Raw genomic sequence first — 57,025 nt, forward strand, 5'->3', positions numbered from 1 at the left:
AAATATTTTTCTACGGAACCTTCCCTCTTGAGCCTGGTCAGATAAGCATTTCCTCATAACATCGAAACTCTATAGTTTTTGTTTTTTTAACTAAAAAAACAAAAAGCCCCCTTTCTCATTGGTTGAAAGGGGGAAAAGATCTTGTTAGGAATGATGCTCTCTGGAATAAACCAGGAACAGGGAGAAATTAACGCATAATCCCGTAGATAAAATGAAGAGATATTGAATAAATTATGCAGTCAGATTTCTATAGTAATGAAATGGGTAGACATTATGCCGCGAAATGAAATTCAGCGTTCAGTGCTTAACGAACTGGTGCAATGGATAAAAAACAATCTTGCAAAGAAGCTCACAATGCAGGCGCTAAGCCGCTTTTCCGGCTACTCCGAATGGCATCTCTTTCGCCTGTTTCGCCACTATTTTAATATGTCGCCGATGGCGTATATCCGCCAGCAGCGAATGCAACTATCCCTTAATTTATTGCAGATCAACCCGCCTTTCCGCATCGTTGATATTTGTCTGATGGCTGGTTATGAAGATATCAGCGCCTTTAACCGAACCTTTAAAAGGTATTATACGATGACACCAACACAGTTTCGCAGAAGCCTGAACCTGACCTGATAGAGGCTCCCCCTCCTCCGCATTGCTGCGGTTGGGAATGGAAGGGGGAAGAGGAACTACTTTAGAATGGAAATGGCAGGATGCCACCGTTAACCGTTTCCGGGATCAAGCAGATCCGATTAACAGGATTCATTGTAGGCTGCTAAGTTGAATTAATTGTGTAGAGGCCGTGGAGATTTTGTCATAATTTATATCACTGGTTTTTCCCGGCATAAAAAATAACAAGCCGGAATAGTTCATTATTCCGGCGGGTGTTTGAATCGTTAATCAGAAATGCGTATTCACGCTGACATAAAACGTCCGCCCCGATTCATTATAAGTTTCCGCACCTGCACCATACAGATAAGCGCCGGTCGTCGAATTTCCCGTCGTCTGCGCGTTACCAGCACGGTAGTGGCGAATATCGAACAGGTTGTCCACTCCGCTGGTCAGGCTCAGGTTTTTATTCACATCCCAGGTCGCGCTAAGACCGACAATGCTGTACGGGCTCACTTCGTTCAGCTCGCTGCCGGAAACAGACTCGCCTTTATAATTGAAGCGTTTAGGTTTCTGGCGGCCATACCAGGTGAACGTGCTCTGAAGCGAAAGATCGTCGCGTGCCTGCCAGCTCAGGGTAGAGTTCAGCGTAAACTGCGGGATCACCGACAGGCGATCGCCGGTGGTCTTATTCTTACTCTGCAGCATCCACGTCAGGTTGTTGCTCCAGTTGACCGTTTCGCTTACCGGGAGATTCAGCGAGCCCTCCAGCCCTTCAACCAGCGCCTTCGGTACGTTTTCCCATTGGTAAATATTGGTGGTGCCGTTGCTGGCCGTCCCCACCGCCGAGTAGCCCGATTCAATCTTGTTATGGTAATCGTTACGGAAGTAAGTCAGCCCGGCCTGATAGCCATTGTGCTTATACTCAAGGCCAATCTCTTTATTGACGCTGGTTTCCGCCTTCAGATCGCTATTCCCCATCAGGTAACAGGCTGAGCTGCTGGCATAGCAACCCTGGCCGTTGCTGTAGAGGATATAGTTCGGGTTAAGCTGATAAAGGTTCGGCGCTTTATAGGCGCGGGCGATCCCCAGCTTCAGCGTCCAGTCATCCGCCAGCCCCTGCGAGAGATTCAGCGATGGGCTCCAGTTATTACCGACGATGCTGTGATGATCGAAGCGCAGAGCGGGCGTCAGCATAGTGCTATCGGTCAGCGCGATATTGTCTTCGGTAAACAGCGAGAAGATCTCGGCGCTGGAATAAGGACTACGACCGGTTGCCGAAACGCCGTCAATGGAGCCATAAGAGAGTGACTGGGTAGTCGACACGCCATCCTTCATCCGCTGCTGGTTCCACTCGGTACCCAGCGTCAGATTCTGCTCAAATCCCAGGGTAAACGGAATATTGACCTCGCTGTGCAGCAGCACATCCGACAGGTCGATATCGGAGAATTCGCTGCTGGAGAAGATCCCTTCCGTTCCGCCCGCCAGCCCCTCGTTCATGCGCGAGTTACGGGTGTGCTCATACTGCGCCCAGGTATTGCTGGTCACGCCGTTATCCCAGCCGCCGGTCCACGTCACGCCGTAAGTCTGACGATAGAGACGGTTAGTCTCTTTACCGTACATACTTTTCACCAACGTGCTGGTGTTAGTATTCTGGGTATCCCCTGCATACAGGTTGCCCTGGCGGCTGTAGCCGGTTTCAAACTCCAGCGCCTGCATTGGCGCAAACTCCCAGCGCAGCTTGCCGTGAATATCTTTATTCACTACCCCTTCGCGTCCTGCAGGATACGATCCCGCATAGCTACCGGTTCGCGCTGCTTCATGACCGGAATTAATATCCTGGGCATCGGCCTGCGTTTTGCTCAGATTTCCCCATAAATTAAAGCTGACCTCATCCGATAGCGGGCCGTTGAGGCTAAAGTTTGTCCGTTTCGTCGCGCCCTCTTTACGGTGCTGAGGCGCGTTCATATAGGTATTCCATGAACCATGCCACTCGCTGGTGGCCGGTTTAGTGACGATATTGACCACTCCGCCCATCGCGCCGTTACCGTAGCGGGCCGCAGCAGGGCCGCGAATGACGTCGATATGGTCGATCATTTCCGCCGGCACCCAGCTGGTATCACCGCGGGTATCGCGGTCGCCGCGCCAGCCATAGCGCACGGAATTACGGCTGGTCACCGGTTTACCATCCACCAGAATCAGGGTGTTCTCCGGCCCCATGCCGCGGATATCGACCTGGCGGTTATTGCCGCGCTGCCCGCTGGTAGAGTTACCGGTAAGGTTGACGCCGGGCTGGGTACGAATCAGCTCGGAGACATCGCGCGCGGGCGGATGTTTACGGATTTCTTCGGCGGTGATGGTGGATACTCCGGGGGCTTGCAGCGTTTGCGCCGCCGCGGTGACCACCATGGTTTCATCGTCATTTACCGCAGTCGTTTCAGATTTCTTCGTATCGTCTGGAGTCGTGCCATCAGCGGCCTGCGCTGGCAGCATCCCTCCCCAGATGGCCATCGGGATCAGCGCGGCCAGCGAGTAGTGTGAACTGTGTTTCATGGAATATGCCCTGTTTTCTTTTTTGCTGTCGGGGCACGCCTTCTTCTTCCGTCAGATAAACAACGGCAATGACTTCCCTGCATAGAGCAACATCTCTTTTTGGCGTAGTCAGGCCCTCCCGCTTAAATAGCGAGATAGCAATCATAATGGGTGGCCAAAATAGATTTATTACTCTGGCAAAAACGAAGAAATAAACGCACCACGCTATTCTTTGATAGCCTTTGCCGAACAGCAGTAATAGGATTATTGTGCCACACAACGTTATTAGAAATGAGATTCATTATCAAGTCGATAATTATTTATCGTATGAATGTTTTTTGTTAATGCAATAAAAACAAAAAGATAGAAATGGTAAAAGTGCATTTAGAGGAAAGCGAAATTAAAAAAATGAATAATATCCACATTAAAAAAACATAATTCAATCATATTGCCTCCACAATTAATTAGAGATTTATAGTTTTATAATCTCGCCAAAAATACCGAGCATGCTAATTAATAAAATAATTAAAATAACCGGCTAACCGACTCTCAAACTTGTTCGCGGACATGCTAACGGCCAGAAATTGACTAAAATAAGACCATCCCCCTGCGGAGCACCGCGCCATGAACACTTCGTCGTTCTATCGATACCTTATCGGCTGGCTGGCATGCTTTGCCGCGCTGCTGTGCCTCACATCCGGTTACGCGGCTACAGAGAACAAACTATCAGAACCAGCGGAACGCGACGCCCTGGAAGTCAACGTTGACGATATGCTACAGCCATGGAGGGGAGATTTACCGGGTATGCTCGACCGGCGAACCATTCGCGTATTAACCCCCTTCAGCAAAACTTTTTTCTTTATCAATAAAGGCACCCAGCGCGGCGCGACTCACGATATATTTATGGAGTTTGAACGCAGTCTCAATCAAAGCCTGGCGAAAGAGAAAAAGCTCAAGCATCGTCACCTTAAAGTGCGGATCATCTTTGTTCCGGTGGCCCGTGACCAGCTCGTCAGCGCGCTTAACGCAGGTAAAGGGGATATTATTGCCGCCAACCTGACGATCACGCCTGAGCGTCAGCAGGAGATGACCTTTACTGCGCCGCTCTATTCTCACGTTCAGGAGCTGCTTCTTTCTGGTCCCGGCTCTCCCAAAGTGGACGATCTACAGCAGCTTTCTGGTAAAACGGTCTTTGTCCGCACCTCATCCAGCTATTACGCGAGCCTGGTCGCGCTCAACGCACGCTTTGCGCAGCAATCGCTGCCCCCCATCACCATCGAACCGGCGCCCGAAGCGCTGGAAGATGAGGATCTGATAGAGATGCTCAGCGCGGGCCTGATCCCATTGATCGTGGTCGACCGCCACAAGGCCCTGTTCTGGAAACAGGTCTTCCCCAGGATTCAGGTTCATCAGAACATTGTTCTGCGCGACGAAGGTAATATCGGTTGGGCGGTACGTAACAATAGCCCGCAGCTGCTGGCCCTGCTTAATGCGTTCATCAACAAGAATCGCCAGGGCAGCAGGCTGGGTAATACGATACTGCTGCGCTACCTGAAGGATGCCAGCTACGTTAAAAACGCGGCGGGGCAAAAAGAACGGCGTAAATTTCTGGCCATGGTGGAGATCTTTCGCAAATATGGCGATCGCTACGATGTTGACTGGCTGCTGATGGCCGCTCAGGGGTATCAGGAATCGCGGCTTAATCAGTCGGTGCGTAGCCACGTCGGCGCCATTGGCGTTATGCAGGTCATGCCGAGCACCGGTAAGGAGCTCAACGTCGGCGATATTAAGCAGCTCGACCCCAATATTCATGCGGGGGTGAAATACATGCGCTGGATGATAGACCGCTACTATGGCGATGAACCAATGACCCAGCTTGATAAGGCGCTGTTCTCGTTCGCCTCTTATAACGCGGGCCCCGGGCGCATTGCCCGGCTACGGGCGGATACTAAAAGGCGCGGTTTTGACCCGAACGTGTGGTTTGGCAACGTTGAGTATCTGGCCGCCGAGAAAATCGGCTCCGAGACCGTAAGCTATGTCAGCAATATCTATAAGTACTACATTGCTTATCGGCTGATCGTGGATGAAATGGCGCGTAAGCAGCAGGCGACGGCGGCTTCTAAAAATCAGGTCGCGTCGGCAGTAAATCCGACAGCCACACCTGCCACACTTGCCACACCTGCCACACCTGCCACACCTGCCACACCTGCCACACCTGCCACACCTGCCACACCTGCCACACCTGCCACACCTGCCACACAGTGAATTAATGCAGATAAGCTGCGTCAGAAAATAGAAAAAGCCCCAAACAGGGGCTTTTTCAGAGAGGGCTTTACGACGCTAACGCTTCGTTAGAACGGAATATCGTCGTCAAAGTCCATCGGCGGCTCATTGGAAGGCGCTGCCGGAGCCTGCTGCTGCGGACGCGACTGCGCGCCGCCGCTGAACTGGTTTCCGCCCTGCGGCTGCTGAGGCTGTCCCCAACCGCCCTGCTGCTGACCACCGCCTGCCGGGGCGCCCGCGCCCTGCTGACGACCGCCGAGCATTTGCATCGTGCCGCCAACGTTGACTACAACCTCGGTGGTGTATTTTTCCTGACCGGATTGGTCAGTCCATTTACGGGTGCGCAGCTGGCCTTCAATATAGACCTGAGAACCTTTGCGCAGATATTCGCCGGCCACTTCCGCCAGTTTGCCGAACAGCACAACGCGGTGCCATTCAGTCTGCTCTTTCATCTCACCGGTCGCTTTATCACGCCAGGATTCGGAAGTAGCCAGCGTAATGTTGGCAACTGCGCCACCACTCGGCATGTAGCGTACTTCCGGGTCCTGGCCCAGATTACCGACGAGAATCACCTTGTTTACGCCTCTGCTGGCCATGTTTGTGTCTCCTGAATGCGTTTCTTAATAGTGTAAACGCGCGAGTGTACCATTTCCAGGTGCTATGTTGATAGCTGGGAAGTATGTTCCAGAGAACTCTCGCGGTACGACATTTTTGCATACCTCGCCGGAAAATGCATTCCAATACTGTATATTCAAACAGGTCAAATTGTGTCATAATTAGCCGTTTCTGCCGTTTGTCCTTCTAACAAACCAGGCAATCCGCGTATCTACCGGGAAAGGTGAATGGATAAGATCGAAGTTCGGGGCGCCCGCACCCATAATCTCAAAAATATCAACCTCGTCATCCCGCGCGACAAACTCATTGTCGTCACCGGGCTTTCGGGTTCAGGCAAATCCTCACTGGCTTTCGACACGTTGTATGCCGAAGGGCAGCGTCGCTACGTTGAATCGCTCTCCGCCTACGCGCGGCAGTTCCTGTCGCTGATGGAGAAGCCCGACGTCGACCATATTGAAGGGCTGTCGCCGGCGATTTCCATTGAACAGAAATCAACGTCCCACAACCCCCGCTCTACGGTAGGCACCATTACCGAAATTCACGACTATCTGCGCCTGCTGTACGCGCGCGTCGGCGAGCCCCGCTGCCCGGATCACGATGTGCCGCTGGCGGCGCAAACCGTGAGCCAGATGGTGGATAATGTTCTCTCCCAGCCTGAAGGTCAGCGCCTGATGCTGCTGGCGCCGATCATTAAAGAGCGCAAAGGCGAACATAACAAAACGCTGGAAAACCTCGCCGGGCAGGGCTATATCCGCGCGAGGATCGACGGCGAAGTCTGCGATCTCTCCGATCCGCCGAAGCTGGAGCTGCAAAAGAAACATACCATCGAAGTCGTGATCGACCGCTTTAAGGTCCGCGACGATCTCAGCACGCGTCTGGCCGAGTCCTTTGAGACCGCGCTGGAGCTGTCGGGCGGCACCGCCATCGTCGCCAATATGGACGATCCGAAAGCCGAAGAGCTGCTGTTTTCCGCCAACTTCGCCTGCCCGATTTGCGGCTACAGCATGCGCGAACTGGAACCGCGCCTGTTCTCCTTCAACAACCCGGCAGGCGCTTGCCCGACCTGCGACGGCCTCGGCGTCCAGCAGTATTTCGATCCGGAGCGCGTGATTCAGAACCCTGAGCTGTCGCTGGCGGGCGGAGCGATTCGCGGCTGGGATCGGCGCAATTTTTACTACTTCCAGATGCTGAAGTCGCTGGCGGAACATTATGAATTCGACGTTGAAGCGCCCTGGGGCACGCTCAATACCAGCGTACAAAAGGTCGTGCTGTACGGTTCAGGCAAAGAGAATATTGAATTCAAATATATGAACGATCGCGGCGATACCTCCGTACGCCGCCATCCGTTTGAAGGCGTGCTGCATAATATGGAGCGCCGTTATAAAGAGACGGAATCCAGCGCAGTACGCGAAGAGTTAGCTAAATTCATTAGCAATCGTCCCTGCGCCAGCTGTGAAGGGACGCGCCTTAAGCGCGAAGCGCGGCACGTGTTTGTGGAAAATACGCCGCTGCCGACCATCTCAGACATGAGCATCGGCCACGCGATGGACTTCTTCAACAACCTGAAGCTCTCCGGCCAGCGCGCGCAAATTGCCGAAAAAGTACTGAAAGAGATTGGCGATCGTCTGAAATTCCTCGTCAATGTCGGCCTGAACTACCTGACGCTCTCCCGTTCGGCGGAGACCCTCTCCGGCGGCGAAGCGCAGCGTATCCGCCTCGCCAGCCAGATCGGCGCAGGCCTGGTCGGCGTGATGTACGTATTGGATGAGCCCTCTATCGGTCTGCACCAGCGCGATAACGAACGCCTGCTGGGAACCCTTATCCACCTGCGTAATCTCGGCAACACAGTGATTGTCGTTGAGCACGATGAAGACGCTATTCGCGCCGCTGACCACGTTATCGATATCGGCCCTGGCGCCGGCGTGCACGGCGGTCAGGTCGTTGCCGAGGGTAAGCTGGAAGATATCATGGCGGTGCCGGAATCACTGACCGGCCAGTTCATGAGCGGCAAGCGTAAAATTGAGGTGCCGAAACAGCGCGTACCCGCGAATCCAGAGAAAGTGCTGAAGCTGTCCGGCGCGCGCGGTAACAACCTGAAAGACGTAACGCTGACGCTGCCGGTGGGGCTCTTCACCTGTATTACCGGCGTTTCAGGGTCGGGTAAATCCACGCTGATCAATGACACGCTGTTCCCGATTGCCCAGCGCCAGCTCAACGGTGCCACCATTGCGGAACCGGCGCCGTACCGCGATGTACAGGGTCTGGAACATTTCGATAAAGTGATCGACATCGACCAGAGCCCAATCGGTCGTACGCCGCGCTCCAACCCGGCCACCTATACCGGCGTCTTTACTCCGGTCCGTGAACTGTTTGCCGGCGTACCTGAATCACGTTCGCGTGGCTACACGCCGGGCCGCTTCAGCTTTAACGTGCGCGGCGGCCGCTGTGAAGCCTGCCAGGGCGACGGCGTAATCAAAGTCGAGATGCACTTCCTGCCGGATATCTACGTACCGTGCGACCAGTGCAAAGGCAAACGCTATAACCGCGAAACGCTGGAGATTAAGTACAAAGGCAAAACGATTCATGAAGTGCTGGATATGACCATTGAAGAAGCCCGTGAGTTCTTCGATGCGGTTCCGGCGCTGGCGCGTAAGCTGCAAACGCTGATGGACGTCGGGCTGACCTATATTCGCCTTGGCCAGTCGGCGACTACGCTCTCCGGCGGCGAGGCCCAGCGCGTCAAGCTGGCGCGCGAGCTGTCCAAACGCGGTACCGGGCAGACGCTGTATATCCTTGATGAACCGACCACCGGTCTGCACTTTGCCGATATTCAGCAGCTGCTGGAAGTACTGCATCAGCTGCGCGATCAGGGTAATACCATCGTGGTGATTGAGCATAACCTGGATGTCATCAAAACGGCTGACTGGATCGTTGACCTTGGGCCGGAAGGCGGAAGCGGCGGCGGAGAGATCCTCGTTTCCGGAACCCCGGAAACGGTCGCCGAATGCGAGGCTTCATATACCGCTCGCTTCCTCAAGCCCATGCTGAAGTAACCTCACCTGCCTCTTCTCGTCCCGGGAAGAGGCATCATTTCCTCTCATTTTTCTCCCGCTGATATTTTGTGATTTGCGGCCGCACGACATCTGTCATCAGATAGCGTCACGGCCATAAATTGCAGGATGCATCATGTCTTTCAAACACGGATTTTATCAATTCACTCTTATCGCGGCGCTATTGGTGACGACCGCCTGCAGCTGGGTAGACGGCTACAGCAATACGGCCCATCAGCAGCTATTGATGCTGGAACAGCGTCATCTGCAGTTCATCAGCGATGCGGCGACAGCGCCGGTCGACCAACGCTTATTAAGACAAGAGGATCGCCAGATTCGTCAGCTATTTAGCCTGGCATTAAGCGACGGTGATGCGCTGCGGCAGAATAATCTGCGCGTGCTGGAGAAGAATTATCAGCGGCTTTACACGCATGTTTCCCGCCAGGATGCAGCGCTGACGCCCTTCGCGGCCGGAGCTCTGGCGCAACAAACGGAATATCTTTATCAGCAGGCCATCAGCGGCGAACAGCTGCGTTCAGGGAGATAACCATGTCCATCATTAAAGAAGTCAGCGCCCAAGTGACCGGCGCAGGCGTGAATACGGCAGAATGGCTACAGCTTATGGAGGCGATAGTAAATGATGAAGACAGCGGCATTCGCGACGCCGGAATGCTCACGCTTCAGGCATTACAGGAGAAAGCGCGCGGCTGGTTAAGTCAGGACGACCTCATTCTGCTCCTCGAAGGGCAGCGCGATATTGCCAGCATTCGCGCCAGCAATGAACAGATCGCCATGCAGACGCACCTGCACTCCACGCTGCTTCGCCTGTTTGATGTGACCCTGCTGGCGCTGCTGGGGAGGATTTAACGCTATGGCAATAGTTTACGCTTAGCCTCGGAAAGAGAATCAAGCGCCTGCTGGTATGAAGCATCCACCAGGTAGTAAATTTGCGAATCAGGCAGGGAGCCATCCAGAAACACCGTACTCCAGTGGGCTTTATTAAGGTGTTTGCTGGGGCGAACATCGCGATGCTGCTGCCTTAGCAGTTCCGCAAGCTCGGGGCTGGTTTTTAACGATACCGCAGGCCGATTGTCCTCCACCTCTTTTACCATCGCAAACAGGACGTCCGCCGCTTTGATCTGCGTCGCTTTCCAGTCGCTATGTACGCTTTGTTCAGCGCCCGGCTTTGCCATGCAGTACTGCAATAAATCCGAAATTGTCATTTTTATTCCCCCATTAGCGTCGCGATGATATGGCGCGATCCGCCGTGAATACGATGCTCCCCTAGCCAGATCCCCTGCCAGGTCCCCAGCCTGACGCGTCCGTCCTGAACGGGCAGCATCAGCGATACGCCCAGCATCGAAGATTTAATGTGCGAGGGCATATCATCAGGACCTTCATAATCGTGTTCATACGGCGCATTATCCGGTACGGCATGCAGAAAATGTTGTTCCATATCGTAGCGGACGGTCGGATCGCAGTTTTCATTTAGCGTCAGGGAAGCAGATGTATGCTGGAGCAGCAAATGCAGCAGGCCAGTTTTAACTCCCGAAAGCTGGGGAATCTGGCTTAAAACCTCATCAGTGACCAGATGAAAGCCCCGAGATTTCGGGCCTAAGGTCAGAGTTTGCTGATGCCACATAAACCGCTCCTTTTACCGATCAACCTTCCTAAGTGTGCAGCAATAAGCGAAAAGGTAAAACCTCCGACGCGCTATTTTGCACAAAAAAACGGCAGCGCGTCGGCTGCCGTTTGAGCTAATGATGTTTACGCCGATGGATGGCTTAATATTCTGAATTCACAATGACCTCTTCGCCCTGAGCGCCCGCCATCGGCAGCGGTTTATAGGAGGAATTCGAGGCTCGCAATATACGGATCCCACGCGCGCCTACCTCTCGGGCGGCGGAGATATCGTTATCCGAATCGCCGTAGAAGACTTTGATCCCTTTCTCCTGTAGCCACTGCGTTTTGGTGTTCTGACCGGGCTTATCGCCAGCAAAAATAACCGGGTTCATATTCGCTGCCGGGATGAGAAAATCATCCTGTAGGGTTTTCGTTACCGTTTCGGTTTTGGTCTGGCTACGTCCGGTCACAAAATAGATGCTATCGCCGCGCTTCACGTGCATCGCAATCAGCTGGCGCGCCACCTCTTTCGGCATGCTGAATTCATCCCAGCCGTTGTTCATTTTTTCCCAGAACTCCGGATTTTTCAGGTAATCATCGCTGCCGGGGGAATAGGTTTTCTGCCCGCGCCAGAAGCCCGGGCTGGAAAACAGGACGGTATCATCAATATCAAAACCGACGGCCATCGGCTGGCGCCCCAACAGGCTATTTTCAATCTGGGCCACGGAAACCCAATGGATCGGCGCCTGTTCGGCGAGTTTCGCCATATTGGTGCCCGTCCACAGCGGCTGCGGTGTGGAAGCGCGAGCAACGACGGAGCTATTTAGCGTGAACAGTAAGCAGACGGCCCCAAAGGCCAGGGTGATCTTGCGCATATTTTTCCCTAAATAATCGAATCGTTATAATTTTCAATAATGTGTACGCTTATTAATGCATCAAGACCTTACCCCCCGCTGGCGCGGATAGGAAGATTTTTCTGCTCTGATGTCATATAAAAAGAGAATGATCACACTTCAGGTAGGGAATTACCCGCGTCATGATTTGACGCGGGCAAAAAAGGTCAGGAAAAACTTATATTACAGCAGCAAATGCCTGCGCGACGCGCCGCACGTTGCCTGAATTCAGCCCGGCTACGCACATACGGCCGCTGGCGATCAGGTAGACACCGAACTCATCGCGCAGGCGGTCAACCTGGGCTGGGCTGAAACCGGTATAGCTAAACATGCCGCGCTGCTTAAGCAGGTAGTCAAAATCACCGCCCGGCACCGTCTCTTTCAGCACATTCACCAGCTCGTGACGCATGGCCAGAATACGGGTACGCATCTCTTCCACTTCCGCCAGCCATGAGGCTTTCAGCTCGCTGTCGCCCAGTACCGCCGCCACGACCTGCGCGCCAAAGTTCGGCGGGCTGGAGTAGTTGCGCCGTACGGTCGCTTTCAATTGCCCCAGTACACGACCCGCGGTTTCTGCATCTTCACAGACGATCGACAGTCCGCCCACGCGTTCACCATACAGGGAGAAGATTTTCGAGAAGGAGTTGCTCACCAGCAGCGGGATCCCGGCGCGCGCAATGGCGCGGATAGCGTAGGCATCCTCTTCCATGCCGGCGCCAAAGCCCTGATAGGCAATATCGAGGAAAGGAATTAAATGACGCGCTTTCAGCACCTCAACGACGTCGTCCCACTGCGCATTGCTGAGATCGGCTCCCGTTGGGTTATGGCAGCACGGATGCAGCAGCACAATATCGCGCTCCGGTAGCGATTTGAGTTTTTCCAGGAACGCCTCAAAACGCACGCCATTGGTTTTATCATCAAACCATGGGTAAGTACTTACTTCGAATCCAGCCCCTTCGAATATCGCGATATGGTTTTCCCACGTCGGATCGCTAACCCACACCTGCGAGCCCGAGAAGTAGCGTTTCAGGAAATCAGCGCCGACTTTCAGGGCGCCGGAGCCGCCCAACGTCTGAATGGAGGCCACGCGATGTTGCGCCAGTACCGGATGATCGGCACCGAACAACAGCGGCGCGATAGCGTGACGGTAGGCGTTCAGTCCTTCCATAGGCAAATAGATTGAGGCGCCGTGCGGCTGAGCATTAAGGCGCGCCTCCGCTTCGGCAACCGCCTGCAGCTGCGGAATAATGCCGTCTTCGTTGTAATAAAGACCGATGCTGAGGTTTACTTTGTCACTACGTGGATCGTCTTTAAAACGCTCCATCAGGGAGAGAATGGGATCGCCAGCGTAGGCGTCAACTTTCTGAAACACGTGATGTTTCTCCAGGTTTACATGAGGCAAGTCATAACACAATAAACTGGATGCGAAAGAAGATCGAGGGGATGTTGACCTTCTTTATTCCCTATAGCATAAAGCCTCATAAACTGGAGCAGCACGACGTAAAAAAGGATAAGGAATTTATGGATAGCCCCCCGATTGCGGACGTTGATTTTACAATGCTCTGGAAGGAAAGCGGTTATACGATGAAAAATTACGTTAAACCCGCCTCTGATAATCGATTTATAACGCCGCAGACAAGGACAAACGCCATGACTCCCGAGATATTACTATTGCGTGGGAAAATCAATCAACTTTCTGAAATTACTGAATATATTGAGTTAGAACTCACAGATAACCCTCAATGGGAAGCGCCGTCTGATACCAGCTATTTAAATGAAAAAGATTGGGCTGATCCCGATATTGTTGACAACGTCAGGGCGATGCAGGCCACCAATAAACTTATCAGTTGGTTTGGTGAGGATAATGAGGGGTACGTGGGACTATGGCGTGGTCCGGATAATATTCCTCTGGAGCAGGCACAGGTGGTACGTCTGGATTCAGAAGGGCAATATGAACTGGTAGCAGACACCATCGCAAACTATCTGGCAATCAGTTGTGACGAAGACGAATTCCCACATATCCGCCAGTTACTCACAACCGCCGGGTTTAGCGTGGCGAATTCAATCGATGAGATTTGGCAACGCATTGATGACTCAATTGTTCAACCTAATGATTATCGTAACCGGCTTTATAACGACGCACGAATCCTACGCGGAGAAGACCCAATAGAATGAAGTGGCAGCCAGCAATTCTACGGAATAAGTCGGGATGGGCTGGTGGACCATGCCCCGGCAACGCTGCCAGGGCAAACGAGAAAGAACGTTAATCCACGTACTTCATCGACACCCGTGAAGTCAGGCGCGTAATAAGTTCGTAAGCACTTACTTTTGTGATTTCGGCAATACGTTCGACGGGTAAACCTTCGCCCCACAGCACGACCGCATCGCCAGCCTTATCCTGCGCTTCAGGCCCAAGATCGACGCAAATCATATCCATCGCCACGCGTCCGACAATCGGCACCTCACGCCCGTTAACCAGCACCGGCGTTCCGGACGGCGCGGCGCGCGGATAGCCATCGCCATAGCCCATCGCCACAACGCCTAAACGCGTATCGCGCTCGCTGATCCAGGTTCCGCCGTAGCCCACCGGCTCGCCGGCTTTATGCTCGCGGACCGCAATCAGGCTGGAGGTCAGGGACATCACCGGCTGGCAGCCAAAATCCGCGCCGGTGGATCCACCGTCGAGCGGCGACACGCCGTAGAGAATAATCCCCGGACGCGCCCAGTCGAAGTGCGACTGCGGCCACAGCAATATACCGCCGGATGCGGCGATAGAACGCAGCCCCGGTTTCCCTTCCGCGAAGGTGGTAAAGATATCCAGCTGACGTTCGGTCGCGCCGCACTCTGGCTCATCCGCACGGGCAAAATGGCTGACGATATTTACCGGCTGACGGACGTTTTTACACTGGCTCAGGCGCTGATAGAAGGCTTCGGCCTGTTCGGGCAGAACGCCTAATCGGTGCATTCCGGTATCCAGCTTCATCCATACGGTGATCGGTTCGGGTAAGTCGGCATCTTCCAGCGCCGCCAGCTGTTCCGGGCTGTGTACCGCAGTATGCAGACGCTGGGCGGAAATAATCGCCAGGTCAGCGGCCTCAAAGAACCCCTCCAGCAGCAGAATCGGCTGGGCGATACCGCCCGCGCGCAGGCGCAGGGCTTCTTCAAGACGGGCGACGCCAAAAGCATCGGCGTCCGGGAGCGTTCGCGCGGTCTCAAGAAGACCGTGTCCGTAGGCGTTCGCTTTCACCACCGCAACCAGTTTGCTGGCAGGCGCCAGTTCACGTAATCGTTGCAGGTTGTGTCGCAGAGCGCGGCGGTTAATGACTACAGTTGCCGCTTGCATTTGAATTCCTTAATAAAAGCATCTCCTAAATCCTTCGTGTTGCAGGAAGGCGACAAGCCTGAGAATCCCCGGGAGCTTAGTAAACTAAGTGACCGGGGTGAACAGGCGTAGTCAACGCATCTGCGGCATGAAGGATGACGGAGATTTATTCGTCGTCGTATTGTGGCCCAGCATAATTATCAAAACGCGACCACTGACCGTTAAACGTCAGGCGCACCGTCCCGATAGGACCGTTACGCTGTTTACCAATAATAATTTCGGCGATGCCTTTTAAGTCACTGTTTTCGTGGTAAACCTCATCACGGTAGATAAACATGATTAAGTCGGCATCCTGCTCAATGGAGCCAGATTCACGCAGGTCGGAGTTCACCGGGCGCTTATCCGCACGCTGTTCCAGGGAGCGGTTAAGCTGCGACAGCGCCACCACCGGCACCTGCAGCTCCTTCGCCAGCGCCTTGAGCGAGCGGGAAATTTCGGCGATTTCCAGCGTACGGTTATCGGAGAGCGACGGCACGCGCATCAGCTGCAGGTAGTCGATCATAATCAGGCCGATGCCGCCGTGCTCGCGGGCGATACGCCGCGCGCGTGAACGCACTTCCGTCGGCGTCAGGCCGGAGGAGTCATCGATATAGATGTTGCGTTTTTCCAGCAGAATCCCCATGGTGCCGGAAATGCGCGCCCAGTCTTCATCATCCAGCTGGCCGGTTCGAATACGGGTCTGGTCAACGCGCGACAGCGAGGCCAGAGAACGCATCATAATCTGCTCCGAGGGCATCTCCAGACTGAAGATGAGGACCGGTTTATCCTGCAACATCGCCGCGTTTTCCACGAGGTTCATCGCAAACGTCGTTTTACCCATCGATGGACGCGCGGCGACAATAATCAGGTCCGACGGCTGAAGACCGGCGGTCTTTTTATTGAGATCGTCATAGCCGGTATTGACCCCGGTGACGCCGTCATGCGGCTGCTGGAAGAGCTGCTCAATTCGCGCCACGGTGGCGTCGAGCACGTCGGCGATATTTTTCGGCCCTTCATCTTTATTCGCGCGGCTTTCGGCGATTTTAAAGACCCGGGATTCGGCGAGGTCGAGCAGATCTTCGCTGGTGCGGCCCTGGGGATCGAAACCGGCTTCGGCGATTTCATTCGCCACCGAGATCATCTCGCGTACCACCGCGCGCTCGCGGACGATATCGGCATAAGCGCTGATGTTCGCCGCGCTTGGCGTATTTTTCGATAATTCCGCCAGGTAGGCGAATCCGCCGACGCTGTCCAGCTGCCCCTGACGCTCCAGCGATTCGGCGAGCGTAATCAGGTCGATCGGGCTGCCCGACTCCTGCAGGCGCGCCATTTCGGTGAAAATATGGCGATGCGGGCGAGTATAGAAATCTTCCGAAACAACGCGCTCGGCAACGTCGTCCCAGCGTTCGTTATCCAGCATTAAACCGCCCAACACCGACTGTTCCGCTTCAATCGAGTGCGGCGGGACCTTTAACCCATCGAGCTGATAATCTCGCTCGCGGGGTTCAGTCTGTGGTTTGTTGAAGGGTTTATTTCCTGCCATAGTGAATGGAGTTACCGAGATAGTGAATGGGTCGAAAGATTACCACATTTCTGGAGGAAGCATGGCAACACGAATTGAATTTCACCAGCACGGAGGGCCTGATGTTCTGCAAGCGGTGGAGTTCACGCCGAAAGATCCCGCAGAGCACGAAATTCAGGTAGAGAACAAGGCCATCGGCATCAACTACATTGATACCTATATCCGCAGCGGCCTCTATCCACCGCCGTCATTGCCGAGCAGCCTCGGCACCGAAGCCGCTGGCGTCGTGAGCAAAGTCGGTAACGGCGTGAAGCATATTAAAGCCGGCGACCGGGTGGTCTACGCGCAATCGGCGCTGGGGGCCTATAGCTCCGTGCATAACGTACCTGCCGATAAGGCCGCTATTTTACCGGACGCCATCTCTTTCGAGCAGGCGGCAGCGTCGTTCCTGAAAGGGCTCACGGTTTATTACCTGCTGCGTAAAACCTATGAGATCAAAGCAGGCGAGCCGTTCCTGTTCCACGCGGCGGCCGGCGGTGTCGGGCTCATCGCCTGTCAGTGGGCCAAAGCGCTGGGCGCTAAGCTGATCGGTACCGTCGGCAGCGCGCAAAAAGCCGAACGCGCTAAACAGGCCGGCGCCTGGCAGATCATTAACTATCGCGAAGAGAATATCGTCGAACGCCTGAAAGCGATCACCGACGGTAAGAAAGTTCAGGTGGTTTATGATTCCGTCGGTAAAGATACCTGGGAAGCGTCTCTTGATTGCCTGCAGCGCCGGGGGCTGATGGTGAGCTTCGGCAACTCTTCGGGCCCGGTGACCGGCGTGAATCTCGGCATTCTCAACCAGAAAGGTTCGCTGTACGTTACCCGCCCGTCGCTGCAGGGCTATATCACTACGCGCGAAGAGCTGACGGAGGCCAGCAACGAGCTGTTCTCGCTGATCGCCAGCGGGGTGATAAAAGTGGATGTTGCGGAGAGTCAGAAATATGCATTGAGCGATGCCCGCCGCGCGCATGAGGTGCTGGAAAGCCGGGCGACGCAGGGCTCGAGTTTGCTGTTGCCATAGTTATGGCTTTTCCCTAAATGAGCCGGGCGACAGGAAGAGGGTAAGTGAATGAATCCCCAGGAGCTGACAACAGTAAGTGACAGGGGTGAATGACAAATCTGTCAGAAACAGATTTGAACGCCGCAAAGCGACGGTCCGTAAGGGCGAGTCTCATGGATGAGACGAGTCACTCAGCAACCAACGCCCCTGCAGCCTGAAGTATGACGGGAGAAGAAGAAAAGTTTAGGGCTTCCCCCTGGGAAGCCCTTACTTTTTTTGTTCGGCTGTATGTAGGGTACAGCTCGATGAATTCGTTAACGCGCTAATAGTGACAGATTTAATAAGCAAAGCCTACGCTGTTTTATGCAAAAATCTTCAGGTTGTGACATACCGCTCAATACCTTAGTAACGCCAGCGGTTATTACCGCGATAACGGTTCCCGGTTGGCGATTTTATCGCCCGAATCACCCACACCACGACTACGGCCAGCAGCAGCCAGGGCAGCAGCTTAATCATTAACGCAAACAAACCACCGACAAACATCAGCGCGGTCGCGACCACAATCGCGGCAATAATTCCCAGCAGTGAAACGCCGGTGACCAACAGCATGACAAAAAAGCCAATAACAAATAAGAGTTCCAGCATCGTCTTTCCCCTAAAGAAATGTAATCTACCTTGCTGGATATTACAAAAATCATGCCAAATATAAGTTATTGAATAAAAACAAAAACGCCCGACATGTCAGGTGCCAGGCGTGGTGAATTTGACCAGATTTTAGCGAAAAACTAACGCTTGTCGGCAACCAGTTTCAGCGCCTGTTCCAGTACGTTGATGTCCGCCCCGGCTTTATGCGCATTTTCGCTCAGATAGCGACGCCACTGGCGCGCGCCGGGAATGCCCTGGAAGAGCCCCAGCATATGACGCGTTACGTGCCCCAGGTAGGTTCCGTTACTCAGTTCGCGTTCGATATAGGGATACATCGCCCGGACCACGGAAACCGGGTCAGCATCGACGCCTTCCACGCCGAAAATCTCCCGATCCACCGAGGCCAGAATACCCGGATTCTGATAGGCCTCACGGCCTACCATCACGCCGTCCATATGCTCAAGATGCTCCTTTGCCTCTTCCAGCGACTTAATACCGCCGTTGATCGCCATGGTCAGATGCGGGAAATCGCGCTTAAGCTGGTAAACGCGTGGATAGTCCAGCGGCGGGATCTCGCGGTTCTCTTTGGGGCTCAGGCCTGAAAGCCAGGCTTTACGCGCGTGGATGATGAACATCTCGCATTCGCCTTTCCCGGATACCGTTTCGATAAAATCGCACAGAAACTCATAGCTGTCCTGGTCGTCAATGCCGATACGGGTTTTTACCGTAACCGGGATCGACACGACGTCGCGCATCGCTTTAATACAGTCAGCCACCAGCTGCGCGTTCCCCATCAGGCAGGCGCCAAACATACCGTTCTGTACGCGATCGGACGGACAGCCGACGTTGAGGTTAATTTCATCATAGCCGCGCGCCTGCGCCAGCTTTGCGCAGTGCGCCAGCGCAGCCGGATCGCTGCCGCCGAGCTGCAGGGCGACCGGATGCTCTTCCTCGCTGTAGGCCAGATAGTCGCCCTTACCGTGAATAATCGCACCAGTGGTCACCATTTCGGTATACAGCAGCGTGTGGCGCGACAGCTGACGCAGAAAATAACGGCAGTGTCTGTCGGTCCAGTCGAGCATGGGCGCGATGGAAAAACGGTGGGCAGCAAAAGCAGTAGGCGTTGATTCTGACATCATGGCGAATAAATAAGCATCCGGGTAAAAAGGGGCGCTACTATAGCACAAAGATAAACCACTGGCGCATAGCGTCGGCGCACCCCCTTTCCATTCCGCAATAAACGCTATCTTTTCCGCGGCTTGCCGTCGTGAGGGCCGAAAAACTGCGGCGGATGGTCAACCCAGCGATCCTGACGCGTAGCGGCATAGCCGGGGTTAAGCGGATAGTAGATACGATTAAATTTCTTGTTTGCCTCACCAACGACTAACAGGCGGACCTCCTGTTCGGTGTTATTGAGGAACGTGTGGCAAATACCGGTTCCGGCAGGAAAACCGACGCTATCCCCCGGCTCCAGCTTCCACAGGTAGCCGTTAATCCACACTTCCGGATAGCCTTCCAGCACGTAGATAAACTCTTCTTCGTCGCTTTCCGCATGTGGATAAGAAGTGCGGCGCCCGGGCGGCAGGCGCTCATGGTGGATCCCCAGGCGATTGAGCCGCAGACCGCGCGCCAGCGGCGCACCGATGGAGAAAAGCTCGGTACTGTCAGGGTAGGTGGAATCATCCGCCCCTTCCAGTTCACGCCAGTGTCGAATGCAATCAGGTCGTTTCATCGTTTTCTCCCGAAAATGAGATGCATCAGGTATAGCATAAGGGGGCAAGCCAGAGCGACCCCAGGAGCGTGACGGCTGGGACGAATTGACGCTGCCAAAGCGTATGTGACGCGAAGTGTGACGGGTATAGTCCGCCGGGTCTCGGCGTTTCATCGGTATCGTGATAAAGTAACAGTTTGAGATTCACGCAACCAGAGGACGCTCATGGATAAGACCACTTCGCAACAAATGCTAGCGCATGCTGAAAAGCTCTGCGCGCAGCGTGGCGTGCGCCTGACCCCGCAGCGCCTCGAAGTATTGCGTTTGATGAGCCTGCAGCAAGGGGCAATCAGCGCCTACGACCTGCTCGATCTCCTTCGTGAAAAAGAGCCCCAGGCTAAACCGCCGACCGTCTATCGGGCGCTGGAGTTTTTACTGGAGCAGGGGTTCGCGCATAAGGTGGAATCGACCAATAGCTACGTGCTCTGCCACCTTTTCGATCAGCCAACCCACAGCTCAGCGATGTTTATTTGCGACCGCTGCGGCGGCGTGAAAGAAGAGTGCGCGGAAGGCGTCGAAGATATAATGCATACGCTGGCGGCAAGAATGGGATTCGCGCTGCGCCACAACGTGATTGAAGCTCACGGCCTCTGCGCTGCCTGCGTCGAGGTCGAATCCTGCAGTACGCCGGGCCACTGCCATCACGACCATACCATCCAGATTAAAAAGAAAGCCCGCTGAGGCGTTAGCCGCAGCGGGAATCAAGGGTAGCAGTACCTCCATGTACCGATCGTGCAGGCAATAACAATGGGTTAAAACACGACGTTTTCGCTACCAGCGGTAGTCGTTTTTGGTTTCCCAATCGGTCACTTCTTTGTCTGCCTGGTCTTTTTCATATCCATAACGTTCCTGGATTTTACCGACCAGCTGGTCACGCTTACCCTCAATGACGGTCATGTCATCATCAGTCAGCTTGCCCCATTTCTCTTTCGCTTTGCCTTTGAACTGTTTCCAGTTACCGCCGATTTCGTCTTTATTCATCATGCATTCCTCATCGTTCGGTTATCGTTCGGTGAATGAACAGCCCGCTGTGTTTCGGACATGACTTAACTATAGATGAGTATTCTGAGTAAGATTTATTATTCGGAATCTTTAACCATCAGATGTACTAAATGCATTACGAAAACCAGGTTCCGCGCCGCCAGTGCCGCCGCCAGATCGCTGCCAGGGAAACGCCGCGCAGAGCGAGAAATACCGTCAGCGCCAGCCACAGTCCATGGTTACCGAGCGTGGGTACCGTCAATAGCGTCAGGGCAAACCCCGCCGCCGCCACCGCCATGCTGTTACGCATCTCCGCACCGCGCGTCGCACCGATAAACATGCCGTCCAGCAGGTAGCACCAGACGCCAATGACCGGCAGAATCATCTGCCAGACCAGATAGCGGTCGGCCAGCTGCTGCAGGGAAGGCAGCGAGGTCAACAACGCAATAATCTGTTCGCCGGCAAGTCCGTAAATCAGCGCAAACGCCAGCGCCACTATCCCTGACTGGCGGCAAGCCGCATGCCAGACAGCCAGCAGCCGGCTATCGTCGCGCGCGCCGTAGGCCTGCCCGGAGTGCGCCTCAACGGCGTAGGCAAAACCGTCCAGCGCGTAGGCGGTAAAGGTCAGCATCGTCATGAGAACCGCATTGACCGCGACGACATCGGCGCCGAGGCGAGCGCCAAATACCGTTACCGCACCGAAGCAAAGCTGTAGCAGCAGCGAACGCAGCATGATGTCGCGATTCAGCGCCAGCAGGCGACGTATATCGCCGCGCCAGGCGTTTTTTAGCATTAACAGGGAAACGCCGCGCAGCGCCAGCACGCGCCTTGCCATCAGCAGGCCGATAAAGAAAGTGGCGTATTCTGCCGTGACCGTTGCCAGCGCCGCCCCCTGCACGTTCATATGCAGACCCATCACCAGCCATACATCGAGCATAATGTTAAGAACATTGCCGACCACCAGCAGGATCACCGGCGCTCTGGCGTACTGCACGCCCAGCAGCCAGCCCAGCAGGACCAGGTTCGCCAGCGATGCCGGCGCGCTTAGCCAGCGGATCTCAAGGAAGCGTCTGGCCTGTTCGAGCACGGCTTCGCTGCCGCCGACGATGTGCAGCGCCAGGTCGATCAACGGCATCCGCAAGAGCACAATGGCCGCCCCGGCGGCCAGCGCCAGGCACAGCGGCTGCACCAGCGCACGCGCCAGACGCTGCGGATCTTTAGCGCCGTACGCCTGGGCCGTCAGCCCAGTGGTACTCATTCGCAGGAACAACAGCAGCATAAAGAGGAAACTGGTTGCCGTTGCGCCAACCGCCACGCCCCCCAGATAAACCGGGCTATCGAGATGACCAATAACGGCGGTGTCCACCAGCCCGAGCAGCGGAACGGTGATATTGGAGAAGATCATGGGCAGCGCTAAGCGCCACAGGGCTTTGTCGGCGGCGTTAAAAAACATGGAGAGAGTGCCAAAAAGAGGAAAAACGACGCAGCATCATGCATCAGATGATGCCGCGAGAGGAAGAGTTTACTGCCAGTTGCCGTTGCGAATAACGCCGACGGCCAGGCCTTCAATGGTGAAACTTTGTTGACGAAGATCCACCACGATTGGCGAAAATTCGCTGTTTTCCGGCAGCAGTTCGACGACGTTACCCTGCTTTTTCAGGCGCTTTACGGTCACTTCTTCGTCAATACGCGCCACAACTACCTGACCGTTACGCACATCCTGAGTTTTATGGACTGCCAGCAGGTCGCCATCAAGAATGCCGATGTCTTTCATCGACATACCACTGACGCGCAGCAGAAAATCGGCATTCGGTTTAAACATGGCCGGATCGACCTGATAGTGGCCTTCAATATGCTGCTGGGCCAGCAGCGGTTCCCCTGCTGCTACGCGGCCAATAAGCGGCAGGCCCGTTTCTTCTTCCGTCAGCAGACGAATACCGCGGGAGGCGCCGGAAACGATTTCGATTGCGCCTTTACGCGCCAGCGCTTTCAGGTGCTCTTCCGCCGCGTTTGGGGAACGGAACCCCAAGCGCTGAGCAATCTCCGCACGCGTCGGCGGCATGCCCGTCTGGCTGATATGATCCCGAATGAGATCAAACACCTCTTGCTGCCTGGTCGTTAACGCTTTCATTCCGCCCCCTGGGTGTATATACAGTTATGCTGTGAGTATATACAGCTAACGGTGATTTTGGAACCACATTTCACACAAAAATCAGGAGTTTCTTTTCGTTTTGCGAGCCGCTACGACAGGAGTTAGCGGTAATTTGCCCATAAAAGGGTTCCCCAGGTGATCAGCGCGATGACAATCGCCAGCAAAACCGCCGCAGAGCCCATGTCTTTCGCGCGCCCGGAAAGCTCATGATGCTCAGAGCCGATACGGTCCACGACCGCTTCAATCGCGCTGTTGATAATTTCAACTATCATCACTATCAGGACCGAGCCAATTAACAGCACCCGGGTAATGGCATCGACGTCTAACCAGCAGGCAATCACCACGGCAATGATGGCCGCGATGCCTTCCTGACGAAATGCGGCCTCGTTGACCCATGCCGCCCGGAATCCTTTCCAGGAATACCCTGCCGCTTTAATAATTCGGGTTAACCCAGTGGTATTATTGGCCATCAAACAAACCTTTTTATGTAAATGACGTCAATGAGTGTACGCGTTTGCCGCGTTACAACGGAAATTTTGCGCACTTTCTGTTATTCTTGCGGCGCATTTGCATGATTAACCAGAGGCTTCACATCGTCTATGTCTGGCTGGCAACGAATTTACTATAAATTACTGAATTTACCATTAAGGGCGCTGGTAAAAAGCAAGTCGATTCCGGCACAACCTGCTCAGGAGTTAGGCCTGGATACCTCGCGGCCCATTATGTACGTCCTGCCCTACAATTCGAAGGCGGACCTGCTGACGCTGCGCGCGCAATGTCTGGAGCATGAGTTACCGGACCCGCTGGAGCCGCTGGAGATCGACGGCGCCCTGCTTCCGCGCTACGTATTTATCCACGGCGGACCGCGCGTATTCACCTATTACACGCCGAAAGAAGAGTCTATCAAGCTCTTTCACGACTATCTGGATTTGCACCGTAATCATCCCGATCTTGATGTGCAAATGGTGCCGGTTTCAGTGATGTTCGGTCGCGCGCCGGGGCGTGAAAAAGGCGAGGTTAACCCGCCTCTGCGCATGCTCAACGGCATTCAGAAATTCTTCGCCGTTCTGTGGCTGGGCCGCGACAGCTTTGTGCGTTTCTCGCCTTCGGTCTCGCTGCGTAAAATGGCGGACGAACACGGCACCGATAAAACTATCGCTCAGAAGCTGGCCCGCGTGGCGCGTATGCACTTCGCCCGTCAGCGTCTGGCGGCGGTCGGTCCGCGCCTGCCTGCGCGCCAGGATCTGTTCAATAAACTGCTGGCGTCGAAAGCCATTGCCCGTGCGGTAGAAGACGAAGCGCGCAGCAAGAAAATTTCTCATGAAAAGGCGCAGCAAAACGCTATCGCCCTGATGGAAGAGATCGCCGCGAACTTCTCCTACGAGATGATTCGCCTGACAGACCGCGTGCTGGGCTTTACCTGGAACCGTCTGTATCAGGGCATTAACGTGCATAACGCCGAGCGCGTGCGCCAGCTGGCGCACGAAGGCCACGAGATCGTTTATGTCCCGTGCCACCGCAGCCATATGGATTATCTGCTGCTCTCGTACGTGATTTATCATCAGGGCCTGGTTCCGCCGCATATCGCCGCCGGTATCAACCTGAACTTCTGGCCTGCCGGGCCGATTTTCCGTCGCGGCGGCGCTTTCTTCATTCGCCGTACGTTCAAAGGCAATAAGCTCTATTCGACGGTATTCCGCGAATACCTCGGCGAGCTGTTCAGCCGCGGCTACTCCGTCGAATACTTCGTTGAGGGCGGCCGCTCTCGTACCGGACGCCTGCTGGATCCGAAAACCGGTACCCTGTCGATGACCATTCAGGCGATGCTGCGCGGCGGTAATCGTCCCATCACCCTGGTGCCGATCTACATCGGCTACGAGCACGTGATGGAGGTTGGTACCTACGCTAAAGAGCTGCGCGGAGCGACAAAAGAGAAAGAGAACCTGCCGCAGATGCTGCGCGGCTTAAGCAAGCTGCGTAATCTCGGCCAGGGCTACGTTAACTTCGGCGAACCGCTGCCGCTGATGGCCTACCTGAATCAACATGTGCCGGACTGGCGCGAGTCGATCGATCCTATCGAAGCCGTTCGCCCCTCCTGGCTGACGCCGACGGTAAATAACATCGCCTCAGACCTGATGGTACGCATTAACAATGCCGGTGCGGCAAACGCCATGAACCTGTGCTGTACGGCGCTGCTGGCATCGCGTCAGCGTTCCCTGACCCGCGAGCAGCTTACCGAACAGCTGGAGTGCTACCTCGCCCTGCTGCGCAACGTGCCGTACTCTGCGGACGCGACCACGCCTACGGCGTCTGCCAGCGAGCTTATCGACCACGCGCTGCAGATGAACAAGTTCGAAGTCGAGAAAGACACGATCGGCGATATCATCATTCTGCCGCGCGAGCAGGCCGTCCTGATGACCTATTACCGCAACAACATCGCCCATATGCTGGTGATGCCGTCACTGTTAGCCGCCATCGTCACTCAGCATCGTCGTATTACCCGCAGCGAAATATTGCGTCACGTCGAGATGTTCTATCCGTTCCTCAAGGCCGAGCTGTTCCTGCGCTGGGAAAAAGCGGAGCTGGCGGGCGTCGTCGATGCGCTGATTGCCGAGATGCAGCGTCAGGGGCTTATCGCCGTGAATGACGATGAGGTGAGCGTCAATCCGTCTCATGCCCGTTCCCTGCAGCTGCTGGCCGCAGGCGCGCGCGAAACGCTGCAGCGCTACGCCATCACCTTCTGGCTGCTGAGCGCTAACCCGTCAATCAACCGCAGTTCGCTGGAGAAAGAGAGCCGCACCGTGGCGCAGCGCCTGTCCGTTCTGCACGGTATCAATGCGCCGGAGTTCTTCGATAAGGCGGTATTCAGCACGCTGGTGCTGACCCTGCGCGACGAAGGCTATATCAGCGATACCGGAGATGCCGAGCCGGAAGAGACGTTGAAGATCTACCGTATGCTGGCGGATCTGATTACTTCTGATGTGCGTTTGACGATTGAAAGCGTTACCCAGGATGAAGCGTAACGTTTAAAGCGATATCCCGGCTTGCGCCGGGCTACCAGACCCTGCGGTTTAGTAGCCCGGCTAAAGCTTTTACGGCGCCAGCCGGGGAACCCCGCCACATTTACTACATATACCCCATCGCCAGGCCGAGAAACAGTACCAGCCCCACGTAGTTATTATTCATAAATGCCTTAAAGCAGCTATCGCGTTCGCGTTTAAATATCAGCTTTTGCTGCCAGACAAACAGCGCCGCGGCGATAAACAACGACCAGTAATATTCCCAGCCCAGCCCGCTCAGCCAGCCTACTGCCGCCATCAGACCCAGTACCGCCACCTGTAAAATACCGATGATTAAGCGATCGTTGTCGCCAAACAGAATCGCCGTCGATTTGATACCGATTTTGACGTCATCATCACGATCGACCATCGCATACTGGGTATCGTAGGCCACCGCCCACAGGATGTTGGCGAGGAACATCAGCCAGCAGCTGAGCGGCAGCGATTCGCTTACCGCCGAAAAGGCCATCGGGATCGACCAGCCAAATGCCGCGCCCAGCACCACCTGCGGCAAGTGGGTGTAGCGTTTCATAAATGGATAGACCCATGCCAGCGCCAGCGCCGCTATCGACAGCAGAATGGTCATGGTGTTCAGGGTCAGCACCAGCAGGAAAGAAAGCAGCACCAGCACGACAAACAGCGTTCGCGCCTCCTTTTCGCTGACGTCGCCGCTCGGCAGCGGACGACGGGCCGTCCGTTTAACGTGGCCGTCAAATTTACGATCGGCATAATCATTGACCACGCAGCCTGCGGCGCGCATTAACCAGACGCCGGCAACAAACACGGCGAGGATCCACAGCGGCGGTATCCCCGGCGTGGCCACCCACAGCGCCCACAGCGTCGGCCACAGCAGCAGCAGCGCGCCGATCGGTTTGTCAGTACGCATCAGGCGGTGAAACGCCAACAGCTTGTTCTGCGTCAGACTCCACTCCATTTCATTTTCCTCTCAATACAACGGCGATGCAGGCAAAAACAGCTCCGTCAGCAGCAGCGGTTTGCCGCTCAACCGGAGGCGGGAACGACGCCCCCAAAGCTCTGCATTACGACCAATTTCAATAAAATCGCGGGTTAGCGTCGATGACGTGAAGAGATAGCGGCCCAGCGGCGTTTGTCCCAGCTGTTGCAGCGCCAGTTCGGGGCCGCTCAGCGTCGACTCCGGCACGATAGTTCGGCCAGCAAGCCAGGGTTCGCCATTAGCGCAAAGGATAATTTCCCGCAGCCAGTAGCGGGATTCGACGGGTAACAGAGGCGCTTCATCTGCCAGCGCTTCGCGTCCAACAAAACCTTCGTTAACCATGATGACGCTAACTCGCTTCCCCTGTTGCTCAAAGCGTTTGGTCATTGAGTCTTCCAGCAATAGCCAGTCGCGCAGATGCGCGTGCAGCGGGGGCATTGCGGCAAAATAACGCAGCGCACGCAGTTGCGTAAGCGCAGGATGTGGCATGCCTGAATCTCCGGTACAAAACGTAAAGGTATTGTATCGCAGAATGGGGCATCGGGGGCGGGCAAACGTCAATATACGATCATCCGCGCAACAGCCCTGCAACAGAAGCTGCCGCGCGATAAAAAAAAGTGCGCCCTGACGGACGCACCTAAAGGCTGTGCCTAAACATCAGCATTGTGGGGAGACGGTCACCCCTTGCCTTTTACACTGCTGATAAAGGTGGAACGAGCAGATTTCGAACCAAGACGTTCAGCTTCGTTCATCAATTTCAGAGCCTTGTCGATATCGCCTTTCGCAACCGCCTGCTTAATGCCGTTATTGAAGTAAGTTTCGGTATCATCAAGCATCGGTTCGGTTTTCGCCGCTGGAGCCGGGGCCGGGGCGGCGACCGGCGCGCTATAGGCAGGAGCAGCGGTATTACCGACGGTAACAGGCCCCGGACCAGACGAACCGAACAGCGGGCCAACCAGCACGCTGGAGCCGGTAGAGGTTTTTACCTTCAGGCTGATGGTACCGTCGGTGACGTGTTTCGCGATGGGATCCGGAATATCCGGCACCGCATTGCCGGTGCCTTTGGCATATGCCTTCGCCGGATCGATTAATTTAGTGGTCTGCTGTAAATCCTGCGGCGTGGTAAAGACCAGCACATAAATTTTCTGCTGTCCCAGCGCCGGAGTCAGGCGCATTACACCCTCCAGACGATCTGAGCTCATCACGCCCGGTTCAAGATAAGTAAAGTAGCTGCTGGGGAAGAATGCAGATGGCGTCATATTCTGATCAAGAATCAGCACGTTCGGTGCATATACCGCAGCTTGTTTTTCCACTTCGCTGGTTAACGTAATATTGAGCTCGCCAATATTCGCCGGAACGCTGTATGCGGCGACCGGACCACTGATTCCGGGGACATTGAGCGTCTGCCCGGCCACGGCGAGCTTTGTGGTTTGCGTTTTGGATTGGTCGACTGGAGTCCAGGTGAGCTGCTGCAACGCGGAGGCCGGAATCGACGGCGCGGCAGAGGTGTTCTGCGGCACGAAATTAACATCAGCAAAACTGACTGCGGGTACGCAGGCCATCAGGCCGACGGACAGGCAGAGGGCAACGAGACTTTTCTTCATTTTCATTGTTATCACCTCAATTCCGATGGCCGAGCGGTAGCCAGGCAATAGCGCGCTGGGCCTAAGATAGAGGGGCTTGCGCCCCTCTTTTAGTTACGAACGGTCAGGCTCGATTACCACCAGATTTCCATCTGGGCACCGAAGGTCCACTCGTCGCTATCGCCACGGCTAAAGGTTTTAGCACTGGTGTCGTTATACGCTACGCCGCTATCGTTATAGCCCCATTTCTCATCCCATTTGGCGTACGTTGCGAATACGCGGATTGCCGGACGGGACCAGATGCTGTCACCAGCCTGCCACTGCTGGGCCAGGGTCACTTTATACTGGCTGTTACGATCGCTGGTGCGTTGAGATTTGACGTTGTCGTAGCCGATTTCCATCAGGGTGCTCATGATAGGCGTCCACTTGTACATTGGACGAACGCCGACGGTCCACCACTGGGTACCATTGTTGTTGTCGCGGTCGATATCCTGGTACATACCGACGTACATCAGATCCCAGCTATCGCCGAGAGAGATCGCACCGTGGTCCAGCACGCGCCACATAGATCCATCGTTATTAATGCTGCCACCCTGCGGAACACCTTTACCGCTGGAGGTCATAGAGTCAGTTGCATACTGCAGAACAAATTTGTTAAAGCCTTTCAGCATGCTCTGAGTATGCTCAGCGGTAAGCATCCAGCCGTCTTTGGAAGCGCCCGGCTGCAGAGAATAATCATCAGGGATGTTAGTGTGGCCGTAGTCAACGCCCAGCTCCAGCGTGCCGCCTGGGTTAGTTTCCAGACCGGCTAAACGCACGTCGAATACATCGTTCGGCACGATATTGTCGTAAACGCGATTACCGAACTGGTCGCGATCGGCGAAGGTACCGGAGCCGCCGGATTCAGAAGAACGCGTTGCTGCCAGAGAGAGTTTACCGAAGCCCAGATCGATGTTTTCAATACCCGCACCAGGACCAGAAATATCCCAGTAGTAGAAGTCGATCATATGAACGTCATGACGCTGGTAGAAGCGCTTACCGGCCCAGATGGTGGAACCTGGCAACCATTCGATCAGGTTTTTACCCTGCACGTTAGCTTCACGGAATGCCGGACTGGTGGATTCCCAGTCGTTCTGCTGCGACACAGAGTAGGCGACGTTAGTATCGAAGTAGAAGCTCTTATCACCTTCTTTCCAGACTTCCTGGCCCAGTTTCAGTTCCGCATAGGTTTCACATTCGTTACCAAGACGGTATTTGCTTTGAGCACCGGTTGCCTGGAAGCACTGTTGCTCACCGCCGCTGCCGGTCCAGCCGATACCAGAACGAGCATAGCCGTGGAAATCAACGGCCAGCGCCTGAGCAGACATAACGCCTGCCGCAACGGCGACCGCCAGTGGAAGTTTGCGCAGAGTAATCATCATTCTATCTCCTGAGATCATTGCTTTTCTTTGAACGCTTCGCCTGTTGTTGCGCCTGTTTATCGACGCTGCAGGGTGCACGTTTTTTTTAATGGGAAGCCTTACACGCCCGGCTCTTTATGCAGCCGACGACAAGCGGTGCCATCCTCACGGAATAAATGGCAACGCTCCGGCGGCAAACCGATGGCGAATGTGGCTCCCTCTTCTACCAGCACCACGTCGTTCTGGCGGTAAACCAGGTTCTGACGGATGGATGGGATCTGAATATGAATTTGCGTTTCGTGGCCGAGCTGTTCGACCACCTGGACTTCACCTTCGAGGGTGACGTCGGCAATATCGCTGGGCAGCAGATGCTCCGGACGGATACCTAAAGACATGTTGGCGCCAACCTGAACGCGGGCGCTGTCCACCGGCAGCCAGACCTGCTGGCGGTTCGGCAGCTCCACCTGCACCTGCTCAATAGCGGTAGCGGTGACTTTGACCGGCAGGAAATTCATCTTCGGCGAGCCAATAAAGCCCGCGACGAAACGGTCCGCCGGGTAGTGATAGAGTTCGAGAGGCTTCCCGACCTGCGCGACGCGACCGGCATCCAGCACCACAATCTTGTCGGCCAGCGTCATCGCTTCGACCTGGTCGTGGGTCACGTAAATCATCGTGCGGCCAAGGCGTTTATGCAGACGGGATATTTCAATACGCATCTGTACGCGCAGCGCGGCGTCAAGGTTTGAGAGCGGTTCATCCAGCAGGAAAACGCGCGGTTCAGCCACCAGGGTACGACCAATCGCCACGCGCTGGCGCTGGCCGCCAGAAAGCGCTTTCGGTTTACGTTCCAGCAGATGGGCAAGCTGCAGAACTTCCGCCACCTGGGTCACGCGCTGGTTGATCAGTTCTTTTTTGGCGCCGGCCAGCTTAAGGCCGAAAGACATGTTTTCCGCGACGGAAAGGTGGGGGTAAAGCGCATAAGATTGAAACACCATCCCGATACCGCGCTCGGCGGGCGGAACATCATTCATTCGGGTATCGCCAATCAGCAGATCGCCGCTGGTCACCGTTTCCAGCCCGGCAATCATACGCAGCAGGGTGGATTTGCCGCAGCCTGATGGCCCAACAAACACGACGAACTCCCCATCCTGGATTTCGAGATTAATATCTTTCGATACCACCACGTCACCCCAGGCTTTCGTTACATTTCGCAGCTGTACGCTCGCCATGCCCTTCTCCCTTCGTTACAACCTGTCACTTAACGACACATTCAAGATGGGCTGACTATGCGGCATTCATAAGTGGGGTAAATCCTCCACCCCCCGGCTTTTTTATGGGGGAGGAGGCGGGAGGATGAGAGATGACGTCTCGCCGCCGGGGGGGACGGGCGGATGCCGATTTCGTGATGTCGCCTGCAAAATTGGCCGCCTTTTTATGTGCGCCAGGACTCATAACCGGCATTTCTGCAATGGAGATCACACAAACGGAGGATGGGGCGTAGACATGGGGAGGATGGAAAGAGGTTGTTAAAAAAGGAAACTCATCATCGTTAAGCCACTCAAGTGTATCCACGAGCACATCACCAAATAGGACGGGTATATGAAAATCAAAACTGGCGCTCGCATCCTCGCGCTGTCTGCATTGACCACGATGATGTTTTCCGCCTCTGCCCTCGCAAAAATTGAAGAAGGTAAGCTGGTTATCTGGATTAACGGCGACAAAGGCTACAACGGCCTCGCTGAAGTGGGTAAAAAGTTTGAGAAAGACACCGGCATCAAAGTCTCCGTAGAACATCCGGACAAGCTGGAAGAGAAGTTCCCGCAGGTTGCCGCGACCGGCGACGGCCCCGACATCATTTTCTGGGCTCACGACCGCTTCGGCGGCTACGCACAGTCCGGTCTGCTGGCGGAAATCACCCCGGATAAAGCTTTCCAGGACAAACTCTATCCGTTCACCTGGGATGCGGTTCGCTACAACGGCAAGCTGATTGCCTACCCGGTTGCCGTTGAAGCGCTGTCGCTGATCTATAACAAAGACCTGGTAGCGAACCCGCCGAAAACCTGGGAAGAGATCCCGGCGCTGGATAAAGAACTGAAAGCGAAAGGTAAGAGCGCGCTGATGTTCAACCTGCAAGAACCGTACTTCACCTGGCCGCTGATTGCTGCCGACGGCGGTTACGCGTTCAAGTTTGAAAACGGTAAGTACGACGTGAAAGACGTGGGCGTAGATAGCGCTGGCGCGAAAGCGGGCCTGACCTTCCTGGTCGACCTGATCAAGAACAAACATATGAACGCCGACACCGACTACTCCATCGCGGAAGCGGCCTTCAACAAAGGCGAAACTGCGATGACCATCAACGGTCCGTGGGCGTGGTCTAACATCGATAAGAGCAAGGTTAACTACGGCGTTACCCTGCTGCCAACCTTTAAAGGTAATGCGTCCAAGCCGTTCGTTGGCGTACTCAGCGCCGGTATTAACGCCGCCAGCCCGAACAAAGAACTGGCGAAAGAGTTCCTCGAAAACTATCTGATGACCGACCAGGGTCTGGATGAAGTTAACAAGGACAAACCGCTGGGCGCGGTTGCGCTGAAATCCTTCCAGGAAAAACTGGAAAAAGATCCGCGTATCGCCGCCACCATGGCTAACGCCCAGAAAGGTGAAATCATGCCGAACATCCCGCAGATGTCCGCCTTCTGGTATGCCGTTCGTACCGCAGTTATCAACGCCGCTAGCGGTCGCCAGACCGTCGATGCCGCCCTGAAAGACGCGCAGGCTCGTATCACCAAGTAATACGGTTTCCCTTATTCCTTAGGGAGTAAGGTTTGTTGAATACGTTGTTACACGAAATCTTTCGCGCTACATCGAGGCGGCAAGGATGCAAATCCCCAGGCGCTTACATCCGTAAGTGACTGGGATGCGTATCCGCAGCCAACAAAGAGGTAGCGCGAAGGATAAAGTGTAAAGAGGATGATCCCCATGGATGTCGTGAAAAAGAAACACTGGTGGCAAAGTCCGCAGCTCACATGGTCTGTGATCGGCTTGCTGTGCCTGCTGGTGGGTTACCTTGTTGTTTTGATGTACGCCCAGGGGGAGTACCTGTTTGCCATCATGACGCTGATTTTAAGCTCGGTTGGCCTGTATATTTTTTCCAATCGCAAGGCCTATGCCTGGCGCTATGTTTACCCGGGTCTCGCTGGGATGGGGCTGTTCGTCCTGTTCCCGCTGATCTGCACTATCGCTATCGCTTTCACCAACTACAGCAGTACTAACCAGCTTACCTTTGAACGCGCCCAACAGGTGCTGATGGACCGTTCCTTCCAGGCGGGTAAATCCTACAACTTCGCGCTTTATCCGGCGGGAGATGAGTGGAAGCTGGCGCTGACCGATGGCGAGAGCGGCAAAAACTATCTTTCCGACGCTTTTAAATTCGGCGGCGAACAGAAGCTGGCGTTAAAAGAGGCTGATGCCCTGCCGGAAGGCGAACGCGCCACCCTGCGCGTGATTACGCAAAACCGCACCGCCCTGAACCAGCTGACCGCCGTCCTGCCGGATGAGAGCAAAGTCATTATGAGCTCCCTGCGTCAGTTCTCCGGCACCCAGCCGCTGTACGCGCTGGCCAATGACGGTACGCTGACCAACAACCAGAGCGGCGTGAAATATCGGCCGAACGCCGAGGTCGGTTTCTATCAGGCGATTAACGCCGACGGCAGCTGGGGCAGCGAAAAGCTCAGCCCGGGCTACACCGTGACCATCGGCTGGGATAACTTCACCCGCGTGTTCCAGGATGAAGGTATCCAGAAACCGTTCTTCGCGATTTTCGTCTGGACGGTGGTCTTCTCTGTTCTGACCGTGATTCTCACCGTTGCGGTCGGCATGGTGCTCGCCTGTCTCGTCCAGTGGGAAGCCCTGAAAGGCAAAGCGATTTATCGCGTACTGCTGATTCTGCCTTATGCCGTACCGTCGTTTATCTCAATTCTGATCTTCAAAGGGCTGTTCAACCAGAGCTTTGGTGAGATCAACATGATGCTCAGCGCGCTGTTCGGCATCAAGCCGGCCTGGTTTAGCGACCCGACTACCGCGCGCACCATGATTATCATCGTCAACACCTGGCTGGGCTATCCGTACATGATGATCCTGTGCATGGGCCTGCTGAAAGCGATTCCTGACGATTTATATGAAGCCTCGGCAATGGATGGCGCCACGCCGTTCCAGAACTTCTTCAAAATTACGCTGCCGCTGCTGATCAAGCCGCTGACGCCGCTGATGATCGCCAGCTTCGCCTTTAACTTTAACAACTTCGTGCTGATTCAGCTGTTGACCAACGGCGGGCCGGACCGGCTCGGCACCACCACGCCGGCGGGCTACACCGACCTTTTGGTGAGCTATACCTATCGCATCGCCTTTGAAGGCGGCGGCGGGCAGGACTTCGGCCTCGCGGCGGCTATCGCCACGCTGATCTTCCTGCTGGTAGGCGCCCTGGCGATTGTTAACCTGAAAGCCACACGTATGAAGTTCGATTAATTGGAATAACCAGGCGTCATTGGCGCGGGCAGTTTGAGCTCGGCCAGCCCGCAAGAACCGGAGCGTACACGTAGTACGTGAGGATTCTGAGCACTGCCCGAGTTCAAAATGACAAGCAAAATAGCCTGGAGCGGTATCAAGGGGAGTAAAAATATTATGGCTATGGTTCAACCCAAATCTCAGAAGCTGCGTTTATTAACAACGCACCTTCTGCTGCTGATTTTTATCGCGGCGATTATGTTCCCGCTGCTGATGGTCATCGCTATCTCGCTGCGCGAAGGGAACTTCGCCACCGGTAGCCTGATTCCCGAAAGTATCTCCTGGGAGCACTGGCGGCTGGCGTTAGGCTTCAGCGTCGAACACGCTGACGGCCGCGTCACGCCGCCCCCCTTCCCGGTTCTCCTGTGGCTGTGGAACTCCATCAAGGTGGCCGGCATTACCGCCATTGGCATCGTCGCGCTCTCTACAACCTGCGCTTACGCTTTTGCCCGTATGCGCTTCCCGGGTAAAGCCACGCTGCTTAAAGGAATGCTGATTTTCCAGATGTTCCCCGCGGTTCTGTCGCTGGTCGCGCTGTATGCCCTGTTTGACCGTCTCGGCCAGTACGTACCGTTCGTTGGACTGAATACCCACGGCGGCGTGATCTTCGCCTATATGGGCGGTATCGCGCTGCACGTCTGGACAATCAAAGGCTACTTCGAAACCATCGACGGCTCGCTGGAAGAAGCGGCGGCGCTGGACGGCGCGACGCCATGGCAGGCTTTCCGCCTGGTGCTGCTCCCGCTATCGGTACCGATTCTGGCGGTGGTGTTTATTCTGTCGTTCATCGCCGCGATTACCGAAGTGCCGGTGGCCTCTCTGCTGCTGCGCGATGTGAACAGCTATACCCTTGCGGTCGGAATGCAACAGTATCTCAACCCGCAGAACTATCTGTGGGGCGACTTTGCCGCCGCGGCGGTGCTCTCCGCCATTCCGATTACCGTAGTGTTCCTGCTGGCCCAGCGCTGGTTGGTTAACGGCCTGACCGCAGGAGGAGTGAAAGGTTAATTTTCATCGTTAGATACTCTAATTAATTCGAGTTGTCGAAAGGCGACAAGCCCGATAATCCCCAGCAGCATAGGTAACTATGTGACTGGGGTGAGCGGGTGCAGTCAACGCATCAGCAACTTGAAGTATGACGAGTATACCCGCCCCAAATTTCAGAGGAGGGATGACGGTTTCGCGGTAATGCACGACCCCAACCGGGCATTACCGCCGTCGCCCTCAGCTGAAAAAGTAAGGCAAATGCCACTGCTATCCTCAACTGGACCCTACATAAATTCTATTTGTGACTGTTGGTCAGCGGCCCTGGAGGCCGCTTTTTTTTATTCGCGTTTCAGGTACCCGACGTCTCGCAATGAAACTCCCCCTTGCGCGAAAGTCCAGAAGTTCGCAGGCAAAGTGCTGAGCGTTAGCCACCCGCAGCGCCTTGATGCAGCGGCACCCACCCACCAACGTCTCTTCCGAAGAGAGATAGTCTGCCACTCTTTTAAAGAAATTTATTATGTTATTTTGCATTTAGGTTACGATTATTTTCTTTTGCGCGATTCATCACTGCAATTTCATTTACCGCTGTTCTTTTAACAATTAAATAGAGTTGAGATCACATAAAGAATATAACGTAATTGCAATATTAAATTTGATAATTGCCATCCCCGGGTGATGAATACACCATCATTATTACCGATAAGAAGAAATGTGTATTTAAGGCTGGTCAGGATGAATACCCAATATAATTCAAGCTATATCTTTTCGATTACGTTAGTCGCCACGTTAGGAGGACTATTATTTGGCTACGATACCGCAGTCATCTCCGGTACGGTAGAATCCTTAAACACTGTTTTTGTGGCTCCGCAAAATCTGAGTGAATCTGCCGCCAACTCATTGCTGGGCTTCTGCGTTGCCAGCGCCTTGATTGGCTGCATCATTGGAGGAGCGCTTGGCGGCTATTGTAGTAACCGTTTTGGCCGCCGGGATTCGCTAAAAATTGCCGCGCTTCTGTTTTTTATCTCCGGTATCGGTTCGGCATGGCCTGAATTAGGTTTTACCCCGATAAATCCTGATAACGCGGTGCCAGTTTATTTAGCCGGATATGTACCACAATTCGTTATTTACCGCATTATTGGAGGCATTGGCGTAGGTTTAGCATCAATGCTTTCACCGATGTATATTGCGGAACTGGCGCCGGCAAGCATACGAGGAAAACTGGTTTCCTTTAACCAGTTCGCGATTATTTTTGGGCAGCTATTGGTTTACTGCGTTAACTATTTCATTGCAAAATCAGGTGATGCTAGCTGGCTGAATACCAATGGTTGGCGATATATGTTTGCCTCAGAATGCATTCCCGCACTGCTGTTTTTAGGGCTACTGTATACCGTACCGGAAAGCCCGCGCTGGCTGATGGCGCAGGGCAAACAGGAACAGGCGGAGGGTATTCTGCGCAAAATTATGGGCAGCAAGCTCGCCGTCCAGGCAATGCAGGAGATCAATCTGTCACTGGAAAATGGCCGTAAAACGGGCGGTCGTCTGCTGATGTTTGGCGCAGGCGTCATTACTATCGGCGTTATGCTGTCTATATTCCAGCAGTTTGTCGGCATCAACGTCGTGCTCTACTACGCTCCGGAAGTCTTCAAAACGCTGGGAGCCAGCACTGATGTCGCCCTGCTGCAGACCATTATCGTGGGCGTTATCAACCTGACTTTCACCGTTCTGGCCATCATGACGGTTGATAAATTTGGCCGCAAGCCGCTGCAAATTATTGGCGCACTCGGGATGGCGCTTGGCATGTTCAGCCTCGGCACCGCCTTTTATACTCAAGCATCCGGTTTGGTGGCGCTGCTGTCGATGCTGCTTTACGTCGCCGCATTTGCCATGTCCTGGGGCCCGGTTTGCTGGGTGCTGCTGGCAGAAATCTTCCCTAACGCGATTCGCGGCAAAGCTCTCGCCATTGCGGTTGCCGCGCAGTGGCTGGCGAACTACTTTGTCTCCTGGACCTTCCCGATGATGGATAAAAACTCCTGGCTGGTTGCCCATTTTCACAACGGTTTTTCCTACTGGATTTACGGTTGTATGGGAATTCTGGCGGCGATGTTTATGTGGAAATTTGTGCCGGAAACGAAAGGCAAGACGCTGGAAGAACTCGAAGAGCTGTGGGCACCCGCAGAAGAGAAAACGCTTCAGGCCTCTATCAGATAATAACCACAGCACGCCGCTACCGGAAGCGGCGTGCTGTCTGTTTACTCGCGTTTCAGTCGGTTGGAGTTACACAGCCAGAGCGTAATCACCAGAATCAGGATCGCGGCGGAGTAAATCAGCACCGCCATGGGCGACTCATGATCGATGATAATCAGGCGTACGATGGCGGTGATGCCGATATAAACAAAGTAGCGTAGCGGGAAGTGAAATCCCGATTCAAAGTACTTCACAATCAGCGCGATAAACTCGAAATAGAGGAAGTAGACCACCAGCCCTTCCACCAGCTTGTATTTACTGACAGGTTCAGGGGTAAACAGGACGTGCGCCAAATGCAACGTCTCTTTACCGAGGAATACGATCAGAATGACCCCCAGGCACAGCAGGCCAAGATTCAAAACGGTTTGCATGGCGGTTGCAATAAAACTCACCAACGGACGATAAACCGGCGGCATAGGTACTCCTCATCATCATGATTTACTGTGACCTGTATAACGCAAAAGTGTGATCCAGATCTACATTTGTTGCCCCCTTCTCCCCACTGCCCGCCTTGCTCGTATACGACGAAATACGTAAAAAGAGAAAATCTTACTTTCGTCATCGCTGTGAGGCGGTTAACTAAATCCCTTTTTATGTTCAAAAAACAGAATATAAATACTCGGTAAATCAGTTAATTAACCATAATAAGATCACAGTTTTACATTCTTTTAATAAGCGAAAATTTTTCTCTTTAATGCATAAATAACAGGGTTATTAGAGTAAGTTTTTCCTTCAGAATTATCTTAGGATACTCGCCAGTTAATAACCCACAATTAGCGGATTGATTTAAAATATGATTAATGAACGCGCATCCATTTTTATAAAATGGCTAAAACAAGAAGTGGCTCCGGCATTAGGTTGTACCGAACCCGTCGCTATTTCTTTTACTACCGCTTACGCTGCGAAACATTTAGATACGGCCTGTCAAAGTATTAACGGTTTTATTTCTGCGAATCTGTACAAAAACGCGACGGGCGTAACTATTCCAGGAACATCCGTTAGCGGTGTCGCGCTTGCCGCCGCCATTGGCGCTTTTGGCGGCGATGCCGATAAGGGTTTAAAAACGCTGGAGGGGATTACCCAGCAGCATGTCGAATTAGCGCAAAAGCTAATCGCCGATGGCCAGGTTAATATTCGCGTGGAAGATACTCCCGATTTTATCCATCTGGATCTGACCCTGACCGGTGGCGAAAAGAGCTGCCGCGTGGTAGTTAAAGGCACGCATACCAATATCGTTGAACTTTATATTAATGGCGAAGCGCAGGCTTTGGCTAATAAACAGAATACGGTAACGCAGCAGGAAGCGTTAGAAACCTTTTCGCTTGTCGAAGCCTTCAATTTTATAAGCGAAGTCGATTTTGCCGACATCGAATTTATTCTCGAAGCCGCCCGCCTCAATTCGGCGCTGGCAAATGAAGGCAAGAGCAAGAAATATGGTTTAAACATCAATGGTACCTTCTCTGATGCAGTAAAAAAGGGTCTGCTCAGCAACGACCTGCTCAGTAAAGTCATCATCAATACCGTCGCCGCATCCGACGCGCGGATGGGCGGCGCTCCCGTCGTCGCCATGTCAAACTTTGGTTCCGGTAACCAGGGTATCGCCGCTACCATGCCGGTAGTGACGGTCGCGGAGCATCTTAATGCCGATGAAGAGACGCTCGCACGGGCGCTCGCGCTCTCCCACCTGACCGCGATATCGATCCACTCCCGCTATACGCGTCTGTCCGCGCTATGCGCGGCGTCTACGGCAGCAATGGGAGCAGCTGCCGGGATGGCGTGGCTATTTACTCGCGATATGGAAACCATTAACACCGCGATTATTAATATGGTCAGTGATATTACCGGTATGATTTGTGACGGCGCTTCTAATAGCTGCGCGATGAAAGTTTCATCCGTCGTGTCCAGCGCATTTAAGGCTGTATTGATGGCCATGCAAAATAGCTGCGCAAGCTCTAATGATGGGATCGTTTGCGCTGACGTTGAGCAAACGATTAATAATCTCTGTCGTCTGGTTGTTAAGCCCATGGTCTATACCGACAAAGAAATTATCAACATCATGGTTGCTAAATAATCATTAACTAATCTTTCCACGTACCTTACATAAATAATTAATTTCTTAAATAACAGATATTGCTTATGAACAAAAAAGTTATCCTACGGGGCGCCAGCGCCATTCTTCCCTTGTGTATCGGCGACTTTCCCTTTTCATTTATCGTCGGCGCGCTAAGCGTGAGCGCCGGAATGAGCGTCTGGCAAAGTACGGTCTGGTCCACCATTGTTATTGCGGGTTCAGCACAAATGCTGGCGTTGAATATGCTCAAAACCGGGGCGAGCCTCGGGGTAATTATATTCACCACGCTGATTATTAATCTCCGTCATATACTTTACAGCGCATCAATTTCCAGTACCGTACGCGAGGCGTCCTTTTTTAAAAAATGCTTTATGGCCTATGCTCTGACCGATGAGGTGTACGCCACGACGGTGAAAGAGATGGAGGAGAATAAAAAGGATAAATATCTGTTCTACTCTTCAGCCATGCTGACATTTTGGTTCGCCTGGGTTTTAGCCGATTTCCTTGGCGCTCTGGTTGGCGCCTCATTTCCACATATTGAAAAATACGGTCTGGACTTCGCGATGGTCGCCGCCTTTATCGCCATCGTCGTTCCGCAAATCAAGAGCCAGGCCTGTACCGTCGCCGCCATTGTGGCTGCCGTATCCGGCGTACTTTTGGTCGTGCTGCCCTATTCGTTAGGCATTGTCGTCGCATCCGTATTGGGCGTAATGGCGGGCCTGAGCGTCGATCTCGCCGAAGAGCGTAAACAAGCGCAGGCCGCCGCTAAACTCTCTCTCGAAGGAGCGCTGGAAAATGAGTAATAGCTTTTTTATCGCCCTGACGCTGGGTATGGCCGCCGTGACCTTTCTTATTCGCTTCTCGTTCATTGGTCTCGCCGGGAAAATCCAGATGTCGAACCGGGTCAGCAAAACGCTGCGCTTTGTGCCGGTGACTGTTCTGCCAGCCATCATCACGATTCAGATCCTGAGCGTGAACTCCAGCATGGAGTTTGATTTAAAAAACCCGAAAGTCATCGCCGCGATTATCTGCACGCTTGCCAGCTTCCGACTGGGGCTGGTCTGGGTCGTCGTCAGCGGCGTTGGTTCACTGGTTTTACTTAACTATTTCATGTAACCACTTATCAAGAGGAATCAACAGAATGATTATTTCCACCGCGTCCGCGCCTGCCGCCATCGGTCCGTATGTTCAGGGGGTAAACCTGGGTACCATGACGATGACCTCAGGGCAGCTCCCGGTTAATGCGCAAGATGGCACCATGTCTGACGACATCGCTGTGCAAACGCGCCAGTCGCTGGAAAACGTTAAGGCTATCGTGGAAGCGGCGGGCTTGCAGGTGAAAAATATTGTTAAGACGATGGTTTTCGTCAAGGATCTGAACGATTTTGCCACCATCAACGCGGTCTATGAAGCGTTCTTCGTTGAACACAACGCGGCGTTTCCAGCCCGCTCCTGCGTTGAGGTCGCCAGACTGCCTAAAGATGCGGGTATTGAAATCGAGGCCATCGCCGTCGCCTGATCCCCAGCCGGAGGCTCTCCTCCGGCATCTTCTCCTCCCCCACTTTTGAGGTTTACCCGCAGCGAACTTTACGGGCAAAATATCGCCACTTCTTTGCGAGGAACGCAGAATGCTAAAGATTCGTCTTGCACGTCCGGAAGATGCGGCTTTACTCAACGATATGGCGAATGCCAGCTATCGTCATCACTTTACCCACCTCTGGCATAACGCCGATGAAATGGAGCGCTACCTGCAGCAAGAGTATGCCGTGGCCTCACTGGAGCGCAGCCTGGCCGATACGCAGTGCTGCTGGTTAATTGCTGAGGCAGAGGAGCCAATCGGCTTTGCTAAATACGCCTGCCGCCAGGACATCAACCCCGAAGGTCCAACCGGTACGCTATTGCATAAGCTCTATCTGTTACCTGCAACAACGGGCCATCGCTATGGCGAGCAGCTTTTTCACGCCGTCGAGAAGCGAGCAAAAGTTGCCGGTGAACGCTGGCTCTGGCTGGAGGTGCTCGCCGCGAATACCCGCGCCCGCCGTTTTTATGAACGTCAGGGAATGCAGCACGTAAAAGATGTCATCTTTCATTCTGCGACCCAGCAAAGCACATTACACATTTTGGCTAAACCGATCTGAGAGGCAGCATGCATACCCTTCGTGAAACCGCCATTCGCAACGTCGCCAGCGGCGAAAACGTGGTGATTTACCAGCCCGCCAACCTCTATGACTGCACGCTAGGCGATAACGTCTTCGTCGGCCCCTTCGTTGAAATCCAGGGCCATACCCGCGTTGGCAGCGACAGCAAAATTCAGTCCCATACCTTTATCTGCGAGTACGTGACCATCGGCGAACGCTGTTTTATCGGCCACGGCGTGATGTTCGCTAACGATATGTTCCGCGACGGCAAGCCCAACGCCGACCGCGAAAGCTGGGGAAGAATCATCATTGGCAACGATGTGTCTATCGGCAGCGGCGCAACCATTCTGGCGGTCAGCATTTGCGATGGCGTCGTGATTGGCGCGGGCAGCGTGGTGACAAAATCCATTACAGAGAAAGGCGTGTGGGCAGGAAACCCGGCAAAACTGCTGCGGCGGCTATAAAAAATGCCGGCCACCTGGGCCGGCATTGACAACGTTTTAGCGATTATGCGCGCCAGGATTTATAGCGGTTAATCAGGCCGTTAGTGGAGCTGTCGTGGCTGCTGACTTCAGAACCATCCTTCAGCTCCGGCAGGATGCGGTTCGCCAGCTGTTTGCCCAGCTCAACGCCCCACTGGTCGAAGGTGAAGATGTTCATAATCACGCCCTGGGTGAAAATCTTATGTTCATACAGGGCAATCAGCGCGCCCAGACTGAACGGCGTGATTTCACGCAGCAGGATGGAGTTAGTCGGCCGGTTGCCTTCAAACACTTTGAACGGCACCACGTGTTCCAGCGTCGCGGGATCTTTACCCTGATCGCGATATTCCTGTTCAACCACTTCGCGGGGTTTACCAAACGCCAGCGCTTCGGTCTGCGCAAAGAAGTTAGACAGCAGCTTCGGATGATGGTCAGACAGCGGGTTATGCGTAATCGCCGGAGCGATAAAATCGCACGGCACCATTTTGGTCCCCTGGTGAATCAGCTGATAGAACGCGTGCTGACCGTTGGTGCCCGGCTCGCCCCAGATGATCGGGCCCGTCTGGTAATCCACGGCGTTGCCGTTACGGTCAACGTATTTACCGTTGGATTCCATGTTGCCCTGCTGGAAGTAGGCGGCAAAGCGGTGCATATACTGGTCGTACGGCAGAATCGCTTCGGTTTCAGCGCCGAAGAAGTTGTTGTACCAGATACCGATCAGCGCCAGCAGCACCGGCAGGTTTTTCTCAGCCGGCGTGGTGGAGAAGTGTTTGTCCATCGCGTGCGCGCCGGAGAGCAGCTCGACGAAGTTGTCGAAGCCCACGGACAGGATGATGGACAGGCCGATAGCAGACCACAGAGAGTAACGACCGCCAACCCAGTCCCAGAACTCAAACATATTGGCGGTATCAATACCGAATTCACCTACCGCTTTACCGTTGGTGGAGAGCGCGGCGAAGTGTTTCGCTACGTGTTTCTCATCGCCAGCGGTCGCCAGGAACCAGTCGCGCGCGCTGTGGGCGTTGGTCATGGTTTCCTGGGTGGTAAAGGTTTTCGACGCCACCAGGAACAGCGTGGTTTCCGGGTTCACCGTTTTCAGCACTTCGGCGATATGGGTACCATCGACGTTAGAAACAAAGTGCATATTCAGGTGATTTTTGTACGGACGCAGCGCTTCGGTCACCATGAACGGGCCAAGATCGGAGCCGCCGATACCGATGTTCACGACGTCGGTAATCGCTTTACCGGTGTAGCCTTTCCAGCTACCGGAGATAATAGCTTCAGAGAAGGTTTTCATCTTCTCAAGCACGGCGTTCACTTCCGGCATCACATCTTTGCCATCAACCAGAATCGGAGTATTGCTGCGGTTACGCAGCGCAACGTGCAGCACCGCGCGATCTTCCGTGCGGTTAATCTTCTCGCCGGAGAACATGGATTTAATGGCGTCAGCCAGGAAGGTCTCTTTGGCCAGATCCTGCAGTTTGGCCAGCGTCTCTTCGGTGATGCGGTTTTTGGAAAAATCCACCAGCATCAGATCGTCGAACGTGGCGGAGAATTTAGAGAAACGGTCGCTATCTTTCGCGAACAGATCCGCGATGGTAACGTCTTTCATTTCATCAAAGTGTTTCTGTAATGCCTGCCAGGCAGAGGTCTGCGTTGGGTTGATGTTTTTCATTAGCAATACTCTTCTGATTTGAGAATTGTGACTGCGGTCGATTGTAGCGCCGGTGACGAAAAATTGTGATGATTTTTATGTTATGCCGATGATACGCGTCAGAAATTGGGGCAATTTGAGGCAAAACGTCCCTGATAGTATAGACATCATAAGGCTTTTTTCTGTCAGCGACCCGCGCATGAAAAATCCGCATAACCCTGACGTTGACATACTTCGCCTGAACCCTTTATATAACGGCAGTACCTACATATACGTAGGTAGGTATGGATCGCGCATTTCACGCTACAGCGAAAGGGTATTGCAGGGGGGTATAATGTCCCGCGTCCCCCTGGCAAAGTGAAAGACGTCGGTAATTGCCAGAAGAGGTGCGTTGCCCAGGTAACCGTATTGGAGGAGCCAGTCCGGGGAAAATACGTGAGGGGGAGCAACGCCGAGGTGAATAAGCGTCTGGTTACGCTCATCACCGGCCACAGGGGCTGAATCCCCTGGGTTGTCACCAGAAACGTTCGCAGTCGGGCGTTTCATACTCGCCATCTGATGCGCTGCATCGGCAAGCGGGTCTACAAGGTGGAGCACTTCTGGGTGACATCGTAGTTTGTTTATCGCTCTGCGCCCACCCTGTTTTTCGCTCTTCCCTTGTGCCATGGCTGAATAATTTGGCCTGGCTTATTAAGACATTTTGTTGCAATCCGGCTGCGTCCAGCCCCGCCAGGATTGGTTGTCAGGAATCGTTTTAATAAGTCAGGCCCCCTGACACGAGGTTGTTATGACAGACTTAGTTGTAGCCAAATTCGGCGGTACCAGCGTTGCCGACTTTGATGCCATGAACCGCAGCGTAGACGTCGCGCTGCTGGATGCCAATACCCGCGTGGTGGTGCTTTCCGCCTCGGCTGGCGTGACCAACCTGCTGGTCGCCTTAGCGGAAGGGCTGGAACCTGGCGAACGTTTCGCAAAGCTCGATGCCATGCGGCAAATCCAGTTCAATATTCTGGAGCGTCTGCGTTATCCGAACGTAATTCGCGATGAAATTGAACGCCTGCTGGAAAACATCACCACCCTGGCGGAAGCCGCCTCCCTGGCCAGTTCAAGCGCGTTAACCGACGAACTGGTCAGCCATGGCGAACTGATGTCCACTCTGCTGTTTGTCGAGATCCTGCGCGAGCGCGGTATCGCCGCCCAGTGGTTCGACGTGCGCAAGGTTATGCGCACCAACGATCGCTTTGGCCGCGCGGAACCGGATATCGCCGCCTTATCTGAACTCACCGAGCAGCTTCTGGCTCCGCGTCTGGCGGAAGGCCTGGTGATCACCCAGGGCTTTATTGGCAGCGAAGCGAAAGGCCGTACCACCACGCTTGGCCGTGGCGGCAGCGACTATACCGCCGCGCTACTCGGCGAAGCGCTAAACGCTACCCGCGTCGATATCTGGACCGATGTTCCGGGTATCTATACCACCGACCCGCGCGTTGCGCCGGCGGCCAAACGCATTGACGTTATCGCCTTTGAAGAAGCGGCGGAAATGGCGACCTTTGGCGCGAAAGTGCTGCATCCGGCCACCCTGCTTCCCGCCGTACGTAGCGATATTCCGGTATTCGTCGGCTCCAGCAAAGAGCCAAAAGCGGGCGGCACGCTGGTGTGCAAAAATACGGAAAATCCGCCGCTGTTCCGCGCGCTGGCGCTGCGCCGCAAGCAGACTCTGCTGACCCTGCACAGCCTCAATATGCTGCACTCGCGCGGTTTTCTGGCCGAGGTATTCAGCACGCTGGCGCGTCACAGTATCTCCGTTGATCTGATCACCACTTCTGAAGTGAGCGTGGCGCTGACCATGGATACCACCGGTTCGACTTCGGCCGGCGACACCCTGCTCACCCAGTCGCTGCTGACCGAACTGTCCTCGCTGTGCCGCGTTGAGGTTGAACAGGACCTGGCGCTGGTTGCCATCATTGGTAACGAACTGTCGAAAGCGTGCGGCGTCGGTAAAGAGGTGTTTGGCGTGCTGGAGCCGTTTAATATTCGAATGATTTGCTACGGCGCATCCAGCCACAATCTGTGCTTCCTGGTACCGGGTGCAGATGCCGAAAAAGTCGTCCAGAAGCTGCACCATAATCTGTTCGAGTAATTATTTAAATATGCCCGGTGAAGTGCTACCCCACCGGGCATATTTTCTCATCACCTGACAATCACCACTTCCCCATCAATAATAGCAAGGTAGGGATTATAGGTAAAAACCTCTTCCCCCTCTTTATTTATAATTTTCAACGGCGAGTTTTGATATATACCCCGCGCTAGCCTGAATAGCCGACCATCGCAATACGTTACCAGTTCTTTATCTTCCCATTTCAACTCTGCTGTCGTCAGGTTGGTATCTTGTACCTTTTCTGGCAGACCATATGACTTAAAGATAAAATCAGCAGAAAATCCCGTAGCTAACACCATCTCTTTACTTGATATTTGAGCCATGGTCTTTAACGCACCCACATCCCGCTTATTCATCGCTTGCCAGATCTTAGTGTATGTTTCTTTTATCGCTGGCAGATCTTGTACAGATATTTTTCGCGCTTTTTCCCAGGCCCATTCAGGCATCCCGCTTAACGTAATCTCACGTCCCGCACCATATAAATCGTTCTCTTTATCCATAGCTGATTGAACATCGCTAACCGCGCCTTCATTTTGCGCTCCATTGGGGTTAGAAGAAGATGAGGCGATGATTTTCTTATTTCCATCGACCGTTAACTTTATCGTCGAAACTACTTCACTGGATTTTCTGGTATTCCGCAAGACAACAAGCTCGCACCATGAATCCGCATAAAGCATCTCAGGTTGATCTGGATCCGTAGCTCCCATCACCAGTTCAAGGGTATTTTTCCCATTTGCGGCAAAGGGAGTGATATCTCCTCCTGCCGTTACCGTTCCACTATTAGCCGAAAAATTATTCAGTAGCGGTGCATTATTAACCCTGGCCATACATGCGCTGCGGTTTGTTTTAAATAAAAATGAATATCGCGCATCGGATATCGATTCAGCTCTCAGCGGCAAGGATACCATTAATAATAATGATGAAATCACACCCAACATATAAAATACTTTCTTTTTATAACTTGCCATAGTTATTCCTTTTTTAATCTGATGTTCTCAAGAATACATGGAAATTTGTTGCAATAATCTATAAGAAAATTATCCAACGCTGGAAATCAGAAATTAGCCCGGCAAACATCCCTCAAATTCCAACATCTAGCAGTATTTACTTCCCCATCACCGTGGTCATCAGTAATCTGTCCAACTCCCTGATATTCCCTGTCCGGCTATCCGGCAGCGCGGGAGGGATCGCGCCTCTGAGCAGCTCGGACTGAATAAACGCATGCAGTAATGGCCGCCGCGGACCATATTCGGCCTCGCCGGCGCGCTGTTTGCGCGCCAGCAGCTCGTCGATTTCCTGACGCAGGCCCGCCTCCAGACAGCTTCCCGCCAGCAGTTCAGCAAAGCGCATCGGCGGCGCCCCTTTTCCCGCCTCAACCCAGCGGACGGCCAGTAGCGGACGCAGCACGTAAAAGTACTTTTTCAACCGCACCTGTTCACCCTGCAGATAGCCGCGAAAATTCTTTCTGGCCATCGAGTAGTAATGCCAGCGGGCGCGTACCGGAGAAAACCACTCCGGTATCAGCCGCTTAAGCGCCTGAACCGTCGCATCATCCTGCTGATACACCACCGGCGAGTCCAACCATTCGATCAGCGTCGGATTTGCCCCTTTCAGCAGACCCAGCGCCTTACGCCACTCCCAACCGCAGACGTCCAGCTCAGCGTCGATGGGCAGCTCGATAACATCGCGCGGCGCATCCACCCGCAGGTACCACTCAGGGGGATGAACATAGAGAAACCGCACATCATAATCGCTGTCCGGCGAAGCAAAGCCCCAGCCCCGGCTGCCGGACTCGCAGGCGTAGAGCACCCTGACGCCGTAGCGCTGCTCCACCTCCTGTAACTGCCGCCGCACCTTATGGCGCATGGCGGCATCCACACCGTTATACGTCATGTTGTTTATCCTTTTAGATTGACCAGTCCATGCAGCACCTGGTCCAGGCCGCCAAAGACCGAGATTTTATCGATACGCTCCGCCACCCTTTCCAGCGTTTCCAGCTCTTTTAAGCGCAGCGCGACCGGGTTGTTTTCCATCACTTTCGCGGTGTTGAGCAGCGAACGCGTCGCCGCGGTCTCTTCACGCCGGCGGATCACGTTCGCCTGCGCCGATTTCTCCGCCTCCACCAGCTGCGACAGAATAGCTTTCATGTCGCCGGGCAAAACAATATCTTTCACGCCCAGCGAGGCGACTTCGATACCAAATGCCGCCATGCGCTCGGCTACCTGCGCGCTCACCACCTCATCAATGATGTGCTTATCTTCCAGTAGTTCATCCAGCGTTCGCGTTCCGACGGCTTCACGCAGCGCAAACTGCAGTTCGCGATACAGATGGTCCAGCGGCTTCGTCAGCTGCCCAAAAGCCCGCAACACATCGCTGTAGCGCCAGTTCGCCGCCAGATTTAAACGCAGATTCACTTTATCTTTGGTCAGAATCTCCTGACCGCCGACTTCCAGCACCTGCAGGCGGGTATCGACCACTTCAGCTTCCACCAGGTGATTGATCTTCCAGTAGGCACTCAGGCCCGGCGGCAGCAGCAACTGCGTCTCACCATCGACTTTCAATACCCCGACGTGCCAGGCTGGCACCGATACGGTCAGGATCGCTTCGCGACCTTTTACCGTCCCGTGACGTCTCGGCTGCAGCACCGCGTTCATGATCGCCTCGGGGACCTCAACCTGCCGGGTATCCAGACGTAGCAGCTGCATCTCGTCACCGGCGGCCCAGTAAAGTCGACGCGTCGCTGGCGGCAGAATTTCCTGCAGCACGCCGTTGTTATAGAGCGCTCCGGCCTCGTTATCCGTCAGGTCCGCCGCCAGGCAGTACTGTTCGATCCATTCCGCCTGAAAGTGCCGTAAATACTCGGCCAGCGCCTCCGGCACTTCGCTGCCGTCCCTGTTAACGATTAGCACTTCAGGAACGTTGAACCACGGCAGGCGATACTCGCCCGCTTCCAGAATCTGATAGTAATCTCCCTGACGAGAGAGAAGTCCCAGTTGGCCTTTCCGTATAGTGATTTTTTTAGCCATTTTTTATTCCTTATAAAAAGCAGGCGCGGGTGCAGGGGCGAAGTCGCAGGGGAACTCCCTTTTGCCTGCGGCACGGCGCCTTTACCGGCGGCCTGCTGTGGGGAGTGCTGACTGCGCAAAACCCCGTGTATCTCTATGATTAACAAACCAGTTTTCATTGGAGTGAAATCGGGAATCGAACCCATTGGTGGTTATCGGCTGACGGAACGCGCCCGAAAGACGGTCAGTACCGTTTCTGACGTGCCGGCGGGGTTTAACCCCCTGCGAATTCAGCGAAATAACGAAAGGGTTATTGCCAGATGCGTGCCAGGACGAAAAAGTGACGAAATAAATTTTTATCTCATTGATTAAAAGTGATTTATTTTTTAACTCGGTTTTTGCCGTTGCCCGGCTCGGGAGAATTTTTTATCTTTTAGTATCGATACTTATCTTATGAGATAAATAATGAACAAGCGTCGGGTGGTGATTGGCGTTCTCGGAACGGTACTGGATAAACGCGGCAAGCGGGCTAATCGTTTAAAAAAATGGCGGCCCACCGTTGGGCTATGCCAGCAGGCCGATTTTCCTGTCGACAGGCTGGAGCTCATCCACCAGCCGCACGATGAAAGCCTGGCGCAAAAGCTGATCGAAGATATCGCCCTGCTTTCGCCGCAAACCGAAGTACGCCCGCATAGGGTCGAGATAAACGATCCGTGGGATTTTGAAGAGGTCTACGCGGCGTTTCTCGACTTCGCCAGCCGCTACAGCTTTGATACCGAAAACGAAGAGTATCTGGTGCATATCACTACCGGGACTCACGTGGCGCAAATCTGCTGGTTCCTGCTGACGGAGGCGCGCTATCTTCCCGCCAATCTGCTGCAGACCGGTCCTGCGCCGAAAGGCTCACCGGATGAAGCCATCGCTGCCGGTATTTACTCGGTTATCGATCTGGACTTAAACCGCTATGCCGCGCTCACCAGCCGCTTTCAGCGCGAGCAGCAGCAGTCGGTCTCTTTCCTGAAAGCCGGGATAGAGACGCGCAATGCGACGTTCAACAAGCTTATCGATCGAATTGAGCGCGTGGCGATCCGATCGACCGATCCGATCCTGCTTACTGGCCCAACGGGCGCCGGTAAGTCCTTTCTCGCCAGACGTATTTATCAGCTGCGCCAGTCGCGTCATTTAGTGGCGGGAAAATTTATGGCGGTTAACTGCGCCACCCTGCGCGGCGATAACGCAATGTCTACGCTGTTTGGCCATGTCAAAGGCGCGTTTACCGGCGCGGTCGCGCCGCGCGCCGGACTATTACGCGAAGCCGACGGCGGCGTGCTGTTTCTTGATGAAATCGCCGAGCTGGGGCTGGACGAGCAGGCCATGCTGCTGAAGGCCATTGAAGAAAAAACCTTTTTCCCGTTTGGTTCGGACAACGAGGCGCACAGCGACTTTCAGCTAATCGCCGGAACGCATCGCGATATGCAGCAGTGGGTGGCGGAAGGACGCTTTCGCGAAGATCTTTATGCGCGCATCAATATGTGGCGCTTTGCCCTCCCCGGCCTGGCGCAGCGGCGGGAAGATATTGCGCCAAACGTGGAGTATGAACTACGGCGACTGGCCAGCGAACGGCAGACGCAGATCCGCTTTGATAAAGAGGCCCGCGAGCGCTATCTGGCCTTTGCCTGCTCGCCGCAGGCGCAGTGGCGCGGCAATTTTCGCGAACTCAGCTCATCCGTGGCGCGTATGGCGACGCTGGCCGAGCAGGGGCGCATTACGCAGGCCGTTGCGGAAGAGGAGATTATGCTGCTGAAAGAGAGCTGGCAGCTGACGACGTCTTCTCCTGACATAGCAATGGAAATCGATCTCTTCGATCGCCGGCAGCTGGAAACGGTGCTGGAGGTCTGCCAGCGCAGCGCTTCGCTCTCCGAAGCCGGACGCGAGCTGTTCGCCGTATCCCGTCAGAAAAAGGCCAATCCTAACGATGCTGACCGCCTGCGCAAGTATTTAGCGCGCTTCGGACTCAGCTGGGAGCTTATCCGCAGCGGAACATGAGCATAATTTGTTTGAATAATATTTCTTAGCACGATAAACAATAGCTATGGCCGGGCTCGATCCCGGCCGGTCAATAACAAGCAAACACAACTTATGTGCAAGGAAAACAACATGCTCGCCACGCTTACGCGGCTGTTCCCATTATGGGCGCTGCTGCTCTCGGTTATCGCTTATTACACGCCATCCACTTTTACTCCCGTTGGCCCGTGGGTCCCGACGCTGCTGATGCTGATTATGTTCGGCATGGGCGTGCATCTGAAAGTCGACGACTTTAAGCGCGTGCTTTCCCGCCCCGCGCCGGTTGCCGCAGGGATTTTTCTCCACTACCTGGTGATGCCGCTCGCCGCCTGGCTGCTGGCGCTGATTTTTCACATGCCGCCGGAGCTTTCCGCCGGCATGGTGCTGGTGGGCAGCGTCGCCAGCGGTACGGCATCCAACGTGATGATCTTTCTGGCAAAAGGCGATGTTGCGCTCTCAGTCACCATCTCCTCGGTATCCACCCTGGTCGGCGTGGTCGCGACGCCGCTGCTGACGCGTCTGTACGTGGATGCGCATATTCAGGTAGATGTGATGGGAATGCTGCTCAGCATTCTGCAAATTGTGGTGATCCCAATTGCACTGGGGCTGGCGGTGCATCATCTGCTGCCGAAAGTGGTGAAGGCGGTGGAACCGTTTCTCCCGGCCTTTTCGATGGTCTGCATTCTGGCGATTATCTGCGCCGTGGTGGCAGGCTCGGCGTCGCATATCGCTTCCGTTGGTTTTGTGGTGATTATCGCCGTTATCCTGCATAACACTATCGGTCTGCTCGGCGGCTACTGGGGCGGGCGACTGTTTGGCTTTGACGAGTCCACCTGCCGCACGCTGGCGATCGAGGTAGGAATGCAGAACTCCGGCCTTGCCGCCGCGCTGGGGAAAATCTACTTTGGCCCGCTGGCCGCGCTGCCCGGGGCGCTGTTCTCGGTCTGGCACAACCTGTCCGGCTCGCTGCTGGCCGGTTACTGGTCAGGGAAGCCGATTGCGGATGAATCGCGTAAAACGGAAAAAGAGAGCTAACAACCCGTAATTTTCCCGGCTTGCGCTGCGCTTAGCCGGGCTACGGTCCGTGCAGCTTGCGGGTTTTGTAGCCCGGACAGGTGCGCAGCACCGCCTCCGGGATTTTCTGCGAGGCACAACAATTTACCGTGAGACGTCCGCCCCTTTACCGTACACTGAAGCCACAGGCTAACTGAGGGCACCACTATGGCACTCCCCCGCATCACTCAAAAAGAGATGACCGAGCGCGAACAGCGCGAACTGAAAACCCTGCTCGACCGCGCGCGCATCGCCCATGGCCGTCCGCTGACCAACGCGGAGACCAACAGCGTGAAAAAAGAGTACATCGATAAACTGATGCTCCAGCGCGAAGCCGAGGCTAAGAAAGCCCGCCAGCTCAAGAAAAAGCAGGCTTACAAACCGGATGCGGAGGCCTCATTTTCCTGGTCGGCAAATACGCCAACGCGCGGCAGACGCTAACGCCCTTTCTTTTTACGCCCAGGCGCAGTAAAGCGTTTGCCGTTCGACGCCGGACGGGAAGACTTCTCGCTGGTTTTTTCCATCGCGACTACCGGGCGCTTAATGCCGGCCGTTTTCGGCTTCGCCTTTGCCTTCGGTTTCGCCTCTGAAGACGAGTTCTCAATCAGCTTGAAGAGATCGATCAGCTCATCGTCGGTCAGATCGCGCCACTCTCCCAGCGGGATCCCCGTCAGGCTGACGTTCATGATCCGCGTCCGCTCAAGCTTCGTCACTTCATAGCCAAAATATTCGCACATCCGGCGGATCTGGCGATTCAGCCCCTGGACCAGGGTAATGCGAAACACAAAAGGCGCTTCTTTTTTCACTTTGCACTTCTTCGTTACCGTGCCGAGAATCGGTACGCCCGCGCCCATTCCGCGAATAAACTCATCGGTCACCGGCTTATCAACGGTGACCAGATACTCTTTTTCATGGTCGTTACCGGCGCGCAGGATTTTATTCACCAGATCGCCATGGTTGGTCAGAAAGATGAGCCCCTGCGAGTCTTTGTCCAGACGGCCGATTGGGAATACGCGTTTGCTGTGGTTAACGAAATCAACGATGTTGTCGCGCTCCCCGTCTTCGGTAGTGCTGACGATGCCAACCGGTTTATTCAGCGCAATCAGTACTAAATCATCCGCTTCGCGCGGCTCAATCAACCGGCCATTGACCTTGACTACGTCGCCAGCTTTAACCTGGTCGCCAATAGTGGCGCGTTTGCCGTTGATAAAAACGTTGCCTTGTTCGATAAAGCGATCGGCTTCACGGCGCGAGCAAATTCCGCTTTCGCTGATGTATTTATTGAGTCGGGTTGACGAGTCGGGCAGCATAACTTCTCCTGAAACACTTCATCCTTCAAGTTGTCTCTGCGATGGCTACACTCACTGATCCCAGTCACATAGATTTCTATGCTGCCGGGCGTCGCTCCCTTGCCGCCTTGATAAAACTTGAATGCTTTCTGTTTAAAAACGAAATATACCCTACCTTGCAGGCGATAAAAAAGAATCGCGCGCTCGCCGCCTGACGCTAAATGTGATCTGTCCCGCCTTTCAACACAAAAGTGTACTTCAGAAAGCCCAGCAACTTTGCCCGGCGAAATAAAGCAGAATCAGGCCCTTATCACTTACGGCACAAACGTGCCGGAAACCGGCGATTAGCAACGCAAATGTGCAACAGAAACGGTCAGAAGGTTGCTATGAAAAAGAGGAAAATTTCTTTAAAGCGGGCGCCTGATGGGGTTATATCAGATCGTGAGCGCCAATATCTGATTTGCACAAATGTGCAGGAGCCGACAGTGACGATGGAAAACAGCGACGATATTCGTCTGATCGTAAAAATCGCCCAGCTCTATTATGAGCAGGATATGACCCAGGCGCAGATTGCCCGCGAGCTGGGGATATACCGCACCACCATCAGCCGTCTGCTGAAGCGCGGCCGCGAGCAGGGCATCGTCACTATCGCCATCAACTATGACTACAACGAAAATCTGTGGCTTGAGCAGCAGCTGAAACAAAAATTTGGCCTCAAGGAGGCGGTGGTGGCGGCCTGCGACTCGCTGCTGGAGGAGGATCAGCTCAATCTTATCGGCCTGCATGGCGCACAATTGGTCGACAGGCTGCTGGAGCCGGGCGATATCGTCGGTTTCTCCTGGGGGCGTGCGGTACGCGCGCTGGTGGAGAATCTGCCGCAGGCCAGTCAGTCCCGTCAGGTTATCTGCGTCCCGATTATCGGCGGCCCCTCCGGCAAGCTGGAGAGCCGCTACCACGTGAATACGCTGACCTACGGCGCCGCGGCGAAGCTGAAAGCGGAATCGCATCTCGCCGATTTCCCGGCGCTGCTGGATAACAAATTAATTCGCAACGGTATTATGCAATCCCAGCACTTTAAAACCATTGCATCTTACTGGGATAACCTGGACGTCGCGCTGGTGGGGATCGGTTCACCGGCTATCCGCGACGGCGCCAACTGGCATGCGTTTTACGGTAGTGAAGAGAGCGACGATCTCAACGCTCGCCAGGTCGCCGGTGATATCTGCTCGCGCTTTTACAATATTGATGGCGCGCTGGTAGAAACCGCCATGAGCGAGAAAACGCTGTCTATTGAGATGGCGAAACTCAGGCAGGCGCGTTATTCGGTAGGTATCGCCATGGGCGAGGAAAAATACTCCGGTATTCTTGGCGCCTTAAATGGACACTATATTAACTGTCTGGTGACGAATCGAGAAACCGCCGAGTCGCTACTGAAGTAAATTACAACGATATGATTTCACGCAGCGCTGCTGCGGGGAATCCCTTTATCTGAAGAAACAGGAGTCGATAATGGATACGTGGTTAAACTTAAAAGATAAAATTATTATTGTTACCGGTGGCGCATCAGGAATTGGCCTGGCGATTGTCGATGAATTATTAGCCCAGGGCGCAAATGTGCAGATGAGCGATATTCACGGCGGCGATAAACATCAGCTCGGTGAAAATTATTGTTTCTGGCCAACAGATATTTCCAGCGCCAGTGAAGTGAATAATACCGTCGACAGTATTATTCAGCGTTTTGGCCGTATTGACGGACTGGTTAATAACGCTGGCGTCAACTTCCCGCGTTTATTAGTCGATGAGAAAGCACCGTCCGGCCGCTATGAATTAAATGAAGCGGCATTCGAAAAAATGGTCAATATCAATCAAAAAGGCGTATTTCTGATGTCACAGGCGGTAGCCCGCCAGATGGTTAAACAGCGCAGCGGCGTGATTGTTAACGTCTCGTCGGAAAGCGGCCTCGAAGGCTCTGAAGGCCAGAGCTGTTACGCCGCGACTAAAGCCGCGCTGAATAGCTTTACCCGCTCATGGTCGAAAGAGTTAGGTAAACACGGTATTCGCGTCGTGGGCGTTGCGCCGGGCATTCTGGAAAAAACCGGGCTGCGCACGCCTGAGTACGAACAGGCGCTGGCCTGGACCCGTAATATTACCGTCGAGCAGCTGCGCGAAGGCTATAGCAAAAATTCGATTCCGATTGGTCGTTCGGGTCGGCTCAGCGAAGTCGCTGATTTTGTTTGCTATCTGCTCTCAGATCGCGCCAGCTATATCACCGGAGTCACCACTAACATCGCGGGCGGAAAAACGCGCGGCTAAGGGGGAAAAATGGTTAACGTCATCTTCTGCGCCCACGGCCAGCTGGCCTGCGCCATGCTCGACTCGGTGCGCATGGTTTACGGCGATGTCAACGTCAGCGCCGTGGAGTTTGTACCGGGTGAAAACGCGGGCGACATCGCCGGTAAGCTTGAAAAGTTGGTAAGTACTCACAAAGACGAAGAGTGGCTTATTGCCGTCGATTTACAGTGCGGAAGCCCGTGGAATGCCGCCGCCGGGCTAGCGATGCGCAACCCGCAGCTCCGGGTCATCAGCGGCCTGTCGCTGCCGCTGGCTCTGGAGCTGGTCGATAATCAGCAAACGATGAATGCAGAAGCGCTGTGCCAACACCTGGAACTTATCGCCAGCCAGTGCTGCGTCACCTGGCGGCAACCGGAAACCGTTGAGGAGGATTTCTGATGAACATTACGCTCGCGCGCATTGACGACCGTTTGATTCACGGCCAGGTCACCACCGTTTGGTCAAAAGTGGCCAACGCCCAGCGCATTATTATCTGTAATGACGACGTGTATAACGACGACGTTCGCCGCACGCTGCTTCGCCAGGCCGCACCGCCGGGCATGAAGGTTAATGTGGTGAATATCGAGAAAGCCGTCGCCGTTTATCACAACCCGCAATATCAGGACGAAACGGTCTTTTATTTATTCACAAACCCGCAGGACGTATTAACTATGGTGCAGCAGGGGGTGAAAATAGCCACCCTGAATATTGGCGGTATGGCCTGGCGACCGGGTAAGAAACAATTAACCAAAGCGGTGTCATTAGACGCAGCGGATATTAATACCTTTCAGCAGTTAGATAAGCTGGGAGTTAAACTTGATTTACGCGTCGTAGCCTCAGATCCGTCGGTTAATATTCTCGATAAAATAGCAGAGCAGTCCGTTACAGAATAATAAAACGCGCCTTTTATTTCACCCTGGCATTC

General features: G+C 54.3%; 53 protein-coding genes and 1 riboswitch. Of the genes, 27 read left to right on the plus strand and 26 right to left on the minus strand.

The window, feature by feature from the left end:
* The first annotated feature begins 273 nt into the window (after positions 1 to 273).
* A complete protein-coding gene (locus KO1_RS22610; RefSeq protein ID WP_016808427.1) occupies positions 274 to 621 on the plus strand; it encodes a helix-turn-helix domain-containing protein in 348 nt (115 codons plus the stop codon).
* Between the two features lie 267 nt (positions 622 to 888).
* Here KO1_RS22610 and KO1_RS22615 read toward each other — a convergent pair whose 3' ends face one another.
* Complete coding sequence (locus tag KO1_RS22615; RefSeq protein WP_004117251.1) at positions 889 to 3,150, minus strand: TonB-dependent siderophore receptor; 2,262 nt, start codon at positions 3,148 to 3,150, stop codon at positions 889 to 891.
* Between the two features lie 603 nt (positions 3,151 to 3,753).
* On the opposite strand from KO1_RS22615, the gene KO1_RS22620 reads away from it, so the two are divergent.
* Entirely contained in the window at positions 3,754 to 5,394 is a 1,641-nt protein-coding gene (locus KO1_RS22620; RefSeq protein ID WP_064407113.1) for an MltF family protein, read from the plus strand.
* A gap of 86 nt (positions 5,395 to 5,480) precedes the next feature.
* Here KO1_RS22620 and ssb1 read toward each other — a convergent pair whose 3' ends face one another.
* Positions 5,481 to 6,008 (minus strand): single-stranded DNA-binding protein SSB1, encoded by a 528-nt coding sequence (gene ssb1, locus KO1_RS22625; RefSeq protein ID WP_004097799.1) that lies wholly within the window; start codon positions 6,006 to 6,008, stop codon positions 5,481 to 5,483.
* A 246-nt stretch (positions 6,009 to 6,254) separates the two neighbouring features.
* Between ssb1 and uvrA the strand changes: the two genes are divergently transcribed.
* The 3 genes from uvrA (at position 6,255) to KO1_RS22640 (ending at position 9,944) form a co-directional block, all read left to right on the plus strand.
* Entirely contained in the window at positions 6,255 to 9,080 is a 2,826-nt protein-coding gene (gene uvrA / locus KO1_RS22630) for an excinuclease ABC subunit UvrA (protein ID WP_004109498.1), read from the plus strand.
* Positions 9,081 to 9,213: 133 nt separating this feature from the next.
* Positions 9,214 to 9,624, plus strand: a complete 411-nt coding sequence (locus KO1_RS22635; RefSeq protein WP_017145123.1) for a hypothetical protein — start codon at positions 9,214 to 9,216, stop codon at positions 9,622 to 9,624.
* A 2-nt stretch (positions 9,625 to 9,626) separates the two neighbouring features.
* Complete coding sequence (locus KO1_RS22640; protein ID WP_004109504.1) at positions 9,627 to 9,944, plus strand: hypothetical protein; 318 nt, start codon at positions 9,627 to 9,629, stop codon at positions 9,942 to 9,944.
* 2 nt (positions 9,945 to 9,946) lie between these two features.
* On the opposite strand, the gene KO1_RS22645 is transcribed toward KO1_RS22640, so the two are convergent.
* The 4 genes from KO1_RS22645 to tyrB form a co-directional block, all read right to left on the minus strand.
* Positions 9,947 to 10,300: an MmcQ/YjbR family DNA-binding protein gene (locus KO1_RS22645; protein WP_004097793.1), complete on the minus strand. Its 354-nt coding sequence runs from the start codon at positions 10,298 to 10,300 to the stop codon at positions 9,947 to 9,949.
* Positions 10,301 to 10,302: 2 nt separating this feature from the next.
* Positions 10,303 to 10,719, minus strand: a complete 417-nt coding sequence (locus KO1_RS22650; protein ID WP_004109507.1) for a secondary thiamine-phosphate synthase enzyme YjbQ — start codon at positions 10,717 to 10,719, stop codon at positions 10,303 to 10,305.
* A 142-nt stretch (positions 10,720 to 10,861) separates the two neighbouring features.
* Positions 10,862 to 11,575, minus strand: a complete 714-nt coding sequence (gene aphA / locus KO1_RS22655; protein WP_004109510.1) for an acid phosphatase AphA — start codon at positions 11,573 to 11,575, stop codon at positions 10,862 to 10,864.
* A gap of 196 nt (positions 11,576 to 11,771) precedes the next feature.
* Positions 11,772 to 12,965 carry an aromatic amino acid transaminase gene (gene tyrB / locus KO1_RS22660; protein ID WP_004109518.1) on the minus strand — a complete coding sequence of 398 codons (1,194 nt, stop codon included), beginning with the start codon at positions 12,963 to 12,965 and terminating at the stop codon, positions 11,772 to 11,774.
* 71 nt (positions 12,966 to 13,036) lie between these two features.
* Between tyrB and KO1_RS22665 the strand changes: the two genes are divergently transcribed.
* The gene (locus KO1_RS22665; protein WP_224227098.1) at positions 13,037 to 13,768 is read left to right on the plus strand and encodes a hypothetical protein; all 732 of its coding nucleotides are present in this window, start codon (positions 13,037 to 13,039) and stop codon (positions 13,766 to 13,768) included.
* Between the two features lie 88 nt (positions 13,769 to 13,856).
* On the opposite strand, the gene alr is transcribed toward KO1_RS22665, so the two are convergent.
* Entirely contained in the window at positions 13,857 to 14,936 is a 1,080-nt protein-coding gene (gene alr, locus KO1_RS22670) for an alanine racemase (RefSeq protein WP_004109522.1), read from the minus strand.
* Between the two features lie 145 nt (positions 14,937 to 15,081).
* Positions 15,082 to 16,497, minus strand: a complete 1,416-nt coding sequence (dnaB, locus tag KO1_RS22675; protein WP_004097788.1) for a replicative DNA helicase — start codon at positions 16,495 to 16,497, stop codon at positions 15,082 to 15,084.
* Positions 16,498 to 16,558: 61 nt separating this feature from the next.
* Between dnaB and KO1_RS22680 the strand changes: the two genes are divergently transcribed.
* On the plus strand, positions 16,559 to 17,542 hold the full coding sequence (locus KO1_RS22680; protein ID WP_016808433.1) for a quinone oxidoreductase: 984 nt from the start codon (positions 16,559 to 16,561) through the stop codon (positions 17,540 to 17,542).
* A gap of 381 nt (positions 17,543 to 17,923) precedes the next feature.
* Here KO1_RS22680 and pspG read toward each other — a convergent pair whose 3' ends face one another.
* From pspG to KO1_RS22695, 3 genes are all read right to left on the minus strand, one after another.
* Positions 17,924 to 18,166, minus strand: coding sequence for an envelope stress response protein PspG (gene pspG, locus KO1_RS22685; protein WP_004109526.1), 243 nt, complete (start codon positions 18,164 to 18,166; stop codon positions 17,924 to 17,926).
* Between the two features lie 140 nt (positions 18,167 to 18,306).
* Entirely contained in the window at positions 18,307 to 19,305 is a 999-nt protein-coding gene (gene dusA / locus KO1_RS22690) for a tRNA dihydrouridine(20/20a) synthase DusA (protein ID WP_016808434.1), read from the minus strand.
* Positions 19,306 to 19,409: 104 nt separating this feature from the next.
* The gene (locus tag KO1_RS22695; protein ID WP_004117232.1) at positions 19,410 to 19,898 is read right to left on the minus strand and encodes a cupin domain-containing protein; all 489 of its coding nucleotides are present in this window, start codon (positions 19,896 to 19,898) and stop codon (positions 19,410 to 19,412) included.
* Positions 19,899 to 20,102: 204 nt separating this feature from the next.
* Here KO1_RS22695 and zur point away from each other — a divergent pair, with 204 nt between their 5' ends.
* Positions 20,103 to 20,618 (plus strand): zinc uptake transcriptional repressor Zur, encoded by a 516-nt coding sequence (gene zur, locus KO1_RS22700; RefSeq protein WP_004109534.1) that lies wholly within the window; start codon positions 20,103 to 20,105, stop codon positions 20,616 to 20,618.
* A 90-nt stretch (positions 20,619 to 20,708) separates the two neighbouring features.
* On the opposite strand, the gene KO1_RS22705 is transcribed toward zur, so the two are convergent.
* The 4 genes from KO1_RS22705 to KO1_RS22720 form a co-directional block, all read right to left on the minus strand.
* Positions 20,709 to 20,918 (minus strand): CsbD family protein, encoded by a 210-nt coding sequence (locus tag KO1_RS22705; protein WP_016808435.1) that lies wholly within the window; start codon positions 20,916 to 20,918, stop codon positions 20,709 to 20,711.
* A gap of 136 nt (positions 20,919 to 21,054) precedes the next feature.
* Positions 21,055 to 22,371 carry an MATE family efflux transporter DinF gene (dinF, locus tag KO1_RS22710; RefSeq protein ID WP_023320175.1) on the minus strand — a complete coding sequence of 439 codons (1,317 nt, stop codon included), beginning with the start codon at positions 22,369 to 22,371 and terminating at the stop codon, positions 21,055 to 21,057.
* Positions 22,372 to 22,440: 69 nt separating this feature from the next.
* Entirely contained in the window at positions 22,441 to 23,049 is a 609-nt protein-coding gene (lexA, locus tag KO1_RS22715) for a transcriptional repressor LexA (protein ID WP_004109543.1), read from the minus strand.
* Positions 23,050 to 23,171: 122 nt separating this feature from the next.
* Positions 23,172 to 23,540: a diacylglycerol kinase gene (locus tag KO1_RS22720; protein ID WP_023320174.1), complete on the minus strand. Its 369-nt coding sequence runs from the start codon at positions 23,538 to 23,540 to the stop codon at positions 23,172 to 23,174.
* 129 nt (positions 23,541 to 23,669) lie between these two features.
* Here KO1_RS22720 and plsB point away from each other — a divergent pair, with 129 nt between their 5' ends.
* A complete protein-coding gene (gene plsB, locus KO1_RS22725) occupies positions 23,670 to 26,093 on the plus strand; it encodes a glycerol-3-phosphate 1-O-acyltransferase PlsB (RefSeq protein ID WP_004109557.1) in 2,424 nt (807 codons plus the stop codon).
* A 103-nt stretch (positions 26,094 to 26,196) separates the two neighbouring features.
* Here plsB and ubiA read toward each other — a convergent pair whose 3' ends face one another.
* The 5 genes from ubiA to malK form a co-directional block, all read right to left on the minus strand.
* Entirely contained in the window at positions 26,197 to 27,063 is an 867-nt protein-coding gene (gene ubiA / locus KO1_RS22730; RefSeq protein WP_023320173.1) for a 4-hydroxybenzoate octaprenyltransferase, read from the minus strand.
* A gap of 12 nt (positions 27,064 to 27,075) precedes the next feature.
* Positions 27,076 to 27,573, minus strand: a complete 498-nt coding sequence (gene ubiC / locus KO1_RS22735; protein ID WP_004117223.1) for a chorismate lyase — start codon at positions 27,571 to 27,573, stop codon at positions 27,076 to 27,078.
* A 188-nt stretch (positions 27,574 to 27,761) separates the two neighbouring features.
* Positions 27,762 to 28,694: a maltose operon protein MalM gene (gene malM / locus KO1_RS22740; protein ID WP_004109563.1), complete on the minus strand. Its 933-nt coding sequence runs from the start codon at positions 28,692 to 28,694 to the stop codon at positions 27,762 to 27,764.
* Positions 28,695 to 28,801: 107 nt separating this feature from the next.
* The gene (locus KO1_RS22745; protein WP_004109566.1) at positions 28,802 to 30,088 is read right to left on the minus strand and encodes a maltoporin; all 1,287 of its coding nucleotides are present in this window, start codon (positions 30,086 to 30,088) and stop codon (positions 28,802 to 28,804) included.
* A gap of 98 nt (positions 30,089 to 30,186) precedes the next feature.
* On the minus strand, positions 30,187 to 31,296 hold the full coding sequence (gene malK / locus KO1_RS22750) for a maltose/maltodextrin ABC transporter ATP-binding protein MalK (RefSeq protein ID WP_004097762.1): 1,110 nt from the start codon (positions 31,294 to 31,296) through the stop codon (positions 30,187 to 30,189).
* 370 nt (positions 31,297 to 31,666) lie between these two features.
* Between malK and malE the strand changes: the two genes are divergently transcribed.
* The 4 genes from malE (at position 31,667) to xylE (ending at position 37,822) form a co-directional block, all read left to right on the plus strand.
* Complete coding sequence (gene malE, locus KO1_RS22755; protein WP_004109568.1) at positions 31,667 to 32,857, plus strand: maltose/maltodextrin ABC transporter substrate-binding protein MalE; 1,191 nt, start codon at positions 31,667 to 31,669, stop codon at positions 32,855 to 32,857.
* A 186-nt stretch (positions 32,858 to 33,043) separates the two neighbouring features.
* The gene (malF, locus tag KO1_RS22760) at positions 33,044 to 34,588 is read left to right on the plus strand and encodes a maltose ABC transporter permease MalF (protein WP_004109570.1); all 1,545 of its coding nucleotides are present in this window, start codon (positions 33,044 to 33,046) and stop codon (positions 34,586 to 34,588) included.
* Positions 34,589 to 34,744: 156 nt separating this feature from the next.
* Positions 34,745 to 35,635, plus strand: coding sequence for a maltose ABC transporter permease MalG (gene malG / locus KO1_RS22765; RefSeq protein ID WP_004109572.1), 891 nt, complete (start codon positions 34,745 to 34,747; stop codon positions 35,633 to 35,635).
* Positions 35,636 to 36,346: 711 nt separating this feature from the next.
* Positions 36,347 to 37,822 carry a D-xylose transporter XylE gene (gene xylE, locus KO1_RS22770; RefSeq protein WP_064407118.1) on the plus strand — a complete coding sequence of 492 codons (1,476 nt, stop codon included), beginning with the start codon at positions 36,347 to 36,349 and terminating at the stop codon, positions 37,820 to 37,822.
* Positions 37,823 to 37,863: 41 nt separating this feature from the next.
* On the opposite strand, the gene psiE is transcribed toward xylE, so the two are convergent.
* Entirely contained in the window at positions 37,864 to 38,274 is a 411-nt protein-coding gene (gene psiE, locus KO1_RS22775) for a phosphate-starvation-inducible protein PsiE (RefSeq protein WP_004097754.1), read from the minus strand.
* Positions 38,275 to 38,651: 377 nt separating this feature from the next.
* On the opposite strand from psiE, the gene KO1_RS22780 reads away from it, so the two are divergent.
* The 6 genes from KO1_RS22780 to KO1_RS22805 all read left to right on the plus strand — a co-directional run bounded on the left by KO1_RS22780 (position 38,652) and on the right by KO1_RS22805 (position 42,531).
* Entirely contained in the window at positions 38,652 to 39,929 is a 1,278-nt protein-coding gene (locus tag KO1_RS22780) for an L-cysteine desulfidase family protein (protein WP_064407120.1), read from the plus strand.
* A gap of 65 nt (positions 39,930 to 39,994) precedes the next feature.
* Positions 39,995 to 40,732, plus strand: a complete 738-nt coding sequence (locus tag KO1_RS22785; RefSeq protein WP_004109581.1) for an AzlC family ABC transporter permease — start codon at positions 39,995 to 39,997, stop codon at positions 40,730 to 40,732.
* On the plus strand, positions 40,725 to 41,045 hold the full coding sequence (locus tag KO1_RS22790; RefSeq protein WP_004109584.1) for an AzlD domain-containing protein: 321 nt from the start codon (positions 40,725 to 40,727) through the stop codon (positions 41,043 to 41,045). The genes KO1_RS22785 and KO1_RS22790 overlap by 8 nt, the downstream gene beginning before the upstream one ends.
* Before the next feature lie 25 nt (positions 41,046 to 41,070).
* Complete coding sequence (locus tag KO1_RS22795; protein WP_004109587.1) at positions 41,071 to 41,448, plus strand: Rid family detoxifying hydrolase; 378 nt, start codon at positions 41,071 to 41,073, stop codon at positions 41,446 to 41,448.
* 109 nt (positions 41,449 to 41,557) lie between these two features.
* Entirely contained in the window at positions 41,558 to 42,067 is a 510-nt protein-coding gene (locus KO1_RS22800; protein ID WP_004109593.1) for a GNAT family N-acetyltransferase, read from the plus strand.
* Positions 42,068 to 42,075: 8 nt separating this feature from the next.
* Positions 42,076 to 42,531 (plus strand): acyltransferase, encoded by a 456-nt coding sequence (locus tag KO1_RS22805; protein ID WP_023320168.1) that lies wholly within the window; start codon positions 42,076 to 42,078, stop codon positions 42,529 to 42,531.
* 43 nt (positions 42,532 to 42,574) lie between these two features.
* Here the strand turns inward: KO1_RS22805 and pgi are convergent, their stop codons facing one another.
* Positions 42,575 to 44,224: a glucose-6-phosphate isomerase gene (gene pgi / locus KO1_RS22810; protein WP_023329122.1), complete on the minus strand. Its 1,650-nt coding sequence runs from the start codon at positions 44,222 to 44,224 to the stop codon at positions 42,575 to 42,577.
* A 352-nt stretch (positions 44,225 to 44,576) separates the two neighbouring features.
* Positions 44,577 to 44,810, plus strand: a riboswitch (Lysine riboswitch).
* 180 nt (positions 44,811 to 44,990) lie between these two features.
* On the opposite strand from pgi, the gene lysC reads away from it, so the two are divergent.
* A complete protein-coding gene (gene lysC, locus KO1_RS22820) occupies positions 44,991 to 46,340 on the plus strand; it encodes a lysine-sensitive aspartokinase 3 (RefSeq protein ID WP_004109599.1) in 1,350 nt (449 codons plus the stop codon).
* Between the two features lie 50 nt (positions 46,341 to 46,390).
* Here the strand turns inward: lysC and KO1_RS22825 are convergent, their stop codons facing one another.
* The 3 genes from KO1_RS22825 to KO1_RS22835 form a co-directional block, all read right to left on the minus strand.
* Positions 46,391 to 47,326: a hypothetical protein gene (locus tag KO1_RS22825; RefSeq protein WP_023329121.1), complete on the minus strand. Its 936-nt coding sequence runs from the start codon at positions 47,324 to 47,326 to the stop codon at positions 46,391 to 46,393.
* Between the two features lie 136 nt (positions 47,327 to 47,462).
* Positions 47,463 to 48,251: a nucleotidyltransferase domain-containing protein gene (locus tag KO1_RS22830; RefSeq protein ID WP_016808443.1), complete on the minus strand. Its 789-nt coding sequence runs from the start codon at positions 48,249 to 48,251 to the stop codon at positions 47,463 to 47,465.
* A 5-nt stretch (positions 48,252 to 48,256) separates the two neighbouring features.
* Positions 48,257 to 49,384 carry a slipin family protein gene (locus tag KO1_RS22835; RefSeq protein WP_023329120.1) on the minus strand — a complete coding sequence of 376 codons (1,128 nt, stop codon included), beginning with the start codon at positions 49,382 to 49,384 and terminating at the stop codon, positions 48,257 to 48,259.
* A 444-nt stretch (positions 49,385 to 49,828) separates the two neighbouring features.
* Here KO1_RS22835 and rtcR point away from each other — a divergent pair, with 444 nt between their 5' ends.
* The 3 genes from rtcR to KO1_RS22850 all read left to right on the plus strand — a co-directional run bounded on the left by rtcR (position 49,829) and on the right by KO1_RS22850 (position 52,921).
* Entirely contained in the window at positions 49,829 to 51,409 is a 1,581-nt protein-coding gene (gene rtcR / locus KO1_RS22840; protein WP_023329119.1) for an RNA repair transcriptional activator RtcR, read from the plus strand.
* Between the two features lie 111 nt (positions 51,410 to 51,520).
* A complete protein-coding gene (panS, locus tag KO1_RS22845; RefSeq protein WP_016808446.1) occupies positions 51,521 to 52,462 on the plus strand; it encodes a ketopantoate/pantoate/pantothenate transporter PanS in 942 nt (313 codons plus the stop codon).
* 186 nt (positions 52,463 to 52,648) lie between these two features.
* A complete protein-coding gene (locus KO1_RS22850) occupies positions 52,649 to 52,921 on the plus strand; it encodes a YjbD family protein (protein ID WP_004109613.1) in 273 nt (90 codons plus the stop codon).
* On the opposite strand, the gene rluF is transcribed toward KO1_RS22850, so the two are convergent.
* Complete coding sequence (gene rluF, locus KO1_RS22855) at positions 52,918 to 53,790, minus strand: 23S rRNA pseudouridine(2604) synthase RluF (protein ID WP_017145134.1); 873 nt, start codon at positions 53,788 to 53,790, stop codon at positions 52,918 to 52,920. The genes KO1_RS22850 and rluF overlap by 4 nt on opposite strands.
* Positions 53,791 to 54,260: 470 nt before the next feature.
* On the opposite strand from rluF, the gene KO1_RS22860 reads away from it, so the two are divergent.
* From KO1_RS22860 to KO1_RS22875, 4 genes are all read left to right on the plus strand, one after another.
* Entirely contained in the window at positions 54,261 to 55,208 is a 948-nt protein-coding gene (locus KO1_RS22860) for a sugar-binding transcriptional regulator (protein WP_004109617.1), read from the plus strand.
* Positions 55,209 to 55,278: 70 nt separating this feature from the next.
* Positions 55,279 to 56,082, plus strand: coding sequence for an SDR family oxidoreductase (locus KO1_RS22865; RefSeq protein WP_004109619.1), 804 nt, complete (start codon positions 55,279 to 55,281; stop codon positions 56,080 to 56,082).
* 9 nt (positions 56,083 to 56,091) lie between these two features.
* Entirely contained in the window at positions 56,092 to 56,499 is a 408-nt protein-coding gene (locus KO1_RS22870; protein WP_004109623.1) for a mannose/fructose/sorbose PTS transporter subunit IIA, read from the plus strand.
* The gene (locus KO1_RS22875; RefSeq protein WP_004109627.1) at positions 56,499 to 56,993 is read left to right on the plus strand and encodes a PTS sugar transporter subunit IIB; all 495 of its coding nucleotides are present in this window, start codon (positions 56,499 to 56,501) and stop codon (positions 56,991 to 56,993) included. The genes KO1_RS22870 and KO1_RS22875 overlap by 1 nt, the downstream gene beginning before the upstream one ends.
* Positions 56,994 to 57,025 lie beyond the last annotated feature (32 nt).

The organism is Klebsiella oxytoca NBRC 105695 (genome assembly GCF_001598695.1).
GTDB lineage: Bacteria > Pseudomonadota > Gammaproteobacteria > Enterobacterales > Enterobacteriaceae > Klebsiella > Klebsiella oxytoca.

What these genes read in the sequence shown, in the direction of transcription:
- KO1_RS22610 (WP_016808427.1), top strand. Translation starts at nt 274, where the DNA reads ATGCCGCGAAATGAAATTCAGCGTTCAGTGCTTAACGAACTGGTGCAA.
- KO1_RS22615 (WP_004117251.1), bottom strand. Translation starts at nt 3,150, where the DNA reads ATGAAACACAGTTCACACTACTCGCTGGCCGCGCTGATCCCGATGGCC.
- KO1_RS22620 (WP_064407113.1), top strand. Translation starts at nt 3,754, where the DNA reads ATGAACACTTCGTCGTTCTATCGATACCTTATCGGCTGGCTGGCATGC.
- ssb1 (WP_004097799.1), bottom strand. Translation starts at nt 6,008, where the DNA reads ATGGCCAGCAGAGGCGTAAACAAGGTGATTCTCGTCGGTAATCTGGGC.
- uvrA (WP_004109498.1), top strand. Translation starts at nt 6,255, where the DNA reads ATGGATAAGATCGAAGTTCGGGGCGCCCGCACCCATAATCTCAAAAAT.
- KO1_RS22635 (WP_017145123.1), top strand. Translation starts at nt 9,214, where the DNA reads ATGTCTTTCAAACACGGATTTTATCAATTCACTCTTATCGCGGCGCTA.
- KO1_RS22640 (WP_004109504.1), top strand. Translation starts at nt 9,627, where the DNA reads ATGTCCATCATTAAAGAAGTCAGCGCCCAAGTGACCGGCGCAGGCGTG.
- KO1_RS22645 (WP_004097793.1), bottom strand. Translation starts at nt 10,300, where the DNA reads ATGACAATTTCGGATTTATTGCAGTACTGCATGGCAAAGCCGGGCGCT.
- KO1_RS22650 (WP_004109507.1), bottom strand. Translation starts at nt 10,719, where the DNA reads ATGTGGCATCAGCAAACTCTGACCTTAGGCCCGAAATCTCGGGGCTTT.
- aphA (WP_004109510.1), bottom strand. Translation starts at nt 11,575, where the DNA reads ATGCGCAAGATCACCCTGGCCTTTGGGGCCGTCTGCTTACTGTTCACG.
- KO1_RS22665 (WP_224227098.1), top strand. Translation starts at nt 13,037, where the DNA reads ATGTTGACCTTCTTTATTCCCTATAGCATAAAGCCTCATAAACTGGAG.
- alr (WP_004109522.1), bottom strand. Translation starts at nt 14,936, where the DNA reads ATGCAAGCGGCAACTGTAGTCATTAACCGCCGCGCTCTGCGACACAAC.
- dnaB (WP_004097788.1), bottom strand. Translation starts at nt 16,497, where the DNA reads ATGGCAGGAAATAAACCCTTCAACAAACCACAGACTGAACCCCGCGAG.
- KO1_RS22680 (WP_016808433.1), top strand. Translation starts at nt 16,559, where the DNA reads ATGGCAACACGAATTGAATTTCACCAGCACGGAGGGCCTGATGTTCTG.
- pspG (WP_004109526.1), bottom strand. Translation starts at nt 18,166, where the DNA reads ATGCTGGAACTCTTATTTGTTATTGGCTTTTTTGTCATGCTGTTGGTC.
- dusA (WP_016808434.1), bottom strand. Translation starts at nt 19,305, where the DNA reads ATGATGTCAGAATCAACGCCTACTGCTTTTGCTGCCCACCGTTTTTCC.
- KO1_RS22695 (WP_004117232.1), bottom strand. Translation starts at nt 19,898, where the DNA reads ATGAAACGACCTGATTGCATTCGACACTGGCGTGAACTGGAAGGGGCG.
- zur (WP_004109534.1), top strand. Translation starts at nt 20,103, where the DNA reads ATGGATAAGACCACTTCGCAACAAATGCTAGCGCATGCTGAAAAGCTC.
- KO1_RS22705 (WP_016808435.1), bottom strand. Translation starts at nt 20,918, where the DNA reads ATGAATAAAGACGAAATCGGCGGTAACTGGAAACAGTTCAAAGGCAAA.
- dinF (WP_023320175.1), bottom strand. Translation starts at nt 22,371, where the DNA reads ATGTTTTTTAACGCCGCCGACAAAGCCCTGTGGCGCTTAGCGCTGCCC.
- lexA (WP_004109543.1), bottom strand. Translation starts at nt 23,049, where the DNA reads ATGAAAGCGTTAACGACCAGGCAGCAAGAGGTGTTTGATCTCATTCGG.
- KO1_RS22720 (WP_023320174.1), bottom strand. Translation starts at nt 23,540, where the DNA reads ATGGCCAATAATACCACTGGGTTAACCCGAATTATTAAAGCGGCAGGG.
- plsB (WP_004109557.1), top strand. Translation starts at nt 23,670, where the DNA reads ATGTCTGGCTGGCAACGAATTTACTATAAATTACTGAATTTACCATTA.
- ubiA (WP_023320173.1), bottom strand. Translation starts at nt 27,063, where the DNA reads ATGGAGTGGAGTCTGACGCAGAACAAGCTGTTGGCGTTTCACCGCCTG.
- ubiC (WP_004117223.1), bottom strand. Translation starts at nt 27,573, where the DNA reads ATGCCACATCCTGCGCTTACGCAACTGCGTGCGCTGCGTTATTTTGCC.
- malM (WP_004109563.1), bottom strand. Translation starts at nt 28,694, where the DNA reads ATGAAAATGAAGAAAAGTCTCGTTGCCCTCTGCCTGTCCGTCGGCCTG.
- KO1_RS22745 (WP_004109566.1), bottom strand. Translation starts at nt 30,088, where the DNA reads ATGATGATTACTCTGCGCAAACTTCCACTGGCGGTCGCCGTTGCGGCA.
- malK (WP_004097762.1), bottom strand. Translation starts at nt 31,296, where the DNA reads ATGGCGAGCGTACAGCTGCGAAATGTAACGAAAGCCTGGGGTGACGTG.
- malE (WP_004109568.1), top strand. Translation starts at nt 31,667, where the DNA reads ATGAAAATCAAAACTGGCGCTCGCATCCTCGCGCTGTCTGCATTGACC.
- malF (WP_004109570.1), top strand. Translation starts at nt 33,044, where the DNA reads ATGGATGTCGTGAAAAAGAAACACTGGTGGCAAAGTCCGCAGCTCACA.
- malG (WP_004109572.1), top strand. Translation starts at nt 34,745, where the DNA reads ATGGCTATGGTTCAACCCAAATCTCAGAAGCTGCGTTTATTAACAACG.
- xylE (WP_064407118.1), top strand. Translation starts at nt 36,347, where the DNA reads ATGAATACCCAATATAATTCAAGCTATATCTTTTCGATTACGTTAGTC.
- psiE (WP_004097754.1), bottom strand. Translation starts at nt 38,274, where the DNA reads ATGCCGCCGGTTTATCGTCCGTTGGTGAGTTTTATTGCAACCGCCATG.
- KO1_RS22780 (WP_064407120.1), top strand. Translation starts at nt 38,652, where the DNA reads ATGATTAATGAACGCGCATCCATTTTTATAAAATGGCTAAAACAAGAA.
- KO1_RS22785 (WP_004109581.1), top strand. Translation starts at nt 39,995, where the DNA reads ATGAACAAAAAAGTTATCCTACGGGGCGCCAGCGCCATTCTTCCCTTG.
- KO1_RS22790 (WP_004109584.1), top strand. Translation starts at nt 40,725, where the DNA reads ATGAGTAATAGCTTTTTTATCGCCCTGACGCTGGGTATGGCCGCCGTG.
- KO1_RS22795 (WP_004109587.1), top strand. Translation starts at nt 41,071, where the DNA reads ATGATTATTTCCACCGCGTCCGCGCCTGCCGCCATCGGTCCGTATGTT.
- KO1_RS22800 (WP_004109593.1), top strand. Translation starts at nt 41,558, where the DNA reads ATGCTAAAGATTCGTCTTGCACGTCCGGAAGATGCGGCTTTACTCAAC.
- KO1_RS22805 (WP_023320168.1), top strand. Translation starts at nt 42,076, where the DNA reads ATGCATACCCTTCGTGAAACCGCCATTCGCAACGTCGCCAGCGGCGAA.
- pgi (WP_023329122.1), bottom strand. Translation starts at nt 44,224, where the DNA reads ATGAAAAACATCAACCCAACGCAGACCTCTGCCTGGCAGGCATTACAG.
- lysC (WP_004109599.1), top strand. Translation starts at nt 44,991, where the DNA reads ATGACAGACTTAGTTGTAGCCAAATTCGGCGGTACCAGCGTTGCCGAC.
- KO1_RS22825 (WP_023329121.1), bottom strand. Translation starts at nt 47,326, where the DNA reads ATGGCAAGTTATAAAAAGAAAGTATTTTATATGTTGGGTGTGATTTCA.
- KO1_RS22830 (WP_016808443.1), bottom strand. Translation starts at nt 48,251, where the DNA reads ATGACGTATAACGGTGTGGATGCCGCCATGCGCCATAAGGTGCGGCGG.
- KO1_RS22835 (WP_023329120.1), bottom strand. Translation starts at nt 49,384, where the DNA reads ATGGCTAAAAAAATCACTATACGGAAAGGCCAACTGGGACTTCTCTCT.
- rtcR (WP_023329119.1), top strand. Translation starts at nt 49,829, where the DNA reads ATGAACAAGCGTCGGGTGGTGATTGGCGTTCTCGGAACGGTACTGGAT.
- panS (WP_016808446.1), top strand. Translation starts at nt 51,521, where the DNA reads ATGCTCGCCACGCTTACGCGGCTGTTCCCATTATGGGCGCTGCTGCTC.
- KO1_RS22850 (WP_004109613.1), top strand. Translation starts at nt 52,649, where the DNA reads ATGGCACTCCCCCGCATCACTCAAAAAGAGATGACCGAGCGCGAACAG.
- rluF (WP_017145134.1), bottom strand. Translation starts at nt 53,790, where the DNA reads ATGCTGCCCGACTCGTCAACCCGACTCAATAAATACATCAGCGAAAGC.
- KO1_RS22860 (WP_004109617.1), top strand. Translation starts at nt 54,261, where the DNA reads ATGGAAAACAGCGACGATATTCGTCTGATCGTAAAAATCGCCCAGCTC.
- KO1_RS22865 (WP_004109619.1), top strand. Translation starts at nt 55,279, where the DNA reads ATGGATACGTGGTTAAACTTAAAAGATAAAATTATTATTGTTACCGGT.
- KO1_RS22870 (WP_004109623.1), top strand. Translation starts at nt 56,092, where the DNA reads ATGGTTAACGTCATCTTCTGCGCCCACGGCCAGCTGGCCTGCGCCATG.
- KO1_RS22875 (WP_004109627.1), top strand. Translation starts at nt 56,499, where the DNA reads ATGAACATTACGCTCGCGCGCATTGACGACCGTTTGATTCACGGCCAG.